Source organism: Methylophaga sp. (genome assembly GCF_030651745.1).
On sequence record NZ_JAUSCC010000115.1, the window covers coordinates 1 to 56,719 of the forward strand.

Here is a 56,719-nt window from a genome sequence, read left to right on the forward strand (position 1 = left end):
GCAAACCAAGCAAAATAACTGAAAATCATTCACACTTCAAATTGATTTATTACAGTGGATTAATATGAGTCAACAAGACCAATTGTACACGACGATCATTAATGATCTCCAAAAGGGAAAACTGGTACTGCCTACATTGCCTGAGGTTGCTCTCAAGGTACGTGAGGTTGCCAACAATCCGGATGTGTCTGCAGCGCAACTTGCTGAGGTCATAACCACTGATGCGGCGTTATCAGCCCGACTTATAAAAGTGGCCAACAGCCCACTCTATCGAGGTCGCGTTGAAGTTGAATCAGTACAGACTGCCGTTTCTCGTCTCGGCATTCCGATGGTTCGCAACCTGGTCACCAGTCTGGTGATGGAACAAATGTTCCGTCCTACCAATAAAAAACTGGAAAAACGCATGCGCGATTTATGGCAACACAGTATCGAAGTTGCCGCAGCCAGTCAGGTCATCGCCTCCAAACAACCAAATATTGCCAACGATGAAGCGATGCTGGCAGGGTTGATACACGAAATCGGTGCGCTGCCAATTCTGATGAAAGCCGCAGATATGCCGGAATTGCTTGAAGATACTCGTCGTCTCGACACCTTGATTGAAAATCTGTATCCCAAAATTGGCGAAGCCATCCTTAAAAGTTGGGACTTCCCGGAAAACCTCGTCACGGTTGCGGCAGAACATGCCAATTTAAATCGTAACAGCCAGAACGGCCCGGATTTAACGGACGTTGTGCAAGTCGCCAGTCTGCAAAGCTACTTTAATACCAGTAAAGCGCTGGATCCGAATACCCGTGATAAGGTTCTGTCCTTCCGTAAACTGGGTATTGATACAGGTATCAGTGTGGTGGAGCTGGATGAAAATAGCGAAGAGTACGCCGCTGCATTAGCGCTGTTCCAGAATATGTAAACCGCTGCATTTGTTTTTAATTTAAAAGGCTATCTACGGGTAGCCTTTTTTATTTATCGTATTCTGGTAAAAAATCCGGGTTCCAGACAATTTCCCAAAGATGCCCATCCGGATCCTGGAAATAGCCAGCATAGCCACCCCAAAACGTTTTCTGTGGGGATTTGACAATCTTGGCGCCCGCCATTGATGCCTGCTGCATAACCTCATCCACATCGGTTTCGCTGAGAACATTGTGTGCAAGGCTCATCACTGCTGGTCCATCGGATAATGGTAATCCGGTATCTTCGGCCAGACTTTGTTGCGGGAATAAAGCGAGTTTCAAACCTTGCTGTAAATCGAAAAACGCCACCGTTCCCTGAGCAAATTCCTCACCAACAATACCTTGCGTATGAAGCCCCATACCTTGCTGATAAAACCTGACGGCTCGGTGTAAATCTTTCACACCCAGAGTAATCATTGAAATATATGGCTTCATTAATCTGCTCCTTGCCAACTTTATTCATACCAACATATGGCACAAACCCCGGATACCCGTTAAGTCTTCACTTTGTTAGTGGGAATCGTCACGACAATTTGCCATTTCATTCAGATTGGATAGGTTGATATTCCATCGCCGTTATCGTCACCCGCATCAACCATTTCTGACCAATGCGGGTGAAAATGACATTCACTTTACTGCAATGTTTTAAGGGTTACTGTTACGCAGGTTATCTACACTCCAGGCACCACCGCCAGCAACAAACAGATACAAAAAGATAAAGCTGAATAACGCGGCTAATTCACCATTATTCAGCAATGGCCAGAATGCCTGTGGTGCGTGGGCAATAAAATAGGCCACGGCCATCTGTCCCGATAAAATAAACGCTACCGGCCGGGTAAAGAGGCCGATGAGGATCAAAAAGCCACCAACGATTTCCAATACGCCAGCAACGCCTGATAGCGTAAACAAATCAAATTCATAACGTTGTGGTGCCGGAAACCCAAATAATTTTTGTCCACCGTGTTGCATAAACATAAATGCAGTCACGATTCGCAGGATACTCAATACACGTGGCTGCCACGCTGCATAAAAACGTTCCATTCGCTCTCTCCTTTGCTTTAAGTCTTCAGCTAATTATTTGATTACACTCGGTTATCTTATTAATTAAAGTCGGTGTAATGGTTTAGTCGTTCTTATTAAAGAACTCAGGCGATAGTAGCAGTAATTCAGTGCAAGTACATAGCAGACAAGACTGACCTGCTGCCTGTCCAGGTCTAAGCAAACGTAGGGATTTTTTATGATTTGATTAATGCTGTTAATAACTTCATTGTGGTTTTTTATCCTTCCCCCTAGGGCTGGGATTATTCTGCCACCAGCACTTCTGCTTTATAAAAAGCACCGCTATCGACTGCCAAGGTATTGGTCAGTTTTGGCAATAGCTGATTCATCGTCTCCATCAGCTGCCACGGTGGATTGATCACAATCATGCCTGATGCTGTCATACCCCGTTGCTCAGAATCCGCCGTGACAGCCAATTCAAAACGTTGAATATTTTTGATGCCGCTTTTAATAAATTGTTTTTCCAGACGAATGACTCGACTGCGCTCCACCACCGGATACCAGATGGCATAACTACCAGTGGGAAATTTTGCATAGGCTTTTTCAACGGTTTGAAACACCAAATCGTAATCAGATTTGATTTCATACGAGGGGTCGATCAATACCAGACTTCGTCGTGATACAGGCGGCAATAAGGATAACAGGCCTTTTAACCCATCCTCACGCATCACTCTTGCCCGCTTAACCTTCTGGGTATTTTGCAATAACAGACCCGCATCTTCCGGATGCAATTCGTACAACCAGGCCCGATCCTGGTGCCGCATACAATGCAAAGCCACAAACGGAGAACCGGGATAATACTCCAGCGTTTTGCCTGAATTCACGGCATCAATCACGGCAAAATACGTAGCCAATTCCGGCCAGTCAGCAGGGTTTAATTTAGCAATACCATTTTGATATTCCCGCAGTTTCTCGGCATGAGCCGATGCCAGATGATAAAGCCCAGCCCCGGCATGCGTGTCTATGTAGTCAAAGGCTTTTTCTTTTTTACCTAGATGCTGCAAAATCTCAATTAATACAATATGTTTGAGCACATCGGCAAAATTGCCAGCATGAAATGAATGGCGATAGCTTAGCAAGTGAGATCCTGATTATTTTTTGAGGGATAGTGAATCGAAAAACAGCAAATTACGCTTAGCCAGCTGATTTGGCAAAAATACTTCATATAGCTTTACGTTAACTATCTCGATCCGAGACATGATTGATACCATCATTGACTCTGACCTCCCCCAACTCGAAAGGATTCACACCTTTCAGGCAGGCGAGATTAAAGCCAAATAAATCAGGGTTTGCTCGGGTCTGGTGATGGGTATAAATCCCGCAGATTGAACAAAAATAATGCTTTGCCGTCATGGTATTGAACTGATAGAGAGTAAGCTTATCGGCTCCTTTGGTGATTTTCAGGCCAGAAAGCGGAACATAAGCTGCGATGGCACCCTTTCTCCGACACATGGAACAATCACAACGCCGGGGATCTTCAATCCCTTTTGGTAAATGCACAACAAACTCAACCTCACCACAATGGCAACTGCCTTTATGGTGAGGCTGGATTTGAGTATTGCCTATTTTGGTGATCATTGTCTGTCAGCTACTGTTTAATTTTCAGCTATCTGGAGCATGGTAACGCGACAGCCAATGCGCATAAGGTGCGGGTAACACCCAGGCAGGATCAGCAATCTTTAATGTTTTAGCCGCATGGTATGGCCAATGAGGATTAGCCAAATGAGCACGCCCCACCATAACAAGATCCATTTGTTGATCAGTAATAACCTGGTTCACCGTGTTAGGTTCATCAATACCCCAGGCTGAAGCGACTGGGATTTCAGCTTCACGACGCACACGTTCGGTAATCGGTGCCAATAATGCCGGTCCCCAGGGAATATTTGCATCAGGGGTAGAAAACCCAATACTGACACTGAGTAAATCCAGACCTGATTGTTTAAATTGGCGGGTCAGATGGATCGATTCACTCAAGGTTTCTTCATCACGGCCATCATATTCAATGACACCAAAACGGGCAACTAATGGCAGATTTTCTGGCCAGACTTCACGCACCGCCTGTAATGTTTCCAATAAGAATCGGCTGCGACCGGCCAAATCTCCACCATATTGATCATCACGTTGATTGGAATGTATTGAGAAAAAACTCTGTGCCAGATAACCATGAGCAAAATGCAGTTCCAACCATTCAAATCCTGCGGCTTTAGCGCGTTTGGCTGCAGCTACGAAGTCCGCCTTAACCCGTTCAATATCGTCCAGAGTCATTGCTTTGGGGACTTTGGGTAAATTGGCACCAAATGCCACAGCAGAAGGCGCTATGGTTTGCCAGCCTTGTGAATCATTTTCAGCTAAATGATCATCACCTTCCCATGGACGATTAGCGCTGGCTTTACGTCCCGCATGAGCAATCTGAATACCCGGACAGGCACCCGCTTTTTTAATGGCTGAAGCAATTTTTGCCATACCTTCAGCTTGGGCATCGTTCCATATTCCAGTACATCCTGGCGTTATTCTGCCCTCTGGACTGACTGCCGTGGCTTCAACAATCACCAGACCCGCGCCGCCACGGGCTAATTGCGTGTAATGTGCCAGATGCCAATCTTTGGTGTGTCCATCATTAGCGCTGTATTGGCACATCGGTGGTACCGCAATGCGGTTGCGTAACGTCACATCTTTCAGTGAAAACTCAGTAAACAAAGCTGTCATAAGGTGTCTCTTGTTAAAAATAAAACTCAAAAATATCTCTGGATCTTGTTTTGATAATGTTAGTAATCGGATAAATGCTTAAAAAGCGCTTTTAATTACTCCACCGTCAACGCGCACAGCGGCCCCCGTGGTGGCCGAAGCTAATGGACTTGATAGATAGCACACCATTGAGGCGACCTCTTCGGTGGTGGCAAAACGCTTAATCAATGAAGTCGGTCGGACGTGTTCAAAAAAGTCTTTTTCAAAGGCTTCGATACTCTGTCCTTCTTTGGCTGCCAGATCGGTAACAAAGGTTTCAACACCTCGTGAACTGGTCGGCCCCGGTAATACTGAATTAACCGTAATATCGGTGCCAGCAACCTGCTCTGCCAGACCACGGGCGATGGCAATCTGAGCCGCTTTAGTCATGCCGTAATGAATCATCTCTTGCGGGATCTGCACCCCGCTTTCACTGGAGATAAATATCACCCTTCCCCAGTTTTGTTGTTTCATTGCTGGCAGATAGGCCCGCGTCAAACGTACGCCGCTAAGTACATTTACCTCAAAAAAGCGCAGCCAGTCTTCATCAGGAATATCTTCAAATGCTACTGGCTCAAAGATACCCAGATTGTTAATCAGGATATCTACCTTGGGATACTGCTGAGTTAATTTTTCAGCTTCAGCTGCCAGAGATAGATCACCGGCAAAACCAGTCACTTCGCCTTTCGCTGTGGATGTTAATGATTCAATAGCTTGTTGTACCGACGCCTCAGAGCGACCATTGACGATCACATTAGCCCCTTCTTCGGCCAGTGCCTTGGCAATGGCGTAACCAATACCTGCGGTACTGCCGCTGATGAAAGCGGTTTTGTTATCAAGCTGCAGATCCATAAAAACTCCTTTCAAAGGGTAAATTACACAGGGTTAACATGACGTGTGGATTACATTGAAAGCCTTTGTAAGGTAGCGCTTAACGAAGCCGCAGAGACTTCTCCCATATGACTTTCCACCAGCATGCCCTGCTGATCAAAAAATAATGTAACGGGCAGACCGTATGCATTGAATATGTCAGCAACTTTGCCCGTTTTATCCAGAAGAACATGATCAAAGGTCAGTTTGTTGTCAGTCAGAAATTGCTCAATTGTTTCTGCTGACTCCTGCTGATTAAGCATCACAAAGCGGATATCGGCATACTGTTGTTGTGACTTCTCAAAAGCAGGCATTTCACGTTGACAGGGTGGACACCAGCTTGCCCATAAATTCACTACTGTGACGTTCTCTCCCGCAAATTGATTTAACGAAACCTGCTCCCCATCAAGTCGTTCGAGGCTTACATCCGGTATTAAGGTTGGTTCACGGCCCGCATTCAGCATGAACGAGGTCACTGAAAAGAACAGCAGAATGGATAAGGCTCCGCCAAACAAAGCAATACGTTGTTGCGGCAGACGCTTGATTTGCCAAAGCAGAAACAGCACCATCGCAATCATGCCGGAAACCCAATCCACGCCACGATCCCGAAAATCCAGCATCCGCCAGAAAGAGTCATATTGATCAGCAAAGCGGATGACAAACACGATACGCCCAATCACCAACCCGAATAACAGCATCATCAACAACGGATCGGTTACCGAACCTTCTTTTTTTCTGGCTAGAAAAGATGCCACCAATATGCCAAACAAACCGCTGCCAAATAACAGCAAAGGCTCAAGTGGTATGGCAAAGGGGCCGATGTTAATTGACATCATTTTCCAAACATCTTGCTGATATCGTCACGCATTGGCATGCCTTCCACCAGTCGTACATGACCGTTTTCATCTTTATAGACACTGGTTGGGGTCGCCATCAGGCCGAGTTGTTCCATCAGCAGATTATTTTCTTCTACCAGCAATCGTCCCTCGGCTGAGGCGGTTTCATCTGAGTTTGTAGCTGCATTCCCGGAATGTTGGATATGTTGCTGCAAGGCTGCTTCCGGCGAATCAGCTGCCAGAATTGATGCGGCTTTTTGGATGCTGTCTTCCTGCAAAATCCCCACTACGATATGGCGAAACTGTACGTCACCAGATGCAATATAAGGCTCTGCCGTTTCACGTAAGCGTTGGCAATACGGACAATATGGATCGGTAAAGGTGTAAATAATCTGTTTTGCGTTTGGTGGACCATCCTGAATCCATTTTGCCTGCTCCAGTATTTGCCAGACTTTTTCGTTCTGGGGAGCACTGACCAGTTCATACAGAGCCGCTTCGCCCAAATCATCGCCTTGTGCATTTATCAGATTACCAATCAGCGCATACTGTTTGTCTTTCGTCAGATAAATGCTCATCGGTTGACCTTGAATACTGGCAGCATAGCCCGTCAAACCGGCAGACGTTTCAAAAGTGTCGATGATGGTAACGCCCTGTTCTTTGATATAAGTAATAACTTCCGGTTCCTGCTGTTCGGCTATCGCCCAATAACTGCCCAGGCCGATAAAAAGTAACAAAACAGGGACGATAATTTTCTTCATGGATAACTCCGGTAGACGGTTGCATTAAAGACTAACTTAGTGTGATTAAGTGGGGATTAACTAAGCGAATGGCAATCCTTCGCCAGAAAACACACTATATTCTGAGATACATTTTTCACAATAACGCAGCTTGGGAAAACTTGTGGTAAAACATAGGGCGGCTTTTCCACTCAGGTCAGATTCTGTTTATGAGCACAAACTGGTTTCAACTCTCTCCACGCTATCAGGTGATATTGGCAGGTATTTGTGCATTAATCCTGACGGTGGGCATTGCCCGGTTTGCTTACACACCGTTTTTACCCGTTATGCTCAATGAAACCTCTCTGGATAAACTCACTGGCGGTTGGTTAGCAACCTTTAATTACATTGGGTATCTGAGTGGTGTTGTGCTGATTTCGTTCTTAACCAGCCTGAAAACCAAATTTCTGTTTTACCGGATCAATCTTGTGCTGGCTGTGCTTAGCACGCTGTTAATGGCCGTCACCACAGACATTGTTTTATGGAGCATCCTGCGGTTTATCGGCGGTCTTTCCAGCACAGCAGGGATTATTCTTGCTGCTGGCTTTGTCATGGGTTGGCTGAAACAGAATGGCTTTAAATCTGCTTTGGGAATTCATTTTTCCGGACTGGGTTTGGGCATAGCGATCCCCGGTATCGTTATTGTGTTGATAACGCCTTATTACAACTGGGCTGAGCAATGGGTGATTATGGGGCTATTCGGTATTTTGTTTTTTTTGCCCGCCTGGTTTCTGATGCCTGCCCCTGCCTCGCAACACACTGCAGCAGCAGATTTTACAGCCCCCAACACTAAATGGATGAGATTAATGATCGCCGCTTATGCCTGTGCCGGGGTGGGTTATGTGATCAGTGCAACGTTTATTGTGGCGATATTGGAAGACATGCCGAGTTTAACCGGCAAAGGCAGCTTAATCTGGGTAATGTTGGGGATCGCGGCGGTTCCATCCTGCATCATCTGGGACAAAGTGGCAGATCGCATTGGTGAGACTCGAGCCATCATCACAGCTTATTCAATGATATTGCTTTCAATCCTGATCCCACTTTTCAGCGAATCGCTGTTATTGAATGTGATTGGGGCATTATTATTTGGCGCCACCTTTGCCGGTATTGTCAGTCTGATGCTGGTCTACGTTGGGCATAAATTTCCCCACAATCCTGCCAAAGCGATGGCAAAACTGACAATAAGTTACGGCATAGCCCAACTTATTGCACCGGCCCTCGCAGGATATCTCTCCACTTTGACAGGCAACTATCTCTCGTCATTATGGATGGCGGCAGCAGTCATGCTCACCGGTATTTTCTTTGTCTGGCGGGTGCAAAAATTTGAAACCAGTTTATTAATTAACACCTCCAGCCATTAATTTGCCCGAAGGAAATATGCTCAGTTTAGCCTGTTCAACAACCAGACCTTACTCTTGGTGAAAATTGAGTCATTTGCCATATTCTTAGCGCAAATCACCGATTTTTGCCCATAATTTCCTCGGTAACATGCTTCGCTTAATTTTGCGGAGCTTTGCCAATGTCCAGAAAAATCGTCTACATCTCTATGTTGTTTACAGGTATGAGTTCACCGGCTTTCGCCGAAACAATTAATGATACCCCCCAATCCTTAGATGCTTTGGTTGTCACGGCAGATAAAAACCATCGCGCTGTTATCGATCTTGATACCCCAACAGAGGTGGGATCACGCCTGGGTTTATCTGCCCGTGAAAACCCAGCATCGGTTGCTATTGCTGATCGTCAATTGATGGAGCAGATTGGGGCTCGTGATTTTCAGGATGCTGTCAATGTGCTGCCGGGAGTTAATGCCACTGCGCCACCAGGTTGGGGCGGCAATGTATCTTATCGTGGCTTTAACGGATCACAGGTAAACCAGTTATATAACGGTATCAGTTTGGCTTATAGTTCTTCCAACCGTCCCATTGGTGCCTGGATATATGATCGCGTTGAATTAATCGGTGGGCCTTCTTCTTTCTTATATGGCACCAGCTCTGTCGGTGGTAGCGTCAACTATGTCACCAAAGTAGCTGAACGTACGGATCAAGAAATCACTGGTCGCCTGAGTTATGGTCGTTATGACAGCACTGAATCTGCCATTGGTTTTAACAAAGCGTTGAATGACAGCAACTGGATCCGTCTGGATTACAGTCACACCAGTACCAATGGTTATATTGATCGTCAGGAAAACCGCGCCGACAACATGGCTTTTTCATGGCTCACCGACCTTAGCGACAAGCTATCGCATACCTTGGCACTGGAATATCTGGAAGAAAAAGAAGACAGCACCTACTGGGGTTCACCAGTATTAAATCCTCAAACTGGCACGCTGAAAATCAATAAAAGCACCCGCTTCAGAAACTACAACGTAGATGATGGTCGTTACGAGCAGCGTGTAGCCTGGTTACGCTCCGTCACCGACTATCAGTTCAATGATAAAACGGCATTACGTAACACCTTCTATCATTATGATGGTCAACGTGATTACCGTAATCTGGAAAAATACGCCTACACCGATAACACAAACTCAGCAATTGAACGTTCTGCCGGCTATCAGCAACGCCATAATCAGGAAATGAACGGCAATCGTATTGAATTAACTCATCAGAGTGAATTGTTTGATCGTAAAAGTGACTGGGCATTTGGTGCCGACTACAGCATCAATCAGCAAACAATTTATCCGACCTCGGTCAGAGACGTGTTTGACACTGTGGATCCTGATAACTTCGTTCCCGGAAATTTTTACGATATCCCCGGCATGGGGGCCTTGCAAAGGGGTCGTAGCAATAAAGTCAAAACCTTCGCGGTATTTTCCGAAAATAGACAGGAATTAAGCGATCGTCTGGCGCTGGTTTCTGCTTTACGCTTTGACCATATCAACTTTCGTCTAACACCATCCCCAGGAGCAAGTGATATTACTCGCAACTGGGATACTGTCACCGGCCGCTTGGGTTTGGTATTTGATGTCACAGACGATGTAAGTGTATATACGCAATACAGTACTTCAGCCGAACCACCAGGCGGCACACTGACCAGCGCAGCAGAATCGCAAGTACAGGATTTTGATATCAGCAAAGGTCGTCAAATCGAAGTGGGCAGCAAATTTAATTATCTGGGTGGACGCGGCAGCGCCACCATCGCGGCCTATCATATCGTTCGTAAAGATATATCCGTTGCTTCGCCCACTGTTGCAAATCAAACGGTACAAGCAGGACAACAATCCTCGTTAGGGCTCGAGCTGGCCACCTCATTTCAAATCACGCCTGAGTTAAGAACTGAGGCAAACGTGGCGTTTGTCAGAGCAAAACTGGATAAGTTCTCCGATGCCTCCGGCAATTATGATGGCAAACGGCCCCATAACATTCCGGATCGCCTGGCAAATTTATGGTTTATCTATGAACCTGATAATGCATGGGAAACGGGTATCGGCGCTCGTTATGTTTCTTCGGTGTATCAAAACTACGCGAATACTCGCAGCATCCCCTCCTATATCCTGTACGACGCTTTTGTTCGTTACAACGTAAATGAAAATCTCGGTGTCACCCTGCGTGGACGTAACCTTTCCGATAAGCTCTACGCCACGTTCATTCACCAATCCAATGTGCAGTATTACGTCGGCGAACCACGCAGCGTCGAATTATCATTGGATCTGAAATACTGATGAGACAGTTGTTTCTGTGGCATCGTTGGCTTGGGATTGGTCTATGCCTGTTTATGAGCTTATGGTTTATATCGGGCATGGTCATGCTATTTGTTGGCTACCCCAAACTGACTCACGCAGAACATTTACAAAGCTTGCCTGTTTTAGCAGTCGAGGCAGATTATATTGATGTTAATCAGGCAATTATAACGAGCGGCCAAGCAAAGCCACCGACCGAAGTTAAACTCAGTTCAATTGCTGGCAAACCTCATTATTTATTACGCTTTCCTGAGCAGGCCGTGATTGCCATTGATGCCATCACTGGACAAAAAATTGACACCACAAATCAGGATCAGGCTTTGGCATCTGCCCAAGCCTTTTATCCTGCTGCTAAACCCGAATATATCGGGCGAATAGAGCACGATAGCTGGACTTTATCTCGCGATCTTGATCCTGAACGACCTTTACATAAAATTCGACTGAGTGATGATGCCGGTCGCATTCTGTATATTTCTTCGCATTCCGGCAGAGTCATCCGTGATGCAACCTTTCAGGAGCGTTCATGGGGTTGGCTTGGTGCCTGGTTGCACTGGCTTTATCCATTTCGCAATCTAAGCTGGTGGAGCAAGCTGATAATTTATCTTTCGCTGGGGGCTACAGCGATGGCTGTTCTAGGTCAGTTTATTGGCATCAAACGCTGGCGCTTTAACAGAACCTATCGCAGTGGTTCGCATTCACCCTATTCCCACGGCAATATGCGCTGGCATCATCTTGGTGGCATGTTGTTTGGGTTTCTGTTAATTGCATGGATTTTCAGTGGTTTAATGTCTATGAATCCCTGGAACTTGTTGGCCAATAAATCGGAGATTGATATTCAGAGCTTTAAGGGAGAAGCACTCAATAACTTCAATACAAATACTACTACGGCAGAGCTTATCCAAAATTTCCAGCAGGCAGGTATTCAGCCTCGTGAGCTGGTCTGGAATAAAGTTGCTGGTAAAGATTGGGTAACGGCTTACGATGAACACGGGCAAAGTCGAGTACAAGCCCTATCATCAACTGCGCTTGTACTACAGATTGTTCCATTTATGGCATTAAAACACGCAGTTCAGAGTATGTCTGACACGCAAAAATTTCAGCTTGAATGGGTGAAGGATTATGATTTTTACTATTTTGCCCGAGAACAACAAAGCATGTACGGCGCAAGAGAAAGACCGTTACCAATTTTACGCGCCAAGTTTGATGATCATGCTAAAACGTGGATTCACATTGATCCAAATAATGGGGTGGTCATTGAAAGCATCGATCAAAACCGCCGCATAGCACGCTGGTTATTTAATCTATTGCATAGCTGGGACTGGCAACCTTTACTGGATCGCCCACTATTACGTGAAAGTCTAATCATCCTCTTCAGTATTGGCGGGCTGATCATTTGTATTAGCGGGACAATTCTTGGCTGGCGCCGAATTAGAAGAAAAGTTAACTCTTCCGTTAAGCTTCAGAAATTCATCAACAACAATCAGGTTAATGATATTTAAGCTATCAGTCAGATATCACTACATTATTGCCAATAAGTTTACTTATTCGGTTAATGTAAGTAGCGTTCCATCCGGACGTTGTAATGTTTTGTCATCAATACGTTTGAATGTGAGGTTGATATCTCCGGAAGTAACTACTTCATCGCTGCTTACCTTATAAGTAAAGCTATACGAGCCCGGTACGCCACCAATCAATTTCCCCTCGCCATCATCATTAAACTCATATCCGGTGCCAAATCGGGAGTCAACATAGGTCCCTTCCTGAAAATCAGATCCACAGGCCGTAAGTGTTATCGCCAACAGAAATGGGAGCACAGTTGATGAAGTTGCTGGCTTAATTGATTGAAATAAGTTTTTTAAGATTTCCATAAATCTACCTCCGATAATGAACAGTTGATGATTAGCAAATCAGTTCTTTTCACCATGAGAAAAGCGATCCATGATCGGTTTAAATGCCAGTATGGCTTCCTCTTTAATGTTATTGGCATTGATAACTCGACCATGTCGATAGCTGTTAAAGCCTATGTAATACAAAACGAGTTGCAACAGTGCAACCAGGATAAACAACGCACTGCCAATGCTCAGAAAAATAATCAAGGTTAAGACGAGATACACCACACTGAGCATGGCAAGGTGATTTTTATCCAGATCATTCAGCTGTTGTGGATAGAGAAAATAGCCCAGTATCGCCAGCATAAATCCCAGCAACGCCGCTATAGCCAGAGGGGGAAATAACAATCCCCCGCCAGCACCTATAAGAAAAAGTATGTATGTGTAGTGAGTATATTTTTCGTTAGCGATGAAGCCCAAAAGTCTGTTATCGGTAATGGTTTCACCCGTCTCACCATCCAAAGACTGCATCTGTTTTATCTGTTTGTTCTGGGCAAAAAACACAATCACACCAGCCACTAACAAAAGGATCCCTAACCAGAAAACCATCGGACTATAAGATGGCCCCTCACTTAAAAATGACGCTCCCTGACAAATTGGTGGAGTGGAATATATGCACGCCATCATTTGCATGGTGACATCCTTATTCCCATAGCGGCTCATCGTATCCAATGCGGATGCATAAGCAGCAAAAAACCACACTACTGATAAAAGCAGGAACGCAATACCTGACAGCATCAGAATCAAGCAAAGTTTTCTCGGGTTCATCGTTAGAACTCCTTTTCAAAGGATTGAAAAAAATACGACATGCATTGTTCAGGCAGACAATAAACTGGAATATGGGGCATTAAGGAAAAGCCGTGCATTGAAAGCTGGCTGTTGAAGGCATACTGCAGCATGAGAGCCATGATTGGCTCAAATGACTACTGACAGGAAAAGTTCAATAGGCATCAAGCACATCCATAAAACTTTTTTGTGAAATATTTCACATTTCCATTTCAGCCGCAAGTTTTATTTGTTGAATAAACCATTTAAATTTTCATCCATAACAGTGACTTACATTATTATTAAACCAAATGGTTGACAATCATTATTGATAAGAGGATATTAAACCTTATGGTTGAATATAGCGCGACAAAATTAGATGATCTATTTCATGCTCTGGCTGACCCTACACGGCGCTCGATGTTGCAGGCATTGACTAAGCAAAGTTTATCCGTTGGAGAGCTGGCTGAGCCTTTTGATATGTCTCTGGCAGCGGCTTCCAAACATATTCGGGTATTGGAACTGGCAGGATTGATTAATCGCAAAGTTCAAGGCAGGAGTCATATCTGCGAACTGAATGCAGCGCCGATGCATGGTGGGCTTGAATGGATACAACATTACCAGCGCTTTTGGAATCAGCAGCTCGATACGCTGGAGCAATTGCTTAATACGCCAGATACGAATGAATAACCTTATTGAGGAGTAAATATCATGCCCAACGGTTATGGTAAATTAATTGCCCCTGATACCTTACATATTGAACGCACATTACCCGGGCCCATTGAGCGCGTCTGGCGTTATTTGACTGAAGCAGATTTACGCAAACAGTGGCTGGCTGCCGGTCCCATGGAATTGGAGATCGATGGCAATGTCACATTGATATTTCATAATAATTCGTTGACTCCTCACGAAGATCTGCCACCCGAAAAATATGCCGATTATGGGGAAGAGCATGTGATAAAAGGCACTATTACAGCCTGTGACCCACCATTTTTACTGAGCTACACCTGGCCGATGGGTGAAAATGAACTTTCAGAAGTCTGCTTTCAATTAGCTGAGAAAGGTGAAAAAGTTCAGTTACAGATTACCCATTCACGTCTGACTCAAGCAGATCAGAAACTCTCTGTAGCTGGCGGTTGGCATACGCACCTGGAAATCCTGCTGGCGCAGCTTGAAAGTCGTACTCCACCGCCATTTTGGTCTACCCACGCTAAACTGGAAGCGGAATACGTGAGACAGTTTGATATGGCTGAATAACAGACACTTTCAACCGTTCATGGTGGGGTTGCCAAAACGGTCTAGCAGCAAACTGAACTGCTAACTGAACCATAATTATCAAGTGGCATTAGAATTTCACGATCTAGCGTTATAGCTTGTTTCGTACTGCCATTAAACAAACTGCCCGGCAGCCTGACCGGAAGCCCATGCCCACTGGAAATTGTGACCTCCCAAATGCCCGGTGACATCCACTACTTCGCCAATGAAATACAGTCCCGGATGATCCTTGCATTCCATGGTTTTCGAAGATAACGCATCGGTATCAATACCACCCAGAGTCACTTCGGCGGTTCGATATCCTTCGGTACCGGAGGGCTTTACCGTCCAGGGTTGGCAATGCTTAATAATCTGTTCAATATCGGTATCCGAAAGCTGGCCTACCGGCTTATCTTCAATCCACTGCTCACACCAAAGCTGGGCAACCCGCCGGGTAAGTTTTTCAGCGAGAATAGTTTTAAGGGCTGTTTTGGATTTTTCCCGACGCATTTCGTTTAAATACGCGGTTAAATCAATTCCAGGAAACATATCAATCTGCAGCGATTCACCTGGCTGCCAATAACTGGATGCCTGCAATATTGCCGGGCCACTTAAACCGCGATGGGTAAACAGAATATTCTCGTGAAACGAACAGGTGTTTGTTTCTGTGATCGTGTCCAGCGAAATACCACTTAACTCTGCCAGCGGTTTGAGTTTGTGATCATCCAGTACCACAGGGACTAATCCCGCTCGTGTCGGTAATACTGGAATATTGAGTCTTCGGGCCAACTCAAAACCAAACCCTGTCGCGCCCATTTTCGGGATCGACAAGCCACCGGTAGCAATCACCAGGGACTCGCATTGCAATTTACCCTGTGCCGTTTCCAGTATTTTTTGACTGCCGGTTTCGACCACTTGAACCGGAGTATCAGTCTGGATGGTAACAGCTGCCGCTTCACACTCGGCTAGCAACATTTGCAGGATATCTTTTGAAGATTCATCACAAAATAATTGGCCCAGCTTTTTTTCGTGATACGCGATCTGATGTTTTTCAACCAGTTCAATGAAGTGCCAGGGGGTGTAACGGCTAAGGGCTGATTTGACGAAATGCGGATTACTGCAAATAAAGTTTTCCGGACCGCTGTACATATTGGTGAAGTTACAGCGCCCACCACCGGACATCAGGATCTTTTTACCCACCTTATTTGCATGATCGAGTACCAGCACGCGTCTGCCTCGTTGACCGGCAGCAATGGCACACATCAATCCTGCCGCACCGGCGCCGATAATGATTACATCGTATTCGTTGGAAGCTTTATTTGTCGTCATGTGCGGGCATTTTACGCAAAAATGCCCAATCTGACTGAGAAGTTGAACCCCAGGTAAATCCTTTCGGAAACTAGGTGGACATCACTTTACCGATAACACGCTCAATCCAGCTCAATTCACGCAGTGGCAAATCAGCAGAATGACGATAGCCTCTGATAAGCGCCTCAATCAAATCACCGTGATTGGTCCATTCTTGTGGATAGCGGAAAAAATGCCGCCAGTTGCGACGTCTCGCCCAACGGCTTAAAGACCAGGAATGAAAACGCATATCCAGAATATCGATAAGTCCAAATTCCATTCCGTTAACAATAATGTTGCCCGGATGTATTGAACGAAAATAAATACCGCGTCGCTGTACTCTCGCCAGAAAAACACCTAAGCGGTACATCAAATTAGCATCGGCTTCGTTGGAGTTAACGATATCTCGCAAGGTACGACCGGGTAACGGAGAGTAGATAGCGACGGTATGCGCCTCACCGACGATGCGATGTAACGACTTCACCTTCAAAGTTGGAATGTCGAGCTGTTCTAATTGATAGGCATTACGTGCAAATTTAACCGCTGCGGGTGCAAGCAGTTCGCGGTTAAAAAAACGTTTGCGGTAAAAATATTTTAAAAACTGACCATCTGACAACACTGCCACTTTCGGACCTTTTTTGTCTTTTTCGATCACAGTAGCCTTCTCCATCAAAGAGGCTAGAGCTTCACGAGAAAGTGGTCGAATATTAAGCATGGTTGTTTTCCAAAACGGTTTTCACTGCTGATGTATTAAACGAAGGCGCGGCAATATATCACCTGTACGAGACATATACTCAAGATAATGCTCACCGTATTGTTCAAGCCCATCTTCCTCTTCGCGAGGAACTCTTAAAAAATAAACCAGCGCAAAGGTCAATAACCCTGCTACACCGGCCAACCAATTTTGCGACAACAATAATTGCGCTACAGCTAAAACTAACAGTGCTGTATAAAAAGGGTAACGTATGTAGCAATAAATACCTTTGGGAACGAATACTTTTTGTTGCTTGCCGGGTGCACGATAATCACGGGCGGCCCTGTAGAGCAACCAGATCCCCAAGCCTCCACTAACGATACCTACCCATGCCATTTCATCGTAATAAGGCAAGTCGGCGAATTCTATCCAAGGCAGCGTCGCATCAATCAGCGGAATACTGACCATTGAAACCAGTGTAATAATCGTCAGTGCAACAACTTCACCATCCCATTGATTATTACTTGAAAATCGCCAGCGGCTATTTTTTGAAAACAACGCCAGTGCGGCCCCGGCAATAAGGATTATTAATACTAACTCAGAAAGTTGATCTGTCATTTCCCTACCTTAATTACGTTATTAATTCATTAAAAATGCTGTGTTTAGACAGCAAATAATCTGTAAGCAATTAATAACTTATCGAAAGCTTATGGCAATATTATTACTATAGTAACGATACAGACCAAAATATGTATATATTTCTCTGGCAGAAGGGGCAGCCATGCAGTGAATAAAGGTTCACAGCTTCATATTTTCCCCAATAAAAGCCATTTTTTAAGAAAATAATGTTTAATTGCAGAACTTTATAGTTTTTAATCTGTTTGAATAACTGAGAAAACAAAACCATAGATCCAATGACTGAAACATATCGCTTATTTTTTATTACGCCACAATGGCGTTTATTATTGTTGTCATTACTGGCCATACTGACCGGCTGTAGTACCACCCCGCCTGTTCAAACTTCAGCACCAGACCGTGCCCAACTCCCCACTCCGACAGTTGAAGCTTTTTATTATGATGAAATCCAGGCCATGCTATTGCTTTATCAACAACATGAAGCATGGCGAGGCACACCTTATCGCATTGGTGGAGTGAACCGCTCAGGAATCGATTGTTCGGCTTTTGTGCAAGTCACTTTCCGGGAGTTGTTTAGCGTGGATCTGCCACGAACCACTGAGCAGCAAATGCGCATTGGTGAACGTATTAACCGGAAACAGCTACAATCTGGCGATCTGGTGTTCTTTCGTAAAGGACGTCATGTCGGCATTTATATAGAAAACAATAAATTCCTCCATGCCTCGACCACAAACGGGGTGATGATTTCCAATATGGATAACACCTACTGGTCTCGCCACTTCTGGCAGGCAGTCAGCGTTCGTCGTTGAGATTTGTTCCGTCGGAACTGCGAGCTGTTATTATAGCTTCCGTTTTGAACTCATTCGGAAAAGCACTGTGAACAAACCCGAACCACTGACTCAAGAAGCATATTTAGAAAAATGCAAAAGCGCCGCCAGTAAAGGCAATGCAATCGCGCAAAATACGCTGGGATTTCTTTATCTCAATGGTCAAAGTGTCGAACAGGATTATCAGCAAGCAGCCAAATGGTTTCGTCATGCGGCCGATAATCATTATGCGCCAGCCCAATTTAATCTCGCCATCATGTACAAACTTGGCCAAGGGGTTGAGCAGAATCACTCTGAATCGATTAAATGGATGCAACTCGCTGCCAACCAAGGTTACGCTGAAGCGCAAAGCAACCTGGGCAATATGTATTATCAGGGTCTTGCGGTAATGCAGGATTATCAAATGGCGTATATGTGGTGGTCTTTAGCAGAACAAAATGGTGTGGAAGATCTTCAACATATCAAAACAGCCTTAATCAAAAAAATGACTGAGGCTGAAATCAACCAGGCCGAACAATCCATTAAACAATGGCAAAACAAGCAGTAGTTATAAATTAAATAGTGTTATCACCAACGGTACTTTGACAGATTGATTTTATTGCCCTCAAACTGAACGGCTTCTTTTTCCAGTAAAGACTTCTGTCTTAGAAAGGCAGCACTACCCACTGGAAAAGCAATCTCACCTTTGGCATTAACCACCCGATACCAGGGCAATTCAGAATCATCTGGAAGCTGTTTTAAAGTGGCGCCCACATAGCGCGCATGATTTGGATAACCACAAAGTTTGGCGATCTGCCCATAGGTCGTAACTTTTCCTGCAGGAATTAATGCCACCACCTGCCAGATAATTTCGTTAAGGCTTAACTGATTCAAATGACTTTTCTCTCTTTCCAGCGTTTAATTGCAGCTTTAAAACCTTTCACAACAAGCCATTGTCTATTGAACTCGACGACAAGTTTCATCACACTGACAGCATAAGCCAGTCTCTGCACCACATTAAGGAAATCTCAACCATGCTAAATGTTCTTCGTTCTTCCATGCTTTTTGCAAGTGTCGTGTTATTTAGCACCCAGGCTTTGGCAGAAACGCCGAATCTGCAACCTGGGCTGTGGGCATACACCAGCAACACCTCTATTGAAGGGCCAATGAATATGCCCCCACAGAAAAATAGTAATCAGGAGTGCCTGACACAGGCCAAACTGGATCAAGGGATAGATGTACTGAATATTCCTAAAAGCTGTAATGTGACACAGGCCGATATCAAACGCGACCGGGTTGATTATGCCGCCTCTTGCAATATGGAAGGCATCACCACTTTGTTTAAAGGCTATGCCACCTTCCATGGAAATAGTCTAAAGGGCAAAATGAGCAGCGATATGAATACCCCGCTCGGCCCAATGACAATGAAGACTGACTATCAAGGCGAACGCATTGGTGATTGCTCACCTTAATTGATAAACCACTTCATCATTGCTCCTGACAACTTCTTACGACGTCAGAGTCAGGCAACACACCCCATTCTCAACAAAATCCAGTTGTAATGGGGTGATTTTATCGGCATAGCCAATCTACTGCTTTATTAAAACTTACACGCCCTACTGCATCGTATTAAACTCATACAATTACTTGAACTTTTTGCATACAAAAATGCCTAGTTTTTAACTGTTTAAACTCCAACTTTCTGGTCTCAGGGAGGTGGTTTGAATGTGGCGTTTACTGTCAGTACTGTTTGGCTGCACTATCATGATGCCGGTTCATGCCGTTATCCACGGCGAACCAATGCCTATTGAGCAGGTTTCCACCGGCCAAATTCATATCGAGCAACTCAAATGGTATGGCGGCACCAATACTCAGGTGACTGAGCAGGATGAATGCAGCTCGGTGGTGGTGGGCACTCATCCGCTTACCGTTTTAACCGTTTCCCATTGTTTACGTGATTCAAAAATACACCCCATCACCCGAACTCCCGTGGTCAAAATCTTTTTAGGTCGCCCCGTACCCGCCATCCGTGCAGCACTTTACAATCGATTTAACGAAGTTGAAAACAACCTCGCTGCCGATCTGGCCGTTTTAATATTTGATGGCGATGCACCAGAAGGCATTGAAGCGATCCCGGTGCTCAGTTCACTTAATGCATCACAGGCATTAGTATGTGGCTATGGACGCGGTATTGACGATCGCAAGATTGATAACCCACGTTGTGCAGTCAAACCGTTACTGTCAGCTGAAGAAGACTTTTATCAGTTTGTACCTGAATTTTACGAACAGCTTGATCCCCTGTTACACCTGCAATTTCGTGCACAGTTTTTAGCCAAACACGCGATGGTAAGTTCAAGCTCAGCACTGTTAGCGGTGAGCCGGGTACAAAATGAGCGCTATCAATTCGATTTACCCATGCCAACACGCGGTGATTCTGGAGGCCCGTGGATTGTAAATCTTAATAATGGCCAACAAGGGGTCATCGCCCTAACCAGCTTTGTCGAAACCTTTTATCGTAAAAATAAACAATGGCCTTTTTTTAACGAAAATCGTGCTCCATTAATGGATTTTCCATATGCCGCCTTTGGCGTCCGGTTAGATACTGTGGAAGCCCAAGCCTTATTCAACAGGGCGCGTCTAGAAGGGGCTGACATTCATATGTTGTCTGAGTGAGTTTTTTTTATTGATCATGCTGTTTAGCCCTAAGCCTGGAACGAACAATCAATGCTAAGCTAGGGCTGATTACTTAAAACGCTTATTCGGCTTACCATTGAAGAGACTCAAAAATGACACTCGCAAATATTTATCAGCTGACTTTTTCCGGCTTGTTTATCATCTTGTTGACGCTGCTGGTGCAATGGTTTGTTGCCAGCAAAACCAAAGCCTCACAGGCTGGGGCGATCCCCGGCAAGATTGCTGAAAATCTGAGCCATGACTCTTTTGTGTTTAGAGCCCATCGCACTTTTATGAACTCCCTGGAAAATCTGCCATTAATGTTTGGCACCACGTTTATGGCAATTTTAATTGGTACCAATGCGTTATGGACCGGCATCATTGTGTGGATTTTTGCCATCGCCCGAATCGGGCATATGGCTTTGTATTATGTCATTGCCACCGAACAGAACCCCAGCCCACGAACCTGGTTTTTTATGATTGGTCTGCTGGCCAATGTGGCCTTATTGCTGTTATGTGGGGTTGAACTGTTTAGCTAATTTAACTTACATGATATTGCCTTCGCCAGGGCTGTATTGGGCAGCAATAACACTGTTGGCAATCAAAGCGTCACATTTCAAAACACCCGAAAAGTTAACCAATTGCGTATCCACTCTGAGATTACTAGCTGCCAAACTTAGCTGATCGGCATTCATCGATATTCTGCTGGCTGAAATCCTGATCTCGCCATCCGCACTTAAAGTCACTTGCTGGCCATAACTTGTGGCTAAAGTTAACGCATTTTCATCAACTGAAAGCGTGATCACATTTTCTGTATTGAATGCTAGTTGTAATGGAGCATTTTGCTGCTCGGCAATACAGACTGACTTTTCCATATATAGCACCAGAGCGTCACTATTTGAGTCATGGGCTAAATACATCACAGAGTCACCTACGGAAAAAACGGCTTTGACTTTAAAAGCCCCCAGCGGAATATTATTAACCTTGGCCCATAACTCTTCACCTGTAGTAATTGTCTGTACTCGAATTCGTCCTTGTTGTAACGGATCTTCAGTAGACACCACCATACCGCGATGTAATGCAAGATTGTTTGCCATATCAATCTCCTGATGATGTTTAAAATTGAATTTTGTTACTCGCAGACACTATTTGAAATAGAATTTTCATAACGCTAATCAGTGGGATAAACAAAGTGATTCGAAATTTTCGGGGAAAACAGCCTAAATTCGGTGAACGGGTTTGGCTTGATGACAGTGCCGTGATTATTGGCGATGTTGAAATCGGTGATGACAGCTCGGTGTGGCCGTTGGTGTCGATTCGTGGTGATATGCATCAAATCCGCATTGGCGCTCGCACCAGTATTCAGGATAACTCCTGTTTGCATATTACCCACGCCAGCAAATTTAACCCGGAAGGTCATCCGTTAACCATCGGTAATGATGTCACTGTGGGTCATATGGTAATGCTGCACGGCTGCACAATTGGTAATCAGGTTTTAGTTGGCATGTCCTCCACCATTCTTGATGGGGTGGTTATTGAAGACAAGGTTGTGATTGGGGCTGGTTCATTGGTGCCACCGGGGAAACGGCTTGAATCCGGTTATCTGTATCTCGGTTCACCGGTAAAACAAGTTCGGCCACTGACTGAAACCGAACTGAATTATTTCCAGTATGCCTGCCAGAACTATGTGAAACTGAAAAACGAATATCTGAATAACAATTATTAAGCCGCCAGCTGTTTGAGTCGCTCGTTGATCTGATCTTTCTTGGTTAATAGTTTCTGGGTATCTGCTAATTCGAACTCAACAATAGCGATGGATGACTGCGGAAAATTATCTGCCAACTCATCATTGAGCATGGCATCAGCAGCATACCTGGCCATGTTTACTACTGCGGCCAATTGACTTGCCTGTTTGTCAGTCGAAGGCGTTTCGAGATGTTGAATGGTTTCAATGACCAGAGCCGGCATGCGCCAGCGAATAACGATCATCTGCGAAACGATCAGCCAGTATTTCTCTTCCAGCTGATGAACAATGGCATCATCCAAAGGTAAACTTTGTTGCTCAGCAACATCAATCAGCGTTTGAAGTACTGCAGGGCGGCCGATTGAATGAATCAATCCCGCCAGAAAAGCGACTTCGACATTTACGTTGCAATGGCTGGCAATCTCCTTAGCCCACAATGATGTCGCCAGTGCCTGCTGCCAGATTGCCTCTGCATAGCCTTCATAACCCGGGGTATTGAATAATTTCGCATTGAGTACGGCGCTAATAGCAATTTCACTGACCGTTACCATACCCAGCCGGGCAATCGCCTGTTGCAGTGATGTCAGATTTGACATCGGAGTATAAGCTGCCGAGTTGGCGATACGCATCACATGCCCAGCAAGCGATGGATCACTTTCAATCAACCGCGCCATTTGACTTGCATCAGACTCTTTATCATTGGCCAGCATAAATGCTTTATTGGCGACTTCAGGCAGGATCGGAACCTCTACAAATCCCTCCGCAATAGCCTGGTTTAAAAGCGCTTCCAGTTCAGGTTCTGCCTGCTGATTATCATCTTGCATCTGTTCACCCATTGTTTTTATTCACTATGTATTTTCAAGCCATACCTTAATAGGGCTTTTTGCTGCTATGCGTTTGAGGATACTCCTCTATTTTTTAAATTAAAAACACATAAATTTCACACTCGCCAGATTAAAGTGATGAAAAGTTTTTTGATTGTTTTGCCGTTTAAGGGACAACAACATTGGTCAAGTGCATTTCCTCAAGTGAGCTAAGACCTGGAATGTTTATACAGAAGCTTGGCGGTTCATGGATGAAACACCCGTTTTTACGCAGCAGCTTTTTGTTAACAGATCCAGATGATATTAAAAAAATTCTTGAGGCCGGCATTGAGGAAGTCTGGATCGATGAGGACAAAGGCGAGCCCCTACAAAATAACACTTCCACTAATTCTTCAACACGATCAACGACTGAAGAATCATCACCCTCTCCAGAGAAGATTGAGCAAACTGCCGAAGATATAAAATCCGTCGTTCCAAGCTCAATGGAAGAAGATATCGTTCGTGCACGAAAAGTGTTCAATGATGCCAAACCCTTCGTTATGGCGATGTACAAAGATGCCCGACTGGGTAAAGCCATCGACCCTCATACAACATTACCGTTAGTTAATGAAATTGATTTAATGGTGCAGCGAAATTCGGCAGCAATTCTCAGTGTGGCTCGGCTGAAAACTCATGATGACTACACTTATATGCATTCAGTCGCCGTGTGTGCATTGATGATATCACTGGCACGCCAGCTTAATCTTAATGAACAGCAGATAAAAATCGCAGGGATTGGTGGATTAATGCACGATCTTGGTAAAGCGCTTATGCCTCTGGATGTGCTAAACAAACCCGGAAAACTCTCTGATGCAGAATACGACATCATGAAAAAACACCCGGCTGCCGGTGCCAAATTACTTCAGGATTCAGGTGCCGAGCCCGAGGTGGTGGATATCGCTTTGCATCATCACGAAAAAATCAACGGTTTAGGTTACCCAAGTCGTTTACAGGGTGAAGAAATATCACTTTTATCGCGAATGGCAGCCATTTGTGATGTCTATGATGCTGTGACTTCAGAACGTGCTTATAAACTGGCTTGGGATCCTGCCGGTACGATTCGAGAAATGGCCAACTGGGAAGGTCATTTTGACAAACAAATCTTCAATACTTTTGTAAAAATGGTCGGCATATATCCAGTTGGTTCATTAGTGCGGTTGACATCACAACGCCTTGCGGTAGTTATCGAGCCTGGAGTGACATCTCTGGTAAAACCTAAAGTGAAAGTGTTTTTTTCATTGCGTTCAAAAGCCCCTATTCAAATACAGGTTATAGATCTCGCACTGCCAAGTTGCAAAGAAACCATTGAGGGACCTGAAGATCCATCAAAATGGCATTTCAAGCATTTGGATCAATTATGGCAATAATAGATTTTGACTTGTCCTGCTTGGCTTAAAAACAATGCTGTTAAAGCGTGCATCACACTTTTACTTTATAGCCCGTTTTAAAAATCCACCAGATAAACAGCATAAACACGATCAGGAAAGCGGAAACCATCACCAGACTTAATGTCAGGCTAACATCCGCGGTGCCATAAAAACTCCAGCGAAAACCACTAACCAGATACACCACCGGGTTGAACAAGGTTACTTTCTGCCAGAACTCCGGCAACATGCTGATCGAATAAAATGTGCCCCCCAGAAAGGCTAAAGGTGTGACTACCATCAATGGAATAACCTGTAACTTTTCAAAACCATCGGCCACAACGCCAAGGATAAAACCCAGCATGCTGAAAGTAATACAGGTCAGCACCAGAAACAGCATCATCCACAGCGGATGCAGAATCGAGTAATCCACAAATAATTTGGCGGTGAGCAAAATCAACATCGCCAGAATAATCGACTTAGTAGCAGCTGCTCCCACATAACCAACCACAATCTCAAATGCCGAAACCGGTGCCGACAAAACTTCGTATATTGCACCGGACCACTTGGGCATATAAATGCCGAATGAGGCGTTGGAGGTGGTTTCAGTCAACACCATCAACATGATCAAGCCCGGAATAATAAAGGCTCCATAACTGACACCACCGATTTCAGTCATCGCCGAACCGATGGCCGACCCGAATACGATGAAATACAGCGAGGTAGACAACACCGGCGAAGCAATACTTTGCAGCGGCGTGCGCCAGCTACGATGGAGTTCGGATAAATAAATGGCTTTAATCGCATACCAGTTCATTTTGACTCCTCCACCAGACTGACAAATATTTGTTCCAGGGTGCTTTGTTTGGTTTGCACATCGCTCAGCTCAATACCAGAACGATGAATCGCCGCCAGCACTTCAGTCACATGATTGGATGGTTGATTGTTATCGTAATCATAGGTCAACGTTTTGCCGTCTTCGCCAATTTGCAACACAAAGCCATTGAGTTCGCTGGGTAGCTCTGTAATCGGATGCTGTAACTGCAGGATAAGTTGTTTACGCCCCAGTTTTTTCATTAATTCACGCTTGTTTTCCACCAACAGAATCTCACCATGATTAATAATGCCAATCCTATCGGCGATCTCTTCGGCTTCTTCAATGTAATGCGTGGTGAGAATAATGGTGGTGCCTCGTTGACGTAACTTTTCCACCAGACGCCACATATCACGACGTAACTCCACGTCGACACCGGCGGTCGGTTCATCCAGAAATAATATTTCCGGCTCATGAGCCAAAGCCTTAGCAATCAACACCCGGCGTTTCATGCCACCGGAAAGGAATTGGATTTTGGCGTGGCGTTTATCCCATAACGATAATGCTTTAAGAATTTCTTCCAGATACGCATCATCACGCGGCTTACCAAACACACCGCGACTGAACACCATGGTATTCCAGACAAAGGCAAACACATCAATGGCTAATTCTTGTGGCACCAAACCAATTTGTTTGCGGGCCTGCCGATAGTCTTTGACGACATCATAGCCACCGACCAACACCTGACCTTCGCCCACATTCACCAGACCACAAATAATGCTAATTAACGTGGTCTTGCCAGCGCCATTGGGGCCTAACAGAGCGAAGATCTCGCCCCGTTTAATTTGTAGATTGATCTGATTTAACGCTTGAAATCCAGAGGGATACTTTTTACTGAGATTGCGCACATCAATGATGTGATTTTCCATCACTTGCGTTTCCTTCACGGCGTTGTGTAAAAGCTTAGTCGTATTAGAGTGTCATTATTCGACAAGGTTTAAAAATAACGCTATTTAAACTGCGGACAACATTGTTAGTTTCAAAAAAAACATTTTGTCTAACTCACTGCAGGCTGACACTGTCACATTAAATAACGGTTAAGTTATAGCAAAAAGGTCATTTTCAAGCCTGACTTGTCAATTAGCAACGCATCCAATCAAGGTAACGGACGTTGGGCCGGCCACGCCGTTGCCGGTGCAGGTTGCATAGCTGATTCGTCAAAAGCCCTGTTAATTCGAAACGCAACCGTTGTGACCTTATCCTGCACATCTCCACCAGGTTCTTGCTGCAGTGTAATACTTCTGAACAGTTCATAGTGGTGCGCCTCCAGAACTGAAGTGACCTTGGAGCCCCGTGGCTCAAAGCCCCATTCAACTCCACCTACCCAAGTACAGGCAATAGCACCTTTGTTACCTGCAATAGCTCTCTCTACACATGGCTGTCCAGCGACAGTTTGCAGCCTACCTGCAGATGTTGTCTCTGCTCTGGCCGGAGAGCGTAACAGCAAAGTCGCATCGGTACTGGCCAACGGGGCGACATTAAATGGCTGATTGTCATTTAAATTGATACCACGCAGCCCTTGTTGATCAATCAATACATGACGACCGCTGCTGACCAGCTGGAAATGACAGCGAGGTTTTTTTTGCGGCCCAGCGATCTTATAGTCCCAGAATTCCAGCCGGTACGCTGTTCTATCCTGATCCAACCATCGCTGCAGACGAATTGTACCTATCTTCAGTGCTTCACTTTCCAACAAGGCTTTGGTCGGAATGCGCTCTTCTCTACAAACATCCAATAAATCTCTGTACAACTCCCTGCGATGTTCCGCTGAAGTCGGAACAATGATCTGATCAATATAAATTTTCGGCATCGGTGCTGGCTGCTCAATCACCTCCGCGGTACTGGTATCAGGAACAGCTGAATTTGAATCTGATTCCCCACTACAGGCAATCAGCATTAACCCCAACATAATGGTTACAAAACTGCTTCGCATCATCTGAAATATGCTCATCATCGGTTTATTCAATCACTTCACATTCAACAATTTCATAACCAGTGCCTTGCTCACTATTGAGCAGTTCTGCAACGATCCCAAAGCCCGCTTGCTGCGCAGCAGCAAGATCTGCCTGTGTTATTTCATGGATTAATATGCTGCCAGTGCCCATACCGCATGCCGCTGGATACATCACGCCGGTTTTATGACCACAATGCGTTTTGCTGACTTCAATCCCTGCCGCATTGAGTTTGGCAACACTTTGAGCAGGTGTGATACCCGTAGTTTCGCATTGCAGAGCATTTCGGTTCTCGTAAACTAATACTGCTTCCGATATCGAGTCCTGCTTACTGCAACCGGCCAGAAAAACCAGTGACAGGATCAGGGTGCTATAGATTTTCATGGTGATGCCTTATGTAAATACACGTGTTTGAGACCAAGAGATCGGTTAAATGTTGGTCACATTTCAAATGATATAAAGACTTGAAGGAGATGAAGCGATTACAACCAACAAAAAACTGACGGGTATTGTACCCGCCAGCTTGATGGTTAATAAAATAATAATGGTGACAATAAATTTAACTTATTTCTTACAATAAACTCCTACATAGCCGCCATCGAGACAGCCATCTTTTCTGATTGTCATCGGGTTCTGATCTCCCCCGATAGCGACCATGACCTTATCGCCTTCAACAGTGAATATGCCCAGAGCGGTCTCATCACCATCAATTGCCCTCACCTTATCGTCAGGGCCAAATACCAGTTTGTCGACCCATGCGTTTTCCTGACCAATATATTCACCCGAAACAGAACCGCCGCTACCACCACAGGCAGCCAAGGTGAAAAACATGATTATTAACAGCGTTTTTTTAATCATTTTCAGCATCCTTAATAAATATCAGATCGAAAAAATAACCATACCCTCTACTTTCCATCACATTCCCGAACCACGAAAATGCCACGCAACACACTGTAATTGAAGAATTTTCCTTCAACGCGATTATTATCCTGTTCAATGAATAAAGCTATGGTTTTACCAGAATAAATTGCGCGATTTTCTGCAAGAACCAGGAGAGTAGCTGGAATACAGTCAACACCCTTATCCAGCCTTTGGAATTTGTTTGAATGTGCTAAATCGTTAATGAATATGGTACCTTTCAAGCCAACAACTGCGAGTGCTCGGAACATGTCACGCAAAAAAACTGCCCGCCACAAATCGATTATTGATGAACTGACCATTCATCCTTCGATGCGTGTCAGCGAATTAGCTTCAGCCTTAAAAGTGACCACCGAGACTATTCGACGCGATTTGGAAGAACTGGCTGAACAGAACCTTATCAGCCGGACTTACGGTGGTGCGTTACTGCGTCAGGCAGTGGAACCAGTGCTTAATGAACGGCATAAAGCCAATCTTGCAGAACGTGCTGCTATCGCTAAAAAAACTGCTCCACTGCTGAAAGGTGCAAAAGTAATAATGATCGGTTCAGGGGTGACGACGGTTGAAGTCGCCAAGCGTATTGCCTATGAAATGAACAATATCACCGTTATTACACATTCTTTCGGGGTCGCCACGGTGTTGTCATTTAACCCGACAATTAAGGTGATAATGGCACCGGGCGTTTATCACGCAGAAGAAGGTGCTACCCATGGTTCAGTCACCTGTCAGTTTCTGGCAAATTACACGGCCGATTGGGCGATCTTGGGTGCCAGTGGTTTGGCATCAACCGGTCCATCAGATGCGTTAGTTGATGCAGCTGATGTGTATAAGCAGATGATTCGGCAAAGTACCCACAATATGGTGGTTGCCGACCACAGCAAATTTGATCGTCTGGCCACCGCACGTTATGCACAGTGGAATGAAATCGATCATTTAATCACCGACAAAAAACCCAGTGGGCCACTGAAAAAAGCCTTATCCACCGAACAAGTAACGATTATCGAAGCCCCTGTCCAATAAGTATTGGTAACAACCGGTTCAGATAAAACGTCAAACCTGTTGAGAAAACGCCTCTAAAAAGAAGTCAGCTTCAGATTGTGTCAGGGTTAACAACGGACGTAATTTGAGAGTAGCGCCAAACCGTCCCGCTGCGCCAATCAATACGCCAGCCGCTTTTAATCCATTGATGATTTGTTTGGTTTTGAGCGGATCAGGAATGTGTTTATTGTCTGTTTTGCCGATATCGATTCCGATAAACAGCCCCTGCCCCCTTACCTCGGCGACATTCGCTGATTGCTCGGCAATAGAGTGCAATTGGGTTTTTAAATAATGTCCCATCACTAGGGCATTAGCTTGCAAATGCTCCTGCTGGATCGTGTCCAGCACAGCTTGCCCTGCCGCTGCGGCCACCGGATTTCCCCCAAAGGTATTGAAATATCCGACATCGGCACAAAAGCTCGCCAGATAATCTGGTCTGGTGGCTACAGCAGCCATCGGAAAACCATTACCCATCGGTTTGCCCATAGTCACAATATCCGGCATCACTCCATGAAAATCAAAGCCCCAGAATGTTTCACCCAGTCTTGCAAACCCCGGCTGCACTTCATCGGCGATAAATACGCCGCCCGCCTTATGCACCACATCCACCGCTTGTTTTAAAAAGCCTCTCGGCTCGGTATAGATACCATCTGAGGAAAAAATGGTATCCACTAACAGGCCGGCAACTTTATAGCCCCTTTGCTGCAACAGCTCAATGGCTTCACTGACTTTTAAGGCGAAGCCCGTTTCAATATCCTGACCATATACATTCGATGAGGGTGCCGGGATCGCCACCACATAATCTGGTAACTTACCTTGTTTAATAATCGACGGAGACACCTCGGTCACCAGACTGGTATTACCGTGATAAGCATCTTCAGTCACAATAAAACCTTGTCCCCCGGAAGCCTGTTTTGCCAGACGCATCGCCAGATCATTAGCCTCACTGCCTGAGCAAGTCATCACGATGTTGGCAATTGAGGCAGGCAACGTTGCTTTCAGCGATTCAAGATATTCATCCACGACCGACACCAGATAACGGGTATGTACATTTAATGTAGCAAGTTGTCGGTAAACCGCCTGAACCACGCTGGGATGGCAATGCCCCAGACAAGGCACATTATTGTAGAAATCAAGATAACGTTTACCATCCGCCGCATACATCCATGCACCTTGTGCCGATAGCATTTCGATCGGTTCCTGATAAAACAATACCGATGCTGAACCGACATTATTCAGACGTCGCATGACATTTTGCGGATGGCTGCTGGAGCTTGCTTCAAAAGCATTCATATCCAGAATACGCTTTTCGGTTAACACGTCATCGCTGTCTTGGTGCTGCTGTTTCAGATAGTTTTTTGCCAGTTCAATAGTGCCAAAAGTGAATTGTTCAAAGCCAGCTTCAGCAGCCGTTTCCGTTTCCGGATGACTTGCCACCCAGGCAGTCAGTAACAATCGACGAAACATCACCAATGTTGAAATCATCGCCTCACCTTCGGCTGAAAGCGGCGCTATTGATTTATAGCCACGCACCCAGGCACGTTGCAACTCGGGCAATAAAGGCGAGGTTTCAAGGAATGATACCGCCGAGGCAAAATCATAGATAAACCAGCTAAAGCCACAGTCATCAAAATCAATCACGCTTAGCTGTTTGTCGTCGACTAATAAATTCGCCAAGCGCAAGTCAGCATGCACCAACCCAAAACGATCCGGGCTTTCACCGTAATGGTCTAACTTTGCTTCCAACACGTCGCATAATTGTTCTAATATCGCCTGCCCTTCTTCATCCAGTCCAGGCGCTTCTCGCCAGTCTCCCCACAATGGATTTGCCCCAAAAGCACTGTCAAAATTCCATTTTTTACGGTTAAAGCCTTCCGGCAAAGACCATTGCCGCGCCTGTTGATGCAATCTGGCAGACGTCGCACCTAATATCTCGAATCCCTGAATCAGGGATTCATCTTCATCCGGTTGTTTACCCGGCATAAACTCAAACGCCACCAGATAACGTTCAACCCCATTATCTTTAAACGAAGCAATCAATGATCCATCACGCATGGTTAACGGTTCAGGGGTGTTCAATAACGCTTGCTCACGCAGCGATTGAATCCACAGTAACTCGGAATGGATTTCCTGTTTAGAGTGATATTCGGGTCGATGCACACGAATAATAAAGCGTTGCATTTGCTTTTCATCACTCACCATATAAGTGGCATTTTCCGAGACCGTTAACAGCGAGACATTGGCATCTTCATCGATATTCCAATGTATTAATAATGATTTTATTTGCTCAGCTAATTGCTGCAGATATTCGTTGTTGTATAAACCTGCCATCGTTTGCTACCTAAATAGAGTCCGGTTAAAAATATTTATATCGCCAAAATGTCCGACTTGCAATATTTTTGTTGCAAAGAAACAGATTTATGCTAAAAATACTGTTAACTAAGTTGTCCCTATTCTGGAGGTAGTTCATGCTGACATCTATTCAAAACAAGACTGTCATTGTCACAGGTGGCTCAAAAGGTATTGGTAAAGGCATTGCCAGTGTATTTGCCAGACAAGGTGCCAAGGTGATGGTTGCTGCACGCGGTGAGTCTGCAGCAAAAGAAACCGTGGAGGAAATTAAGGCTGCAGGCGGTAGAGCAGAGTATTTTTTATGTGATGTCGCTAATTGGGATCAGGTTCAGGTACTGGTCGAACACACAGAAAACACCTTCGGACCAGTGGATATCCTCTGCGCCAATGCCGGAAGCTTCCCACAAAAGAAAATTATCGACCTCACACCAGAGGATTGGGATGACATGATGTCGACCAATCTGAAAAGCACCTTCCTCTGTGTCAAAGCCTGCATTCCACATTTTGAAAAACTTGGTAAAGGCCGCGTTGTTATCACCTCATCCATAACTGGTCCGATTACAGGTTATCCCGGCTGGTCTCATTACGGAGCGACCAAGGCTGGTCAACTGGGTTTTATGAGGACTGCAGCAATGGAACTGGCGCGTTACCACACCACCATTAATGCTGTGATGCCGGGTAATATTGTGACCGAAGGTTTAGCCAGTCTGGGTGAAGACTATCTCAACAGCATGGCGGCCGCGATCCCACTGAAACGACTTGGTTCAGTAGAAGATATTGCTAATGCAGCACTGTTCTTTGCTTCTGATGAAGCCGCCTATATTACCGGCCAGCAAATTGTGGTGGATGGTGGTCAAACATTGCCCGAATGTACCGAAGCAGTAGACGAAATCTAGCGTTGACTGACAGAAAGGTTAAATAGAAAAAAGGGTAAGCGAGAGCTTACCCTTTGTTTTGCAGCTGTTCAGAAGCCTGAACATAATTGTCGAAATTCTGAATATAGTCATCCATATTCAATTCCAACATCCGCCGAAATTCACTGACAAAAAATCTGACGGTTTCATCTTTTGCATCAGCCATATCGTTGGCATTTGTCCAGCCAGATGCTGTGAACCATGCACTGTATCTGGCTAAACCATACATAAACGACGGACTGACTTCTCCTGCTTGAATGCCTTTTTCCATTTGGTTATTGGCTAATTTGATATAGGCATCCGCTCTATCAAAAAAAGCCTTATCTCTCTCACTCATATAAGGTTTCGCTTTTTTTATTCGTTTTGGCAAGACACCAAAACAAGTGAGCAGGATAAACCTCAGCAATACGGGATTGATATGGAATAAAGCACAATCAGCTACGGGAAAACATCAATTCATGATTGTTATGCAACGTGCAAATAACGGATGAATCCTAAAAATGCCGAATTACATTCACTGAACATACAGCACAGCGTTTTTATTAGCTTAAATCTTAAATTTCCGCGTTAATTCTTTAGTAACGCAGTTTCTTACCCAGGTGGCCACTTTGAGATTGGGACCATTGGTTAAACATTGAAAATACACTGCAGGCAGTGTGGCTTCGGTAGCCAGACTAACCAAGGAGTGCTGATTAAGCTGTTCGTGAATCAATGTTTCCGGAAGTATGGCCCATCCATTTCCCCCTAGCACGGCATCACGGATTAACTCATACATAGTCAGCCCCAAGTATTGGCGACCCACCTGATCTTGAATGACCAGCTGACCTTTTTGCAGATAGGTCAGACAGACTTGTGTGTACTGACTCAGATCCTGACGAGTAACTTGCGCCAGTTTTGCCAGAGGATGTTCGGGGCTGACCACCGTGCGTTGTTCAACCATGCCCAGACGATGCTGAAGTTCTACCGAATTATGCACACCCAGTGCGATATCAACGATTCCGGCACGAATGAACTCGGCATGTTCCTGTGAGGGCAGCAAATAAACGGCGGTGGATGTTTGCGGAAATTCACGCTGTAAATCATGCATGCATTGATGCCAAAACTGTTCTGGCAGCGAGTCATCACGGGCTATTTTTAGTTCGGCTTCGATCCCTTCAAGATGTTGCTGGCTAAGCTGTTCAATACGTTTTGCACTTTGCAACAAACGTTGGCTATCCGCTAATAATGTTTGCCCAATCGGCGTCAGTTGCAAACTATTGCCCGAGCGCTGAAACAGACTGACGGCAAGCTCATCCTCTAAGGCTGAAATCGCTGCACTTAAGGTGCTTCTCCGCTTTCCCATTAACTCTGCGGCACGTGCAAAAGATCCGTTTTCGGCCGTTATCAAAAATGCTTCTATCTGTTCAATGCGCATGGCAGCCCAAACCTATTATTGTTTTCAGAGCTAATATTATTGGCGCTGAGAGATTTTGTCGAACAAATAAATCCCCCTACAATCGGCCACGAATTTAAAGGGAGACTTTTCATGGGATCAAACATCGAGCGCCAGGCATTATTTATCTCTGCTTTATCTGCAGGATTATTTGCCATTTCAGGATTGATCATCGGGCTGTGGAGCGGTTCGGTCATGATCTTGTTCGACAGTGCTTATTCATTGTTGTCACTGGCGTTGGCATCACTGTCTTTATTGGCGCTCAAACTGGCGAATCAACCAGCTGACGGGCAGTATCCTTTTGGCCGTTTAACCATTGAACCAATAGCGGTATTGGTCAAAGGTATCGTAATGGCGCTGGTATGCCTTTTTTCTGTGGCTTTTGCCACGATGAGTTTATTGCAGGGCGGCAGAGAGGTGAATATTGATATTGCATTGGCCTTTGGACTGATCAATGTCACTGGCTGTGCGATTACCTGGGCACTCATTCATCATCGTCAGAAGCAAGCCAATACTGCTTTACTGAGAGCTGAGCTGCGTCAATGGCAGATGGATACCTGGTTAAGCGCCGCGGTGTTATTAGGTTTTATTATTGCTTTTCTGATTAAGCAATCACCGTTTGCACCGCTGGCGCGGTTTGCCGACCCGCTAATGGTATTAATAATTGGTACCTGCTTTTCAGTTATCCCTATCAAGATGATTACTCAGGCAGTGAAAGAAATACTGTTTGCTTCACCTTCTGCTGAGATACAAAATGACATAAAACAACGCATGCATTTGCATGGATTATTTCTCGACGAACCATTACGTTCAGCCCAGGTAGGCAGCTTTTTGGTGGCTCAATTACCGCCACATATAAATCTGGCGCAATCTAAAAAAGTTCGTCAAGAATTAAACGAACTCTCTAAAAATCAACAGCTTAAATTAATAATGATACAAGGCCTCCCGTAATCGCTAATCGGGAGGCGCTTGAAAGCTATTTCACCCTGTCGAGATCAGCAGCAATATGTCCTGAAATAGCTGCTGATTCCGAATATCCCATCGCTTTAAGTTCATTCACCAATTTGATGATTTCGGCAACACTGAAACCGGCGCCCATTCTGGCAATCTGGTGATAATAAACAGCATCTTCCGGAAAGCGTTCTGCCCGTTGAAACTGGCGCAGATGACCACAGACATCCTTGATATGTGTATGCAAGCGTATAAGACTGGAAACCAGCTCTGGGGCCATATATTCAGCATATTTCATATTAATAACGTCCCAGATATCGTCCGCTCGTTCATTGAGATACAGATAAGTATTTTCAGTAAACAAACTGCTTTCCGATAAATGTGTCACCAATTGCTCAGGTTCCACATCTGCCATTTTTAACAGCAACTCAGCACGTTGCTGACGAATGGCCGCCAGTTGTTTGTCTTCGGTAAGTCCGTCAGGAATATCCGGTTCAAATCCTAGAAACCGTACCGCGATCCCATCACGCAAACGATTCACGTTGCGAGCAATCAGATAATCAATATGCTGCTGAACCAGTTTCCAGCGTTTTGCTTTGGAACGCACCAGCAAAGTGTCGATAATAAACAGCGTAAATGCCGCGCCCAACAACTCGGTAAACAAACCCAAAGTCACATCTTCATGCAGTTCCTGGAACACCCACAACCCAGCCATGGTAATGAAAATGGCGGCATACACCGCTAACGGTATTTCAGTATTGCTGATCACATTGAATAACGATTTTTTCCGCGATTTTTCTTCGGTTGATTCAGGCATCGGCTTTTCGGCAATCATCTAAACTCCATACGTTGGACTGAGTATTCACTGTGAAAACTGGGCAAAAAGCTCTTCGCCAGTGAGATTTCGGGTCTTTTCTGCAAAGCTGTAGTAAGTCGGCTTGCGGTCAATAAATACCTGGTCGGCTAACTGCCATTGTTCATTCTCATCAAACAGCCCAACCGGAATGGCATACATTTCGCCCTGCTTCAAGCGATAAAATAAATGTGTACCACACTTCTGGCAAAATCCCCGCTCCGCCCATTCTGAAGAATTATAAACAGTGATATTTTTGGCACCGTCAAAATTTACATCGCCACCACATTCGACAGCTAGAAGTGGTCCCCCGCCCCACTTCCGGCAGGTCTCACAATGACATGCTCCAATATGATAGCTTTTGGGTTTTGCAGTCAGACTGACAGAACCACATAAACAATTTCCGGTGAGTGCACTGGCTGAGTCCATACTTTTCTCCTTATCGCGGTAACACACGAGGTTCAACTATTTAAAAGCTATAAAAGCTTTTTCAATAATTTATACCTAATTTATGACTGCTTACAGATCCGAATGATGTAACTGACAAATAGCGGGAGAACCATCGAGCAAACCGATGGAAATGGATTGTGAGAAGGTTTTTTTTATGATTGAGCCAACATCAATACATATCCGTCAGGATCTTCAAGTCTTAACTCGCCATTAGGCATATAGAACGGATAGTTAATTGCACCCGGCTTATGGCCCAGTTCGGCCATAATATTGTGGGTCTGCTTGATATCGTCAAAGTACAGATAGAAAAGAATAGCTTGCTGGGATGCGTCAATTGGCGCTGACGCCAGCCCCAGCATCAGATTGGCTTGTTCACTTTGTAGCCAAGCCCAACTGAGTGCCGTCTGTCCATCCGCAATAATGCTATTCGCCACGGTGAAGCCAAGATCAGCGTAGAACTTGATGCTTCGTTCGACCTCCGCGACATGTGCAAAGGCGACCAGCGATTTTGTTTGAATGGTCATATTATCTCCATATTCATTTGAGCTGATTTAAGCATTACTCGATTTTCGAACCCTTAACCAGCCACGCAAACTCAGGTCTGAAAGCAGGATGACCACGAACATTGCCAACAACGTATTGATGAAGCTGAGCTGCTGCACACCGACCGCCATCAGTCCCCAACCGATAATAATCCATTGCAGAATATAAATGGCGGTAACATGTTTGCTCCAAAAGAACAGTAATTCCACAACACGATTTAAAGCAATATTTTCGACAACAAATCGACATATCCCCAACCAGAGCAAAACAAAACCGCTGATCCAGATCGTCGCCCCGGGTCCACTTCGCAAAAAATACGGGTAATGAAAATCCATATTCGATAATGTCAATAACGTACCGACAAGCAGTAAAGCAAGACCAAGCCATAGCGTATTGATAAAGAAACGTTTAGGAGAATTAGTCCGTTTAAACCAAAAACCGAATGCCATTCCAAACAGCGGGTAAGCCAACCAGGGAAATAACGGAAACATCGAACCTTGATATTTGTTTCCCCACAATAATTTCAACACTTCATCAAGCACAATCCAGCCACTGGAAATATCCCAAAGCAGCGGTGAGAGAAAAACAACGATCACCCCTGTGGCCAACCAGTATTTTGGCTGAGGAAAGTAGTGTTTGAGAAAAACGCAGATGGCAAATGCAAGTCCGGCGAATTGCAGAATATCGACAATCAGAAATTCGCTCAAGGGCGAAACCCCACCCGCTTCCAGTTCAGCATAGCTCACCAGTCCCAATTGCAACGATAGCCACAATGGAATAGAACCGCGTAACAGATTGAGCACATAACCGATAACAAACAGCCATGCAGCTCGGCGCAGACCCGTGGCCACGTCCAGACGGGTCGAAAATACAATAAATATTCCCATGATAAACATAAACACTGGAGCTGCCGGCGGACTGCCAAGAAAGCTGACTACACTTCCAAACAGACTGCTGCGAACATCCGCCTGACCGTAAAAGTCCAGCACATGTATCAGCATCATAAAGAGAATCGCCAGACCCCGTGCCAGATCAAAAGTAGCGATTCTTGAAGTATTTGATTTGAGATCGAGTGTTGAATCCATTTTTACCAACAGGTTTGATAAGTATTTTTTCGAAGGGATCTAGCAAATTGGATGGTAAATCAAGGATAGCCGTCTAATGCTAGAAACAAGAGAGGTATATAAATTAAGGAACGATCTGAACGAGAAAAAGGTTCAAGAATGGAATATTTACTTACACATCAAAAATGTTGATCAAGATCAGTAAATGTCTTTGTTTAGGCCTGTATAAGTTTTTGTTTGATTATAATTCCCGCTTTTTTTAATGGGTAAACCCGATGAAAGCGCCTGAGTTACTGCTACCTGCTGGAAGTCTCCAACATATGCATTATGCATTTGCTTTTGGTGCAGATGCGGTTTATGCCGGTCAACCTCGTTACAGTCTGCGTGTACGCAACAATGCCTTTCACAAGCTCGATATTTTGCAGCAGGGCATTGAGGAAGCGCATCAATTGGGCAAGCAGTTTTTTGTTGCCAGTAATCTGATGCCTCACAACGCAAAAATCAAAACCTATATGAGTGATATGGAGCCGGTCATTGCTATGCAGCCGGATGCTCTGATTATGGCCGACCCGGGTTTGATCATGATGGTACGAGAACGCTGGCCAGAGATGCCAGTTCACTTATCCGTTCAGGCTAACACGGTCAATTATCAAGCGGTTCGGTTCTGGCAGTCTTTAGGTTTAAGCCGGGTAATTTTATCCCGTGAACTATCGCTCGATGAAATTGAAGAGATCCGCCAATTGTGTCCGGATATTGAACTGGAAGTATTTGTTCACGGAGCTTTATGCATTGCCTATTCCGGTCGATGTCTGTTATCAGGTTATTTCAATCACCGCGATCCGAACCAAGGAACCTGTACCAATGCCTGTCGCTGGGATTACAAAACCCATGCCAGCGATCAACAGGATGATTCGCCACAAAAAATTGATTTCAATGCCTTTTCTGCCCTGCAGGAACATCAACTTTCAGATTGTGGAGGCCAGCAAAGACATCCGCTTGCCGACAATATTTATCTTATCGAAGAAGCAAACCGACCTGGTGAATTGATGCCGATTTTTGAGGATGAGCATGGCACCTATATCATGAACTCAAAGGATCTGCGGGCCATTCAGCATATCGAACGTCTGAGCAAAATCGGCGTGGATTGCCTGAAGATCGAAGGACGCACCAAGTCGGTTTATTATGTCGCCAGAACCGCACAGATTTACCGTCAGGCGATTGACGATGCAGTCGCTGGTCGGGCTTTTGATCCACGATTAATCGGCCAACTCGATAATCTTGCTAATCGTGGTTACACCGATGGCTTTTATCAACGGCATCCGACTCAGGAACAACAAAACTATCTGCACGGTTATTCCAGCAATCTGCGTCAGCAATATGTGGGGGAAGTGGTTGGTTTTGATAATACCAAACAACGACTGGACATTGATGTACGCAACCAGTTTGGTATTGGCGATACGCTGGAACTGATAACACCTTCAGGCAATGTCAGCTTTAATCTGCAGGCGTTGTTTGATCAGCAAGACCAACCAATAGCAAAGGCTCCCGGCAGTGGTCATCGCGTCTGTCTGCCCTGGAATCAATCATGGCAAGGACCGGGATTGTTGGCTAAGCATTTAACGGCAGAGACATAAGCAATGTAGTTTTATTAACCTGACGAGCAGTCAGTAACCGTTATCTCAGTCTGATTCATGCATAACCTACACTTAATATGACACAGATAAAGTTACTTGAATTTCAATATTTTCGAAGCTCTTCTAGCTTCTTCAGATAATTATCCCGCAGGACCAGCCACTTATGCCATTGCCGCTGCAGCTCCTGATCTTGCCAGCCAGACAAGGCAATCACTGGTTCGCGAGCATTGGCAAAAACTTTGGTAATGGCTGAGGATTGTTTGCCAGTTAATAAGGTAATTTCTGTCAATTCATGATCGATGACCCAGCGAGCAAATTCCGGCAGGTGGCTGCGAAAAACCTGCATATCATGGAAATCCCCCAGCAGTTGTTGAACCTCTTTACACCACTCAACCAGTGCTTTTGCGTTATTAACTGTATCGATAAAAGGTTCGATCAGATAACGCAGATATTTAATTTCAATTCGTGCCAGGTGCGTTTCCTGCATCCCAGCTCGCAAAAGTTGGTTAATCAGCTCAATACGCTGTTCAACCGTTTTATCAAGCCATTGGCCTAAGCCAATACCCATTTTTTGTTTGATCTGAGGTTCCAGTTCCTGCTTTGTAGAAAAACGTAACTCCGTCGACTGCTGATAGGCTTGTTTGCCATATTCAATCAGCTTATCAAGAGCAGGCATCTCACCAATCTGCTTTTGTGCCAAAGCCAACCAGGCCAGCATCACCTCATGATCACGCACTGGATTGCTCGAATTGGCCAGCGCCTTCAGCCGTTTACGAGTGGACTGTTTGGTTTTGACTTCATCGCGGGCGAGTTTTACCCACACCCGTAATCGACGCAGCTCAACACGCATATCATGTAATGCTTCGGGATCATTTTCTGCCGTTTGAAAATGTGTCCAGGCAGCATGAAAGGTCGTTTCTTTTTCCAGGATGACTTCTAGCAGCATCCTGCCTGCTGGTTTTGATAAGGCATTCTTAACATCAGCGATCGTATGAACCTGTATTTTCTTGCTTTTTTTACCCATAAAGATATTAGCAATGCCTGGATCAGTTTTCTCACTATATCTGATTAGCTTGAGTCCGCGTAGCTAACAATCGAGTCAATTCGCTCCATTGATAACTTGAGTTACCCACTTAAGCTGAGTTTCCATCAGTGCTATCAAATGCTTGATAAAAACAGATCCGATTAGAACCGGATTTTTTGGCTTTATACATGGCATGATCAGCAGCTTCCAGCATCGCGATAGAAGACATTTCATTTTCTGGAAACAGTGAGATGCCAATGCTAGTGGAAATCAGCACAGACTGTTGTACAAGATCAAACGGCATCGCAATCGCATCAATAATGGCCTGGGCCACAAGTTCAACATCTTTTTGATGCTCAGCGCCGGTGAGAATCACGGTAAATTCATCACCGCCCAAACGGGCAACTGTATCTTCCTCTCGAACACAATTTGTCAGCCGCTCTGCCACGAGTTGCAAAACACGGTCCCCTGCTTCATGACCAAGCGTGTCGTTTACGACTTTAAAGCCATCAAGATCCAGGAAAAGCACAGCAAGAGGAAGACTGCTACGCTTAACATGCTTGACCTCTTGTTCCAGACGATCCAGAAAAAGCCGCCGATTAGGCAGCCCTGTCAGAAGATCATGGTGTGCGTTGTGCCATATTTTTTCTTCAGCAAGTGCTTGTTCTGTAATATCTCTGGAAATGCAGACTGTGGCTTCAGTATTTTGTTGCTCGTCCAACACTGGCGCAAGCAAATACTCGAACCTATCCCCCTGACCAGAGCTAAAGGTATGGACAAACTTGCCTCGGTGGGTCGATTGATCTGCCATCACCTTTTCTAGATTGTGTTGGAAATCCGCCGCGAACGGAAACCCAAGGTCAAAAGTGGATTTGCCTATAATCTCCTCGGGTGGCAAAGCAAAAAGATCGGCTGTGGCTTTATTTGCATAAATAAATCGGCCTTGAAGATCCAGTACATAAATCGGATCTGGTGATGCCAGCAGAATAGCCCCGAAAAGCCGTGTCTCCATTTCTTTCTCGGTTGCATACTGCTCTAACGATTCGGCAACGGCCTTGTCGATGGCTTCATGAAATCGGGTGAGATCTTCAGGGTGTTCAAAAGGAATATCTTTATAAGCTTTGGTCCAGTGTGACACTACGCTCGCACGAAGCGCCCTGAACTCAGAAACTGTTTCCATAACGCTGAAACCACTGGTTTGCCGATCGCCGCCATGTACTTCTGCCCAGGACTCTTCGTCACTCGTCGGCTCGAATCCTTTGGATTTAGCGATCTGTTCTGACTCACTTTGAGGCGTATCGAGATCGTCAGCAATTTCCAGCAACATATCTCTGGCATGATCGCGAAGCCCGGTTTTGCTCATATGCTTGGCATTTAGGATCGTTTTCGCGAATTCTTCCCAATCCTGAAGAATGGGTTCAATTTCTGCTCGAATAAAATCAGCTAACCGCATTGTTCATTTGCATTTGTTTGACCCACATAGAATACGGAAACAACAAAATCTGAACATTTGGTTCAGAGCAGGATTTTCTCATATATGAGGGCCGAGCATTCGATATTTGGATTAACTGTATTAGGTGCAAAAAGCTGGAAGATGACTCACAAATGTGGGCAACATATAAAAAGAGTATCCCCTGGCCATAGCAGGGTAACAATCGTCGTATTTATGTTTGACCGGGATGCTGTTTTGATACTCGATCACGACAGCGCAAACCACCTAGTAGCGCGATAGCAATGATGCAAGCAGCTGTGATTAACGGATCATCATTTACCAGCATAATTCTGCCGAAGTACAGACTGGCAATCACCATCACAACCAGCGCCAGCAGCAAACAAGCTGCTGCCCCCACCCGAAAAGCTAATGGTCGGGAAATATTATTGTTGCGACACCACTGCCCGACAGCAGCTATATAAATGTAGTAGATCAGTATTCCGATTATCGCTGCAGTCAGTTGCACGGCTAAAATCCTCTAACAATAATAAATCGGCAAATGTTCATTCTGATTCAGCCGCCAAAGGCTGTACTAATAGACCGAGCATTAATGTCTCAACGATGCAGTCTATTTCATCTGCCAAAGCGTATTTACGGATATCTTGTAACCAGTCAAAACAGACACCAATCATAAAAGCATGGAACTGACGACAAGCAATGGCTGGAGTAAGGCCAGCCCGTAAATTCCCGGCGAGCTGGACCTGTTCGAATAAGCTTTCTACTTTCGCTTCGGAGTGTTCAGAGAGTCGAGTGAACATGCTGATCCGTGGGTGGTCATCTTCTAGTTTTTCGCAGCGATGAAATACGATAGTTGCTGCCCGTTGCAACGCAAGGTCATAACAAATGGCTTTCAATGCATGTTTGGCAATGTTGCGAATACATATTTCGGGTGTTGTGCCGTTTTTCTCCAACGCATCATCCACAATCTCATCGAGAGGCGTGCGCACCCTCTCAAGCAGCGCATCAAACACTGCGGCTTTATCCTCAAAGTGCCAATATATGGCTCCTCGGGTGACTCCTGCGGCTTTAGCAATATCAGCCAAGGTGCTTCGGGATAGACCCTGAGCCAAAAAAGTAATTTCTGCAGCATCCAAAATCAGCTCTCGAGTACGTTCGGCATCAGCCTTACGTTGGGACATGGCGACTCCAATTTACAAATTTTTTCAATATTTTGACATTAAATAGATAGCAAAGTCTGTGTATCGATATTATTATACAACTCACTGACATTCATGAATGTCAGTTAACCATAATTTTCAAAATGCTGAAACTCTAGCAAGGAGCTTAATGTGTCCGTTACTCGCCTCTATTTAATGCCAATCATAATAACTCTGCTGGTGATGACGGGATGTGAGCAGCCCCCGGCAGAGTCAGTATTTCTGGCACAACCCGTTAAATTGATGACACTTGAACCAGGAACCGCCAGTGCAATGCGGCAGTTCCCGGCACAGGTGGAAGCCACCATCCGAAGTAATCTGTCTTTTCGAATAGCTGGTGAACTCATAGAACTCAAAGTCAAACCTGGCCAACGAGTTCACGCCGGTGATGTTATCGCCCGCATCGATGATCGTAATGCAAGAAGTGAGTTAGATAGCGCCCGCGCACGCTTAGAATTAACCAAGGCCTCACTGGAACGTATGCGTTTTGCTTTGCAACACAAAGCCGTCAGCCAATCCCAGTTTGATGAAGCAGAAAATGATTGGCGGGCGGCTCGGGCCACTTTTGATCAGGCCGAAGAACAGCTCACACACACCAAACTACGCGCTCCATATGATGGTGTAATTGCCCAAGTCCCAGCTGATAATCGGCAGTTTGTCCAAGTGCAGGAGACCGTCGCCATTATTCAACAACCGGAACTGTTAGATGTGGTGTTTCATTTACCTGAACAAATTGTGCAGCGCATACCACATAGCAATGGGCACCCCTTCAGCGAGGATGCCTCGTTTGAAGTTCGCTTCAGCAACAGCGACAAGGTCTATCTCGCACAGCTAGCCTCTTATACAACCCAGGCCAACACGCAAAGCCTGACCTATGAAATTAAACTGACACTGCCACAACCTGACGATATCACGCTGCTGGATGGAATGAGTGCCACGGTTCGACTGGATTTGAACAAATTACAATCCAATACCGCAGCACCACTTTGGTACCTGCCGCCTGAAGCGGTGAGTTATGCCGGAGATAACTCAACCCAAGCACAGATATGGCGCTATTCAAGCTCAGAACAGCTTGAAGCGGTTCCGGTCACTATCGGCCGGTTAACCTCTAGCGGGCTGGAAGTTAGTGGTGAATTGATGGAGGGTGACCGCATCGTTGCAGCTGGTGCTGAACGTTTAACCTTAGACACCAAAGTAACCCCATGGGTAAAGGAACGGGGACTTTAATATGGTTGACTATTTCTTACGCCACCGAGCGACAAGCTATTTAATGACGGTAGTACTACTGATTGGTGGTGCGCTGTCATTTCTAAACATGGGTCAACTGGAATTTCCTGAATTCACCATTCGCAACGCCATCATCACAACACAATATCCCGGAGCCACTCCTGAGGAAGTTGAGCAAGAAGTCACATCGACGCTGGAAGAGTCGATTCAGGGAATGCCAGCTATCAAGCACATCAGTTCCGTTAGTTCAGACGGCCTCTCACAGATCACCATCGAGCTTAAAAGCACGGTGCAGAACCATGAGCTGCAACAACTGTGGGATTCGCTGCGACGTAAAGTTCAGGATGTTCAGGCCCAACTTCCTCCGGGTGCCAGCCAATCCATCGTAAACGATGATTTTGGCGATGTGTTCGGTTTTATGGTCAACCTGACTGGCGATGATTACAGTATGCCGGATCTTGCTGATCATGCTGACTTTCTCAAACGTGAGCTTTCACTGGTAAATGGAGTCGCCAAGGTTTCATTAAGTGGCGAACATGAAGAGCGTATTTATGTAGAAGTCGACCGCGAACGGCTACGCGCCCTCAATATTCCCCTCTCCCGCCTGCAACAATTGCTTGAAACCCAAAATGCGGTAGCTGACTCAGGACATCTTAAGCAGGATGGTCGCCGTTTTCGTATCACCCCTACCGGCAGTGCTGCCAATATGGATGATCTGCGAGCACTTATCATCAGTGAGGGCAATGGCCAATTGGTGAGATTGAGCGATGTTGCTGATATCAGTCGCGAGCTGGCAGAACAACCTCAACAGCTTTATCGCGATATGGGTCGCTCGGCTATCTCATTAGGTGTTGCGTTTGAAAGTGGCGTAAATGTGGTCGAGGTCGGCAAACTTCTGCAACAACGCCTGAGCGAACTGCAATCCCGAACGCCACTTGGTATGGATTTAAATATCGTCTACAACCAGCCCCAAGTAGTCGATGATGCCGTATCAGGATTTCTGGTGAGTCTGATGCAAGCTGTCGCCATAGTTGTCATCGTGTTAATGCTATTTATGGGTTGGCGCAGTGGTTTGTTAATGGGCTTTATTCTGTTGATCACCATTATCGGCACCTTTATGTTGATGTACATTCATGGACTTCAACTGGAAAAAATATCACTGGGAGCACTGATTATCGCACTCGGTATGCTAGTGGATAACGCCATAGTAATCACTGAAGGCATGCTCATTGGCCTCAAGCAGGGTAATAGCATTCGCGATTCAGCTCATCAGGTTATCCGTCAAAATGCCTGGCCCTTACTTGCAGCCACCCTGATCGCGGTAACAGCTTTTGCTCCGATTGGCCTGTCCCCGGATACCACGGGAGAGTTTGTAGGTTCGCTGTTTTACGTGTTGCTCTATTCCCTGTTGCTGAGCTGGATAACGGCCCTAACGCTCACTCCATTTTATTTCAAACTGTTTTTCCGCAATGTCGCACCAGGAGATGGCCAGGAAGATCCCTATCGTGGGGTGGTTTATCGCTTTGCCAGTCTTGTAATAATAGCTTGCATCCGTTGGCACTGGTTAACCTTGATGCTGATGGCGGTGGTATTGGCAAGCGCAATGGTTGGCTTTGGCTCAGTCAAAAATGCCTTCTTCCCGGCATCAAATACACCTATCTTTTTTGTCGATTACCGGACACCAGAAGGTACGGATATTCTTGAAACCCAACGTCGGGTGAGTGAGCTGGAACAAAGTGTTATGCAAATGGAAGGCATTCGCCATCTCACCACCACTGTTGGTGGCGGAGCACAACGCTTTACTCTGACCTATTCTCCAGAAGACCGCTACGCCAGCTATGCTCAGCTCATCATTGAAACGGATGACAAAGAAACACAACGCAAACGCATAGCTGACGTTGAAAAAATACTGCAACGAGATCACGGCGATATCGACTATAAAATCGCTCCATTGGAAGTCGGCCCCGCCCCCAAAGCCAAGCTGGAAGCCCGGATTTATGGCAGCGACCCAGAAGTGCTACGCCAGTTAGGTGATCAGATTGAAGCCTTGTTCCGTGATACCACGCATATGACCAGCGTACGAACCAGTTGGCGCAACCGCGTACAAACTCTGGAACCAGTTTTCCTTGAAGATACTGCACGACGACTCGGCGTCACCCGAGAAGATCTGGCCAGTTCGCTGGCAGTGAGCACCAGCGGTAGTCAATTGGGTATATATCGTGATGGCAGCGATTTGATTCCGATTGTTGCAAGGGCAATCCCCGAGCAGCGCCACGATGTAGATAATTTTGGTTCACTAAACGTATGGAGTGATGAACAATCGCGCTATATCACCGCCGACCAGGTTATCAGTGAAGTTGTCACTCAAGTGGCAGATCCTTTGATTATGCGACGTAATCGCGAAAGAATGCTGGCCGTCTATGGTGAACCACATCCGTTAAGTAATGTAACGGCGGCCAGTGTGTTGACCGATATTCGTCCACGGGTGGAGGCGTTGACACTGCCGGCAGGTTATCGGTTGGAATGGGGTGGTGAAGACGAAACCGCAGGCGAAGCACAGAGCGGACTTTTTTCCTCATTACCGTTGGGATTGGTAGTGATGTTTATTCTCACTGTCGTGCTGTTCAATAATTTTCGCCAACCACTGGCCATTTGGTCGCTCGTCCCATTAACGATCATTGGTGTAGTCGGTGCGTTACTAATAAGTGGTCTGCCTTTCTCATTTATGGCACTGCTCGGTACGCTCAGCCTGATTGGCATGGTGATCAAAAATGCAATCGTCTTGGTGGAAGAAATCAATGTACAACTGCCGCTGCATAATGATCGCTATCACGCCGTGGTTAGAGCTGCGGTCAGCCGGGTTCGCCCGGTAGCAATGGCCGCATTGACCACTATGCTTGGAATGATTCCCCTCATTAATGACGCTTTTTTTGCCAGCATGGCAGTGGCGTTAATTGGTGGACTCGGGGTTGCTACCTTGCTAACTCTGATAGTGCTTCCGGTGGTGTATTGCGTGCTCTACCGGATTAAAATTCATGCAGATTAAACAACTGCGGTGTCACACATTGCCAGCTGATGCCGTTCTCCCAGGCGAGTTTGAGAAATCAAACTCGCTGCATCATCAATCCACTCAGCTATTCATCATCAAAATACCGACCAATGCAATAGCAACTCCCGTCAGTTGAACCCAGGTGGCCCGTTCTTTAAGTATTAAGAAGGCAAGAATAGCTGTCGGAACTGGTGACAATGCACCGGCAACGCCGACCACAGAAAGCATGCCTAAATTTGCAGCAATGACGAATGCAAGCGTGCCCAAAGTCTGGAACAGGCCAACCACCACCACTATCAGCAGATTACTTCTGTCAAAAAACAAATCAGGTTTAAGCACCGGGATCAAAGCAGCGACCGTCAATGCTGATGCCACAGTAGCTGACGCCGCCGGCCATAACGGAGCACTGGATTGGGCCTGCCCAAGAAAAACAAAGAAAAGACCAAACCATAAACCCGCAACAGTGGCTTGCAGAATGCTGCGATCATAAGCCATAAATCCACGTTGCAACGCATAAAAAGAAGCTGATTTTGCTGGTTTCCTGAACTGCTGCAAGGCGTTTTCAGTTATGGATTTTTCGCCGCTACTGACCAAGGCAATGGCGATAACGACCAGCATTATGCCAAGCATTGCCATAGTCGAAGGACGTTCTCCCAGCCAATAACCGACCACAAAAGGAATAATGGCTGTCCACACACCGGTAACAGCAGCAACCACCCCCATCCTGCCATTGGATAGGGCACGATAATAGAGGATAAAGCCTGATCCAAGCGTGATGCCTGCTGCCGCACCCCAGGCAAGATCAGCAATATTTGGCGTGCCACCAAACACCACTGCCAACACAGTAATAACCACTGAACCGATGGATTGTGAGTACAGGGTCAATGTCAGTGGCGACATTTTTCGCCCCACCAAACCACCGAGAAAATCGGCGACACCAAAACTTAAAGCGGTCAACAGACCGAAAAACAGCAGCATAAACTCCTCTCCAAACAGTTCAAAGGCAGTAGAGCTTTCAACCATCGTTGGATAAAGCTATGGATGTATTGTGGGTGACAAGGTTGATCAACGCATCGGTCTAAAGACCTATGTCAGATTTAATGCGTGTTGCTATCACGTCTTGTTGTGATAGGCGGATCCAGCAATGACGTGTTTTGTGCATAGACGGCTAAATGGACCCGACTGGACATGCCGAGCTTATCTAACAGACTACTTACGTGTGACTTTACCGTTTTCTCGGTAATGCCTAACCGTTGGGCAATAGCTGCATTGCATTCCCCCTCGGCGAGTAACGTTAACACCTGACATTCACGATCGGTTATACCATCCCGAACCGGCTCCTCGGCGAGAGCCTTGCACGCTAGCGGATCGATAACCGTTTTGCCACTAAGCGCCATACATAGAGCCTGTTGAATTTGTTCAGCACTCGATTCATGGGATAAATATCCACAAGCACCTAAAAGCAAGGCTTCGCGAATATATTCAGGTTGCAGTTCACGAGTCAGAATGACCAGTTTCTCAGAGCGCTGCTCACTCACTAAGTGTTTCAAAATAACAAAACCGGATTTTCCGATCAGATCAATATCGAACAAAACGATATCAGCGCGAATATTTTTTAGCACAGCTAAAGCCTGATCAGCAGTCGCAGCCTCACCCGCCAGCAAAAATCCAGGCCATGTCGCAATCAGCGCACCCATCGACTCGCGAAACAATCGATTGCTGTCCACTAAAAAGATCGTAGTCGCTTTCTGCAAGATTTCACCTCAACTCAACATGTCGAAACAAAAGCGTATTCATCTGAACCTGCCAGTTCGACAGATACAACTTTCGTAAGCAAAGCATCAAGCAGTTTGCTACACATAACGCCGGGAGCACGGTACTCAGCCATATAACTCACTCTTCCATCTATATTAAGCGTTAGAAACTGCTGGTCATTGTCAGATTCGTTATATTAAAAACTTGGATACGTATCAGAGTTTTGATTAACAACGACTCTATTTCGTCCGGCATTTTTGGCGCTATATAACATGCGATCAACACTTTGCAATAAGCTGACTTGAGTCTGGTCAGGCTGAAGATCAGCCACACCAATACTGCATGTTAGAGAAATTTCTACACCATCATCCTGGCAAAAACGGTGCTGTTCAAAATCAGCCCTGATGCGTTCTGCAAGTAGTCTGGCATCCTCAATATTTGTTTCGGGTAGCAACAAAAGAAATTCTTCACCACCATAACGCCCTAGGACATCCGTGTTTCTGATGGCGTATGACAGAATCGTAGCCGATTCAATTAAAACGGCATCGCCAGTAAGATGACCGTATTCATCGTTAATGAGTTTAAAGTGATCCAGGTCGACCATTAATAAACTTAAATTGTGTTGATATCGTACTGCCCGATCAATTTCTGCTGTCAGATGGTCAATTAATCCACGACGGTTCATTACGCCAGTAAGGGCATCAGTATGGGCTAAGCGTTCAAGCTCTTTGGTACGTTCTAAAACCCGAAGTTCAAGTGACTGGTTTGCTTCCAATAACTCCTCTTGGGCCTGGATTAACGCTTCATTTTTAGTCCGGAATTCATCATTACTTGGCACAGCCAGTGCTTTGGGGATCAAAAGCCAGATCATAGTGGCTGTCAAAATAGAGACCAGGCCAGTAGTGAATTTTGCAATACCCTCAATATAATAATATCCCTGCCAGATATTAATTAATGAAATGAAGTGAGTAATGCCACACAGAAAAATAAAGGCGGCAAACATCATAAATATCCAGTTAAACGCCAGATCGGTTCTTTTTTTTACGAGATAAATAAGCGCCAGCGGAATAACAAAGTAAGCAATGACGGTTAACACATCACCCGTTACATGGAGAAATAGGAGATCTGGTAGCCAACGCAGACAATGACCGTGAGGCATAAAGCTGCCATCCAATAATTTATCGACAAACTCCATATAAATCTCCGATGAGAAAGCACTATAAATACCTACAAACCGTTTCCAAAAATTGCTCTACATTTAATCAACGAAGCACAAAGGGTTGCCTTAACTAACATTAAACTACACAAAGGAATAAATATCACAGAGTAGACAGCTTGGTATGGTTATTTAATAGTCCTTAAGAGGTACTCCTCCCGCCATTACTCCCGGGCATAATAATCAGCAACTAAAAGTGTTAGCTGAGTGAACTTGAGCCGAAGCAAAGACAGTTGTCCAGCATAAGGTGTTGGATAACCAGTATTGGCGAAATAATGCAGACCAAGATTATCGGTATTCAGTCAGTACACCATTCACATCAACAAAAGAATTTCCTAATTAATTTTGCACCGACTAAAGCCATACTCAGTTTGAGCAAAAGCGGGGCACGAAATAAAAAGTGACAGAGTGAGGGACAGTGCTATGAGCAGACCCTTAAATTTAGTCTGCTCGCTTTGATAGCCACGCATGAATCAATCCAGCCTGAAAAAACTGTACCGGAAGCTTGAAACCACCCGATTCAATAATTGACTCAACCTTCGCCGGATGAAGAACACCCACATCATTGGCGTAAGCTTTGCGCATGCGCTCAATCGCTTCAGGCGAAATATTCGACGCTGACATCATGTTCATCCAGGCATGCAGTAACACTTCATATTCTGGGGCTTCAACATTTGATGCCAAATCGGCGCTGGCAAGCAGCCCACCCGGCTGAAGCCTTTCTGCAATCTCATTGAAGAACTTTGAGCGCTCATTTTCTTGCAAAATAAACTGAGAGACCAAAAAACAGGTCGCAGCATCATGCAGCTCGATAACGGGCAGTGAACTCAGATAACCTTCATGAAAGGTACAGCGCGACTCAACACCTTCTTTTACTGCCCTTTGCCGGCAAACATCCAGCATTGCACCGGATGGCTCCACAGCAGTAAAGCGCCATCCCGGATTCTGCGACGCAAGATAGAGCAACTCATCTCCAGTTCCCACCCCAACACAGAGGATTTTTGCATCTGCAGGCAGCTCAGCAAACAGCGAACCTAAAAGCAGATGCATACAGCTTCGAATCGGTGCTGTTTTCGCCCACTGCGTATCGTAAGTTGCCGCCTGTTGATCAAAAAGCGCTTTTATTTCATCTTGATGCATCTGATTCTCCGTGTGTGATGCCTAACACCTAAATTGAGCCGAACGCGAAGTGACTTTTGAATTAAATTAATTGCCAGGATTATCTCTCTGCGAGCAAATCAACATACGCACTTTCAATAAGTTGTGCTGGTTCAATCCCAAGCTGAGCCATAAGGTGGTGGGCAACCTCAACACCGGCCTGTGATGTCTCGCTATCGGAAAGAACCACTTCAAGCTCAAGAAAGTGCCCAAGCCCTTCCACCTTATCGAGATGAACACGCGTTCTGTCAACGAGATACAGAGTTCGATGTTTGCGAACGCGGCCAGCTTCACCATAAGCGAGCGACAGCGTCTCTCTCAACGACGCAGGTTCATTGGTTTGCGAGCGAACGTAAAATGATTCTTTCGGCCCAACCTGATCGGAGCGCTTGTAGAAAATGAGTTCACCATGATCTTCCGAAAAAGCCCGAAGTTTCAGTCGTCCAGTGCTGCATTGGAAGAAAGTATCGTCTTGCAATATCTCGGTTGGCCCTTGGTCAGCGATCTTCGCCACTTTGGGTTCAAGAGTTTCAACGCTCTCAATGCGTGCTTTGATTTCAATATTTCTGGCCATGACAAGTGGGTAAACTCCTAACGCCGTTCAGCGTTTTGTCCGTTGAAATGTTTTGTTCAGCCTGAACTCTGCTGCCAACATCGAATAAATAGCTAGATCTACATACTTTCCATAATGTTTATGTCGTTCACGAAAAACACCCTCAAGTTTGAATCCTAAACGCTCGGGGATGGCTCGACTTTTTGAATTTTCAGTTGCACAGGCTATTTCTATCCGGTTGAATCCATAGTCTCGAAAGCCAATTTCGATAAGTGCCATAACCGACTTAGTCATAATGCCTTTTCCAGAGTGTGCCTTACTTAACCAATATCCAATCGAACCAATCTTGTTAGCTTCATCTATCTGATGAAAGCCACACACACCACACATTGCTGCGTCGTAGAACATTGCATACTGTGGTCCTTTGCCAGATTCATATTGGCTAATAACAGACTTGATGAAATATTCTGTATCAGAGGGAGAAGTGTTGGCATCAAGCCAGGGCAACCACTGTCGAAGATGTTGACGATTGCTATCAACCAAATCATATAGCTCCTCTGTGTGGTCCAAACTAAGTAATTGCAGCTCAATATTTTCGTCAATCTTCAAGTGCGACTCCATTCGATTAATGATGCATATCACCAGCAGTGTTTGATTAAGTGAAGCAGCTAATTTGGTGTTTAGCTTTGTAACGATAAGATTCCATTAACTTTAATACATCACTTTATGGAATCAAACTAAATCATGCTGGCCCCCCATTTAGCTTTGGAGTTTATTAGCTAAACGGCTAACTTTTACTCTGCTTTTAAATAGGCTCGCGAATATTCGCTTGGCGGTTGGCCACAGTAACGGGTAAATGCGGTACTGAATGCACTTGCTGATCCATAGCCAACCTGTTCAGCGACTTTTGCGATGCCGAGGTCTGGTTGGCGCAGTAAACCTTGTGCTATAGCCATTCGCCAGGCTAATAAATATTGCATTGGTGACATACCCAGAGCCTGTGTAAAACGCTGAAAAAATGCTGAACGCGACAACATGGACTGTTTTGCCATTTCGGCCACAGTCCACGCCCGCGAAGGATCGTTATGCAGGTTACGTATGGCTAGGGCAAGTCTAGGATCGGCCAAACCACGCAATAGGCCTGGTGAGGTCTTTTCTCCCGGAACGAGTCGCAAAGCTTCGATTAACAACACCTCAATCAGTCGCGTCAGGATAGAGTCTCGACCAGGCCGTTGTGCTTTGCACTCCTCGTTCACTATCTTAACCATGCTCGAAAGCCGTTCCACTTTACGAATATGAACCAATGTCGGCAGCAAGGAAACGAGTAAAGCAGCATCGGGTGAGTCAAATTCAAAATAACCTCCCAACAAACGCACGTCGGGATCTCCATCAACATTACCGTGGCGGACTTCTTCAATCTCATCAGAACTGACCGCCGGATCTATTTGCAAGGGAGTGGCAGCTTCGAAACCCGATATTGTGAAACCGGGAGTTGATGACATTAGCAAGAAGTCACCCTGTTCCAGCGTCAGTGTTGCTTCACCATCAACTGCCAGAAGACAGCTCCCTTCCAGTACCACACAAAAACTCGGATGCCCGAAAGATGAATAACGTACTCCCCAACGACCAGCCCCACTGATTTCCTTGGAGAACACATTGCTCGGCCGAAGCAGGGCGATAACTTCTGATAGAAGATTTTGCATAACAGGACTTTTGGTAACGAATAAAGGACTTTGCATTATAGCCAGTATTAATGCGTTTAAATATTATGACCTCCATCACCACTCACTAAGGGATTCATATGAAAACTGTACTTATCACCGGTTGCTCATCAGGTTATGGACTGGAAACAGCTCGATACTTTCTCTCTCAAGGCTGGCAAGTCATCGCCACCATGCGTAATCCGCGTGAAGATATTTTGCCAATATCGCCACATCTGCGAGTACTGCCATTAGATGTGACCAAGCCTGAAAGCATCGTCGCCTTACTGGAACAAAGCGGCCCCATCGATGTTTTAGTCAACAATGCAGGCATTGGTTTGTTCGGCGCTTTTGAAGCTACGCCGATGGATACCATTCGAGAAATATTTGAAACCAACACTTTCGGCATGATGGCAATGACGCAAGCCGTACTCCCACAGTTTCGCGAGCGTCGTGCAGGCATGATCGTCAATGTAACCTCCAGCACAACTCTGGCACCGATGCCTTTAGTTGCGGTTTACACCGCCAGCAAAACGGCTATTCAAGGTTTTACCGCATCACTGACGCACGAACTTGAGCCATTCAACATCGATGTAAAACTAGTCGAGCCTGGCTATGGACCCACCACCCGTTTTGCCGAGAATGGTGGTGAGCGTATGGCGGGACTTATCCCTGCTGCATACACAGACTTCGCCAACTCGGTCTTTGCCAGATTTATGCAGCCGACAGCATTGACAAAAGAGTCCGATGTGGCCGAAACAATATGGCGTGCCGTAAATGACACATCGAAACAAATCAGCTTCCCGGCTGGTGCTGACGCAGTGGAGTTGGCTAAGTCCTATTCGATGGCTTTATAAAATTGCCATTTCAATAAGGAGTTTTGAATACGTTGTTTGGCTGGGCTCATAGATCACTGACAGGTTGTGCATTTTTTTAGTTGCTGTCGAAATCATGGTTGCTAATTCGACAAGCTATTAGGAAGCCTGCTTTGGCTAAAGAAGCAGAATCGCAAGGCTTTTACTACCGTGGCTGTTCCTCAAAGGATCAGCCACAGTAAAACTCAATTATGACAACCCCGTAGCCAAGGAGCGAAACCCATGACCATCAAACATCCTTCGATAGTCTCTCCAAAAGAATGGCAAGCCGCACATGCTTCCCACCTCATTCTTGAAAAGGCTCTGACCCGCCAACGCGACGCCTTACGTGTGGCACGTCAGGCACTGCCATGGGTAAAGATCGATAAGCCCTATATATTTCACAGTACAGACGGCGAGCAAAACCTGGACGATCTGTTTCAAGGCCGCAGTCAACTGATTATCAAGCACTTCATGTTCGGTCCCGGCTGGCAGGAAGGCTGTGTGGGATGTTCATTCGAGATGGACCATATCCAGGCAACGCTGCAACATCTGGAACAACATGATGTAAAGTTTGTCGCCGTTTCACGCGCTCCGCTCGGGGAAATCCTGCCTTTCAAAGATCGTATGGGCTGGCATTTTGACTGGGTCTCATCGTATGACAGCGACTTCAATTATGACTTCCACGTGTCTTTTACCGAAGAGCAGATGAAAGCTGGCAAAGGCTACTACAACTTCAGCGAAATCGATCTTCCAGTGGAAGAACTGTCTGGCCTAAGCTGCTTCTATCGCAACAAAGCCGGTGAAATCTTCCACACCTTTTCCGCATACGGGCGCGGGGCTGAGGAAGTATTGGGGACTTATATGCTGCTGGATATTACTGCAAAAGGGCGAAATGAAACCGGCCCAAACTTTAATCTCACTGATTGGGTGCGACATCACGACCGCTATGAAGCAGGAGGTCATGTTGACTCAACCGGGCGTTACCGACACTCGGAAAACTGCTGCCACTCAGGTGAAGATTGAAAGGGCCAGATTAATTTAAGCGGACAGAACCATGAATTCGTTAAAAGATACTTCATAACTCCATTTGGCTTGTAATGCCTGCAACACCGGGCAATTTAAACCGATAATGCGGTATTAATTCGATACATCAGCTGGATTGCGGCATTGAGCACCTTATGCTGTTGAAAGAGCGGTCCCCCATTGGAGTGGGATGCAACTTACCAGAACATATAGAGCTTTATAAGCGGACACCATAATATTGAATCTCACAGAATGTCATGGGGATCGGTCAATGCCAGGCAGCGTGTTTCGAATATCTCTATTGGCAAAGGCTTGCTGATAAGGAATCCCTGTATTTCGTCGCAGTTCAGCAAACTCAGCAAGCGTGACTGCTCATCCGTTTCAACCCCTTCTGCGACCACTTTCAACCTAAGTGAGTGCGCCAGACTGATAATGGTCGACACCAGCGCCAGCCCTTCCGGTCCGTTAGTCATATCTATAATAAACGAGCGATCTATCTTCAGCGTATCCACAGGCAGCTTGGCCAAATAACTGAGCGAGGAAAAACCGGTACCAAAGTCGTCAATGGCGATGCGGAGCCCCATGTCACGAATGGCCTGCAGACTGATGA

62 protein-coding genes (1 of these 62 cut by a window edge) are annotated in these 56,719 nt (G+C 45.5%); 21 read left to right on the plus strand and 41 right to left on the minus strand.

Features of this window, described 5'->3' with window-relative positions; all coding sequences use genetic code 11:
- Positions 1-64 precede the first annotated feature (64 nt).
- A complete protein-coding gene (locus Q7V21_RS13020) occupies positions 65-907 on the plus strand; it encodes an HDOD domain-containing protein (RefSeq protein WP_304917697.1) in 843 nt (280 codons plus the stop codon).
- A gap of 49 nt (positions 908-956) precedes the next feature.
- Here the strand turns inward: Q7V21_RS13020 and Q7V21_RS13025 are convergent, their stop codons facing one another.
- The 8 genes from Q7V21_RS13025 to dsbG form a co-directional block, all read right to left on the minus strand.
- Positions 957-1,382: a VOC family protein gene (locus Q7V21_RS13025; protein WP_304917698.1), complete on the minus strand. Its 426-nt coding sequence runs from the start codon at positions 1,380-1,382 to the stop codon at positions 957-959.
- Between the two features lie 210 nt (positions 1,383-1,592).
- Positions 1,593-1,988, minus strand: coding sequence for a DoxX family protein (locus Q7V21_RS13030; protein ID WP_304917699.1), 396 nt, complete (start codon positions 1,986-1,988; stop codon positions 1,593-1,595).
- Between the two features lie 260 nt (positions 1,989-2,248).
- On the minus strand, positions 2,249-3,085 hold the full coding sequence (locus Q7V21_RS13035) for a 23S rRNA (adenine(2030)-N(6))-methyltransferase RlmJ (RefSeq protein ID WP_304917700.1): 837 nt from the start codon (positions 3,083-3,085) through the stop codon (positions 2,249-2,251).
- A 97-nt stretch (positions 3,086-3,182) separates the two neighbouring features.
- Positions 3,183-3,584, minus strand: coding sequence for a GFA family protein (locus Q7V21_RS13040; protein ID WP_304917701.1), 402 nt, complete (start codon positions 3,582-3,584; stop codon positions 3,183-3,185).
- A gap of 24 nt (positions 3,585-3,608) precedes the next feature.
- Positions 3,609-4,712 (minus strand): NADH:flavin oxidoreductase/NADH oxidase, encoded by a 1,104-nt coding sequence (locus tag Q7V21_RS13045; protein WP_304917702.1) that lies wholly within the window; start codon positions 4,710-4,712, stop codon positions 3,609-3,611.
- A gap of 78 nt (positions 4,713-4,790) precedes the next feature.
- A complete protein-coding gene (locus tag Q7V21_RS13050) occupies positions 4,791-5,582 on the minus strand; it encodes an SDR family NAD(P)-dependent oxidoreductase (protein WP_304917703.1) in 792 nt (263 codons plus the stop codon).
- Between the two features lie 50 nt (positions 5,583-5,632).
- Positions 5,633-6,436 carry a TlpA disulfide reductase family protein gene (locus Q7V21_RS13055; protein ID WP_304917704.1) on the minus strand — a complete coding sequence of 268 codons (804 nt, stop codon included), beginning with the start codon at positions 6,434-6,436 and terminating at the stop codon, positions 5,633-5,635.
- Positions 6,433-7,194, minus strand: coding sequence for a thiol:disulfide interchange protein DsbG (gene dsbG, locus Q7V21_RS13060; protein WP_304917705.1), 762 nt, complete (start codon positions 7,192-7,194; stop codon positions 6,433-6,435). Before dsbG ends, Q7V21_RS13055 begins: the two co-directional genes overlap by 4 nt.
- Before the next feature lie 188 nt (positions 7,195-7,382).
- Between dsbG and Q7V21_RS13065 the strand changes: the two genes are divergently transcribed.
- From Q7V21_RS13065 to Q7V21_RS13075, 3 genes are all read left to right on the plus strand, one after another.
- A complete protein-coding gene (locus Q7V21_RS13065; RefSeq protein WP_304917706.1) occupies positions 7,383-8,573 on the plus strand; it encodes a YbfB/YjiJ family MFS transporter in 1,191 nt (396 codons plus the stop codon).
- A gap of 158 nt (positions 8,574-8,731) precedes the next feature.
- Positions 8,732-10,870: a TonB-dependent siderophore receptor gene (locus Q7V21_RS13070; RefSeq protein WP_304917707.1), complete on the plus strand. Its 2,139-nt coding sequence runs from the start codon at positions 8,732-8,734 to the stop codon at positions 10,868-10,870.
- A complete protein-coding gene (locus Q7V21_RS13075; protein ID WP_304917708.1) occupies positions 10,870-12,387 on the plus strand; it encodes a PepSY domain-containing protein in 1,518 nt (505 codons plus the stop codon). Before Q7V21_RS13070 ends, Q7V21_RS13075 begins: the two co-directional genes overlap by 1 nt.
- Positions 12,388-12,429: 42 nt before the next feature.
- Here Q7V21_RS13075 and Q7V21_RS13080 read toward each other — a convergent pair whose 3' ends face one another.
- Positions 12,430-12,756: a hypothetical protein gene (locus Q7V21_RS13080; RefSeq protein ID WP_304917709.1), complete on the minus strand. Its 327-nt coding sequence runs from the start codon at positions 12,754-12,756 to the stop codon at positions 12,430-12,432.
- A gap of 39 nt (positions 12,757-12,795) precedes the next feature.
- Positions 12,796-13,545 carry a hypothetical protein gene (locus Q7V21_RS13085; RefSeq protein ID WP_304917710.1) on the minus strand — a complete coding sequence of 250 codons (750 nt, stop codon included), beginning with the start codon at positions 13,543-13,545 and terminating at the stop codon, positions 12,796-12,798.
- Between the two features lie 348 nt (positions 13,546-13,893).
- Between Q7V21_RS13085 and Q7V21_RS13090 the strand changes: the two genes are divergently transcribed.
- Both Q7V21_RS13090 and Q7V21_RS13095 read left to right on the plus strand, forming a co-directional pair.
- A complete protein-coding gene (locus Q7V21_RS13090) occupies positions 13,894-14,232 on the plus strand; it encodes a helix-turn-helix transcriptional regulator (RefSeq protein WP_304917711.1) in 339 nt (112 codons plus the stop codon).
- A 21-nt stretch (positions 14,233-14,253) separates the two neighbouring features.
- Complete coding sequence (locus Q7V21_RS13095; protein WP_304917712.1) at positions 14,254-14,799, plus strand: SRPBCC family protein; 546 nt, start codon at positions 14,254-14,256, stop codon at positions 14,797-14,799.
- 132 nt (positions 14,800-14,931) lie between these two features.
- Here Q7V21_RS13095 and Q7V21_RS13100 read toward each other — a convergent pair whose 3' ends face one another.
- The 3 genes from Q7V21_RS13100 to Q7V21_RS13110 form a co-directional block, all read right to left on the minus strand.
- Positions 14,932-16,125, minus strand: coding sequence for an NAD(P)/FAD-dependent oxidoreductase (locus Q7V21_RS13100; RefSeq protein ID WP_304917713.1), 1,194 nt, complete (start codon positions 16,123-16,125; stop codon positions 14,932-14,934).
- 70 nt (positions 16,126-16,195) lie between these two features.
- On the minus strand, positions 16,196-16,858 hold the full coding sequence (locus Q7V21_RS13105) for a toluene tolerance protein (RefSeq protein WP_304917714.1): 663 nt from the start codon (positions 16,856-16,858) through the stop codon (positions 16,196-16,198).
- 21 nt (positions 16,859-16,879) lie between these two features.
- Entirely contained in the window at positions 16,880-17,455 is a 576-nt protein-coding gene (locus Q7V21_RS13110) for an isoprenylcysteine carboxylmethyltransferase family protein (RefSeq protein WP_304917715.1), read from the minus strand.
- 296 nt (positions 17,456-17,751) lie between these two features.
- Here Q7V21_RS13110 and Q7V21_RS13115 point away from each other — a divergent pair, with 296 nt between their 5' ends.
- Both Q7V21_RS13115 and Q7V21_RS13120 read left to right on the plus strand, forming a co-directional pair.
- Entirely contained in the window at positions 17,752-18,282 is a 531-nt protein-coding gene (locus tag Q7V21_RS13115; RefSeq protein ID WP_304917716.1) for an NlpC/P60 family protein, read from the plus strand.
- A gap of 67 nt (positions 18,283-18,349) precedes the next feature.
- Positions 18,350-18,847: a tetratricopeptide repeat protein gene (locus Q7V21_RS13120; protein WP_304917717.1), complete on the plus strand. Its 498-nt coding sequence runs from the start codon at positions 18,350-18,352 to the stop codon at positions 18,845-18,847.
- Between the two features lie 20 nt (positions 18,848-18,867).
- Here the strand turns inward: Q7V21_RS13120 and Q7V21_RS13125 are convergent, their stop codons facing one another.
- Positions 18,868-19,173 (minus strand): MGMT family protein, encoded by a 306-nt coding sequence (locus tag Q7V21_RS13125; protein ID WP_304917718.1) that lies wholly within the window; start codon positions 19,171-19,173, stop codon positions 18,868-18,870.
- Positions 19,174-19,313: 140 nt separating this feature from the next.
- On the opposite strand from Q7V21_RS13125, the gene Q7V21_RS13130 reads away from it, so the two are divergent.
- The 3 genes from Q7V21_RS13130 to Q7V21_RS13140 all read left to right on the plus strand — a co-directional run bounded on the left by Q7V21_RS13130 (position 19,314) and on the right by Q7V21_RS13140 (position 21,491).
- Positions 19,314-19,751, plus strand: coding sequence for a DUF3617 family protein (locus Q7V21_RS13130; RefSeq protein ID WP_304917719.1), 438 nt, complete (start codon positions 19,314-19,316; stop codon positions 19,749-19,751).
- 253 nt (positions 19,752-20,004) lie between these two features.
- Positions 20,005-20,952, plus strand: coding sequence for a trypsin-like serine protease (locus Q7V21_RS13135; RefSeq protein ID WP_304917720.1), 948 nt, complete (start codon positions 20,005-20,007; stop codon positions 20,950-20,952).
- Positions 20,953-21,065: 113 nt separating this feature from the next.
- Positions 21,066-21,491: an MAPEG family protein gene (locus Q7V21_RS13140; RefSeq protein WP_304917721.1), complete on the plus strand. Its 426-nt coding sequence runs from the start codon at positions 21,066-21,068 to the stop codon at positions 21,489-21,491.
- A gap of 6 nt (positions 21,492-21,497) precedes the next feature.
- Here Q7V21_RS13140 and Q7V21_RS13145 read toward each other — a convergent pair whose 3' ends face one another.
- Entirely contained in the window at positions 21,498-22,049 is a 552-nt protein-coding gene (locus Q7V21_RS13145; protein WP_304917722.1) for a hypothetical protein, read from the minus strand.
- 95 nt (positions 22,050-22,144) lie between these two features.
- On the opposite strand from Q7V21_RS13145, the gene Q7V21_RS13150 reads away from it, so the two are divergent.
- Complete coding sequence (locus Q7V21_RS13150; RefSeq protein WP_370654063.1) at positions 22,145-22,678, plus strand: gamma carbonic anhydrase family protein; 534 nt, start codon at positions 22,145-22,147, stop codon at positions 22,676-22,678.
- Here Q7V21_RS13150 and Q7V21_RS13155 read toward each other — a convergent pair.
- Positions 22,675-23,520, minus strand: a complete 846-nt coding sequence (locus Q7V21_RS13155; protein ID WP_304917723.1) for an HDOD domain-containing protein — start codon at positions 23,518-23,520, stop codon at positions 22,675-22,677. The two genes, Q7V21_RS13150 and Q7V21_RS13155, sit on opposite strands and share 4 nt — an antisense overlap.
- A 221-nt stretch (positions 23,521-23,741) precedes the next feature.
- On the opposite strand from Q7V21_RS13155, the gene Q7V21_RS13160 reads away from it, so the two are divergent.
- Positions 23,742-24,926, plus strand: coding sequence for an HD-GYP domain-containing protein (locus Q7V21_RS13160; protein WP_370654064.1), 1,185 nt, complete (start codon positions 23,742-23,744; stop codon positions 24,924-24,926).
- Between the two features lie 52 nt (positions 24,927-24,978).
- Here Q7V21_RS13160 and Q7V21_RS13165 read toward each other — a convergent pair whose 3' ends face one another.
- The 6 genes from Q7V21_RS13165 to Q7V21_RS13190 all read right to left on the minus strand — a co-directional run bounded on the left by Q7V21_RS13165 (position 24,979) and on the right by Q7V21_RS13190 (position 28,927).
- A complete protein-coding gene (locus Q7V21_RS13165) occupies positions 24,979-25,740 on the minus strand; it encodes an ABC transporter permease (RefSeq protein WP_304917725.1) in 762 nt (253 codons plus the stop codon).
- Entirely contained in the window at positions 25,737-26,666 is a 930-nt protein-coding gene (locus Q7V21_RS13170) for an ABC transporter ATP-binding protein (RefSeq protein ID WP_304917726.1), read from the minus strand. Before Q7V21_RS13170 ends, Q7V21_RS13165 begins: the two co-directional genes overlap by 4 nt.
- A gap of 227 nt (positions 26,667-26,893) precedes the next feature.
- Positions 26,894-27,751, minus strand: a complete 858-nt coding sequence (locus Q7V21_RS13175) for a hypothetical protein (protein ID WP_304917727.1) — start codon at positions 27,749-27,751, stop codon at positions 26,894-26,896.
- Positions 27,752-27,755: 4 nt separating this feature from the next.
- Positions 27,756-28,133, minus strand: a complete 378-nt coding sequence (locus Q7V21_RS13180; RefSeq protein WP_304917728.1) for a hypothetical protein — start codon at positions 28,131-28,133, stop codon at positions 27,756-27,758.
- A gap of 180 nt (positions 28,134-28,313) precedes the next feature.
- Complete coding sequence (locus tag Q7V21_RS13185; RefSeq protein WP_304917729.1) at positions 28,314-28,607, minus strand: hypothetical protein; 294 nt, start codon at positions 28,605-28,607, stop codon at positions 28,314-28,316.
- 47 nt (positions 28,608-28,654) lie between these two features.
- The gene (locus tag Q7V21_RS13190; protein ID WP_304917730.1) at positions 28,655-28,927 is read right to left on the minus strand and encodes a hypothetical protein; all 273 of its coding nucleotides are present in this window, start codon (positions 28,925-28,927) and stop codon (positions 28,655-28,657) included.
- Between Q7V21_RS13190 and Q7V21_RS13195 the strand changes: the two genes are divergently transcribed.
- A complete protein-coding gene (locus tag Q7V21_RS13195; RefSeq protein ID WP_304917731.1) occupies positions 28,917-29,687 on the plus strand; it encodes a DeoR/GlpR family DNA-binding transcription regulator in 771 nt (256 codons plus the stop codon). The genes Q7V21_RS13190 and Q7V21_RS13195 overlap by 11 nt on opposite strands.
- A 30-nt stretch (positions 29,688-29,717) precedes the next feature.
- Here the strand turns inward: Q7V21_RS13195 and Q7V21_RS13200 are convergent, their stop codons facing one another.
- Complete coding sequence (locus Q7V21_RS13200) at positions 29,718-32,036, minus strand: aminotransferase class III-fold pyridoxal phosphate-dependent enzyme (RefSeq protein ID WP_304917732.1); 2,319 nt, start codon at positions 32,034-32,036, stop codon at positions 29,718-29,720.
- Between the two features lie 137 nt (positions 32,037-32,173).
- On the opposite strand from Q7V21_RS13200, the gene fabG reads away from it, so the two are divergent.
- Complete coding sequence (gene fabG / locus Q7V21_RS13205; RefSeq protein WP_304917733.1) at positions 32,174-32,953, plus strand: 3-oxoacyl-ACP reductase FabG; 780 nt, start codon at positions 32,174-32,176, stop codon at positions 32,951-32,953.
- A 46-nt stretch (positions 32,954-32,999) separates the two neighbouring features.
- On the opposite strand, the gene Q7V21_RS13210 is transcribed toward fabG, so the two are convergent.
- Entirely contained in the window at positions 33,000-33,308 is a 309-nt protein-coding gene (locus Q7V21_RS13210; protein ID WP_304917734.1) for a DUF3144 domain-containing protein, read from the minus strand.
- A 210-nt stretch (positions 33,309-33,518) separates the two neighbouring features.
- Positions 33,519-34,385: a LysR family transcriptional regulator gene (locus Q7V21_RS13215; RefSeq protein WP_304917735.1), complete on the minus strand. Its 867-nt coding sequence runs from the start codon at positions 34,383-34,385 to the stop codon at positions 33,519-33,521.
- Positions 34,386-34,496: 111 nt separating this feature from the next.
- On the opposite strand from Q7V21_RS13215, the gene Q7V21_RS13220 reads away from it, so the two are divergent.
- Positions 34,497-35,354: a cation diffusion facilitator family transporter gene (locus tag Q7V21_RS13220; protein ID WP_304917736.1), complete on the plus strand. Its 858-nt coding sequence runs from the start codon at positions 34,497-34,499 to the stop codon at positions 35,352-35,354.
- 25 nt (positions 35,355-35,379) lie between these two features.
- Here the strand turns inward: Q7V21_RS13220 and Q7V21_RS13225 are convergent, their stop codons facing one another.
- The 4 genes from Q7V21_RS13225 to Q7V21_RS13240 all read right to left on the minus strand — a co-directional run bounded on the left by Q7V21_RS13225 (position 35,380) and on the right by Q7V21_RS13240 (position 38,285).
- The gene (locus tag Q7V21_RS13225; RefSeq protein ID WP_304917737.1) at positions 35,380-36,189 is read right to left on the minus strand and encodes a hypothetical protein; all 810 of its coding nucleotides are present in this window, start codon (positions 36,187-36,189) and stop codon (positions 35,380-35,382) included.
- 27 nt (positions 36,190-36,216) lie between these two features.
- Positions 36,217-36,636: a GFA family protein gene (locus tag Q7V21_RS13230; RefSeq protein ID WP_304917738.1), complete on the minus strand. Its 420-nt coding sequence runs from the start codon at positions 36,634-36,636 to the stop codon at positions 36,217-36,219.
- 173 nt (positions 36,637-36,809) lie between these two features.
- Positions 36,810-37,181, minus strand: coding sequence for a glyoxalase/bleomycin resistance/extradiol dioxygenase family protein (locus Q7V21_RS13235; RefSeq protein WP_304917739.1), 372 nt, complete (start codon positions 37,179-37,181; stop codon positions 36,810-36,812).
- A 27-nt stretch (positions 37,182-37,208) separates the two neighbouring features.
- Positions 37,209-38,285: a heparan-alpha-glucosaminide N-acetyltransferase domain-containing protein gene (locus Q7V21_RS13240; protein WP_304917740.1), complete on the minus strand. Its 1,077-nt coding sequence runs from the start codon at positions 38,283-38,285 to the stop codon at positions 37,209-37,211.
- Between the two features lie 254 nt (positions 38,286-38,539).
- Between Q7V21_RS13240 and yegQ the strand changes: the two genes are divergently transcribed.
- Positions 38,540-39,898 (plus strand): tRNA 5-hydroxyuridine modification protein YegQ, encoded by a 1,359-nt coding sequence (gene yegQ, locus Q7V21_RS13245; RefSeq protein ID WP_304917741.1) that lies wholly within the window; start codon positions 38,540-38,542, stop codon positions 39,896-39,898.
- Positions 39,899-40,001: 103 nt separating this feature from the next.
- Here the strand turns inward: yegQ and Q7V21_RS13250 are convergent, their stop codons facing one another.
- The 4 genes from Q7V21_RS13250 to Q7V21_RS13265 all read right to left on the minus strand — a co-directional run bounded on the left by Q7V21_RS13250 (position 40,002) and on the right by Q7V21_RS13265 (position 43,553).
- Positions 40,002-40,844, minus strand: coding sequence for a CHAD domain-containing protein (locus Q7V21_RS13250; protein WP_304917742.1), 843 nt, complete (start codon positions 40,842-40,844; stop codon positions 40,002-40,004).
- Positions 40,845-41,031: 187 nt separating this feature from the next.
- Entirely contained in the window at positions 41,032-42,375 is a 1,344-nt protein-coding gene (locus Q7V21_RS13255) for a diguanylate cyclase domain-containing protein (protein ID WP_304917743.1), read from the minus strand.
- A gap of 211 nt (positions 42,376-42,586) precedes the next feature.
- Positions 42,587-42,880: a hypothetical protein gene (locus tag Q7V21_RS13260; protein ID WP_304917744.1), complete on the minus strand. Its 294-nt coding sequence runs from the start codon at positions 42,878-42,880 to the stop codon at positions 42,587-42,589.
- A 37-nt stretch (positions 42,881-42,917) separates the two neighbouring features.
- Complete coding sequence (locus Q7V21_RS13265) at positions 42,918-43,553, minus strand: TetR family transcriptional regulator (protein ID WP_304917745.1); 636 nt, start codon at positions 43,551-43,553, stop codon at positions 42,918-42,920.
- A gap of 150 nt (positions 43,554-43,703) precedes the next feature.
- On the opposite strand from Q7V21_RS13265, the gene Q7V21_RS13270 reads away from it, so the two are divergent.
- Both Q7V21_RS13270 and Q7V21_RS13275 read left to right on the plus strand, forming a co-directional pair.
- On the plus strand, positions 43,704-44,798 hold the full coding sequence (locus Q7V21_RS13270) for an efflux RND transporter periplasmic adaptor subunit (protein ID WP_304917746.1): 1,095 nt from the start codon (positions 43,704-43,706) through the stop codon (positions 44,796-44,798).
- A 1-nt stretch (position 44,799) separates the two neighbouring features.
- Complete coding sequence (locus Q7V21_RS13275) at positions 44,800-47,844, plus strand: efflux RND transporter permease subunit (RefSeq protein ID WP_304917747.1); 3,045 nt, start codon at positions 44,800-44,802, stop codon at positions 47,842-47,844.
- 84 nt (positions 47,845-47,928) lie between these two features.
- Here the strand turns inward: Q7V21_RS13275 and Q7V21_RS13280 are convergent, their stop codons facing one another.
- The 7 genes from Q7V21_RS13280 to Q7V21_RS13310 form a co-directional block, all read right to left on the minus strand.
- Positions 47,929-48,825, minus strand: coding sequence for a DMT family transporter (locus Q7V21_RS13280; protein WP_304917748.1), 897 nt, complete (start codon positions 48,823-48,825; stop codon positions 47,929-47,931).
- 119 nt (positions 48,826-48,944) lie between these two features.
- The gene (locus tag Q7V21_RS13285) at positions 48,945-49,601 is read right to left on the minus strand and encodes a response regulator transcription factor (protein WP_304917749.1); all 657 of its coding nucleotides are present in this window, start codon (positions 49,599-49,601) and stop codon (positions 48,945-48,947) included.
- A gap of 197 nt (positions 49,602-49,798) precedes the next feature.
- Positions 49,799-50,797 (minus strand): GGDEF domain-containing protein, encoded by a 999-nt coding sequence (locus Q7V21_RS13290; RefSeq protein WP_304917750.1) that lies wholly within the window; start codon positions 50,795-50,797, stop codon positions 49,799-49,801.
- 462 nt (positions 50,798-51,259) lie between these two features.
- A complete protein-coding gene (locus tag Q7V21_RS13295) occupies positions 51,260-51,958 on the minus strand; it encodes a class I SAM-dependent methyltransferase (RefSeq protein ID WP_304917751.1) in 699 nt (232 codons plus the stop codon).
- A 79-nt stretch (positions 51,959-52,037) separates the two neighbouring features.
- Positions 52,038-52,550 carry a class IV adenylate cyclase gene (locus Q7V21_RS13300; protein WP_304917752.1) on the minus strand — a complete coding sequence of 171 codons (513 nt, stop codon included), beginning with the start codon at positions 52,548-52,550 and terminating at the stop codon, positions 52,038-52,040.
- 27 nt (positions 52,551-52,577) lie between these two features.
- A complete protein-coding gene (locus tag Q7V21_RS13305) occupies positions 52,578-53,138 on the minus strand; it encodes a GNAT family N-acetyltransferase (protein WP_304917753.1) in 561 nt (186 codons plus the stop codon).
- Positions 53,139-53,323: 185 nt separating this feature from the next.
- Complete coding sequence (locus Q7V21_RS13310; protein ID WP_304917754.1) at positions 53,324-54,232, minus strand: AraC family transcriptional regulator; 909 nt, start codon at positions 54,230-54,232, stop codon at positions 53,324-53,326.
- A gap of 98 nt (positions 54,233-54,330) precedes the next feature.
- Here Q7V21_RS13310 and Q7V21_RS13315 point away from each other — a divergent pair, with 98 nt between their 5' ends.
- Both Q7V21_RS13315 and Q7V21_RS13320 read left to right on the plus strand, forming a co-directional pair.
- A complete protein-coding gene (locus tag Q7V21_RS13315) occupies positions 54,331-55,086 on the plus strand; it encodes an SDR family oxidoreductase (RefSeq protein WP_304917755.1) in 756 nt (251 codons plus the stop codon).
- A 240-nt stretch (positions 55,087-55,326) separates the two neighbouring features.
- Entirely contained in the window at positions 55,327-56,109 is a 783-nt protein-coding gene (locus tag Q7V21_RS13320; RefSeq protein WP_304917756.1) for a thioredoxin family protein, read from the plus strand.
- 245 nt (positions 56,110-56,354) lie between these two features.
- On the opposite strand, the gene Q7V21_RS13325 is transcribed toward Q7V21_RS13320, so the two are convergent.
- Positions 56,355-56,719: the end of an EAL domain-containing protein gene (locus Q7V21_RS13325; RefSeq protein ID WP_304917757.1), read on the minus strand. 3,325 nt of this gene lie beyond the right edge of the window; the window shows 365 of its 3,690 coding nt (coding positions 3,326-3,690); its start codon lies beyond the right edge, outside the window; the stop codon is at positions 56,355-56,357.

Bases quoted from the DNA above. Each gene is read 5' to 3' on its own strand.
- yegQ (WP_304917741.1), top strand. From the start codon at position 38,540: ATGAAAGCGCCTGAGTTACTGCTACCTGCTGGAAGTCTCCAACATATG.
- Q7V21_RS13230 (WP_304917738.1), bottom strand. From the start codon at position 36,636: ATGGACTCAGCCAGTGCACTCACCGGAAATTGTTTATGTGGTTCTGTC.
- Q7V21_RS13255 (WP_304917743.1), bottom strand. From the start codon at position 42,375: ATGCGGTTAGCTGATTTTATTCGAGCAGAAATTGAACCCATTCTTCAG.
- Q7V21_RS13090 (WP_304917711.1), top strand. From the start codon at position 13,894: ATGGTTGAATATAGCGCGACAAAATTAGATGATCTATTTCATGCTCTG.
- Q7V21_RS13040 (WP_304917701.1), bottom strand. From the start codon at position 3,584: ATGATCACCAAAATAGGCAATACTCAAATCCAGCCTCACCATAAAGGC.
- Q7V21_RS13135 (WP_304917720.1), top strand. From the start codon at position 20,005: ATGTGGCGTTTACTGTCAGTACTGTTTGGCTGCACTATCATGATGCCG.
- Q7V21_RS13315 (WP_304917755.1), top strand. From the start codon at position 54,331: ATGAAAACTGTACTTATCACCGGTTGCTCATCAGGTTATGGACTGGAA.
- Q7V21_RS13130 (WP_304917719.1), top strand. From the start codon at position 19,314: ATGCTAAATGTTCTTCGTTCTTCCATGCTTTTTGCAAGTGTCGTGTTA.
- Q7V21_RS13020 (WP_304917697.1), top strand. From the start codon at position 65: ATGAGTCAACAAGACCAATTGTACACGACGATCATTAATGATCTCCAA.
- Q7V21_RS13210 (WP_304917734.1), bottom strand. From the start codon at position 33,308: ATGAGTGAGAGAGATAAGGCTTTTTTTGATAGAGCGGATGCCTATATC.
- Q7V21_RS13195 (WP_304917731.1), top strand. From the start codon at position 28,917: ATGTCACGCAAAAAAACTGCCCGCCACAAATCGATTATTGATGAACTG.
- Q7V21_RS13160 (WP_370654064.1), top strand. From the start codon at position 23,742: ATGTTTATACAGAAGCTTGGCGGTTCATGGATGAAACACCCGTTTTTA.
- Q7V21_RS13045 (WP_304917702.1), bottom strand. From the start codon at position 4,712: ATGACAGCTTTGTTTACTGAGTTTTCACTGAAAGATGTGACGTTACGC.
- Q7V21_RS13215 (WP_304917735.1), bottom strand. From the start codon at position 34,385: ATGCGCATTGAACAGATAGAAGCATTTTTGATAACGGCCGAAAACGGA.
- Q7V21_RS13300 (WP_304917752.1), bottom strand. From the start codon at position 52,550: ATGGCCAGAAATATTGAAATCAAAGCACGCATTGAGAGCGTTGAAACT.
- Q7V21_RS13115 (WP_304917716.1), top strand. From the start codon at position 17,752: ATGACTGAAACATATCGCTTATTTTTTATTACGCCACAATGGCGTTTA.
- Q7V21_RS13065 (WP_304917706.1), top strand. From the start codon at position 7,383: ATGAGCACAAACTGGTTTCAACTCTCTCCACGCTATCAGGTGATATTG.
- Q7V21_RS13170 (WP_304917726.1), bottom strand. From the start codon at position 26,666: ATGGAAAATCACATCATTGATGTGCGCAATCTCAGTAAAAAGTATCCC.
- Q7V21_RS13290 (WP_304917750.1), bottom strand. From the start codon at position 50,797: ATGGAGTTTGTCGATAAATTATTGGATGGCAGCTTTATGCCTCACGGT.
- Q7V21_RS13280 (WP_304917748.1), bottom strand. From the start codon at position 48,825: ATGCTGCTGTTTTTCGGTCTGTTGACCGCTTTAAGTTTTGGTGTCGCC.
- Q7V21_RS13055 (WP_304917704.1), bottom strand. From the start codon at position 6,436: ATGATGTCAATTAACATCGGCCCCTTTGCCATACCACTTGAGCCTTTG.
- Q7V21_RS13240 (WP_304917740.1), bottom strand. From the start codon at position 38,285: ATGGATTCAACACTCGATCTCAAATCAAATACTTCAAGAATCGCTACT.
- Q7V21_RS13175 (WP_304917727.1), bottom strand. From the start codon at position 27,751: ATGATGAGCATATTTCAGATGATGCGAAGCAGTTTTGTAACCATTATG.
- Q7V21_RS13180 (WP_304917728.1), bottom strand. From the start codon at position 28,133: ATGAAAATCTATAGCACCCTGATCCTGTCACTGGTTTTTCTGGCCGGT.
- Q7V21_RS13200 (WP_304917732.1), bottom strand. From the start codon at position 32,036: ATGGCAGGTTTATACAACAACGAATATCTGCAGCAATTAGCTGAGCAA.
- Q7V21_RS13275 (WP_304917747.1), top strand. From the start codon at position 44,800: ATGGTTGACTATTTCTTACGCCACCGAGCGACAAGCTATTTAATGACG.
- Q7V21_RS13140 (WP_304917721.1), top strand. From the start codon at position 21,066: ATGACACTCGCAAATATTTATCAGCTGACTTTTTCCGGCTTGTTTATC.
- Q7V21_RS13100 (WP_304917713.1), bottom strand. From the start codon at position 16,125: ATGACGACAAATAAAGCTTCCAACGAATACGATGTAATCATTATCGGC.
- fabG (WP_304917733.1), top strand. From the start codon at position 32,174: ATGCTGACATCTATTCAAAACAAGACTGTCATTGTCACAGGTGGCTCA.
- dsbG (WP_304917705.1), bottom strand. From the start codon at position 7,194: ATGAAGAAAATTATCGTCCCTGTTTTGTTACTTTTTATCGGCCTGGGC.
- Q7V21_RS13165 (WP_304917725.1), bottom strand. From the start codon at position 25,740: ATGAACTGGTATGCGATTAAAGCCATTTATTTATCCGAACTCCATCGT.
- Q7V21_RS13235 (WP_304917739.1), bottom strand. From the start codon at position 37,181: ATGACCATTCAAACAAAATCGCTGGTCGCCTTTGCACATGTCGCGGAG.
- Q7V21_RS13095 (WP_304917712.1), top strand. From the start codon at position 14,254: ATGCCCAACGGTTATGGTAAATTAATTGCCCCTGATACCTTACATATT.
- Q7V21_RS13110 (WP_304917715.1), bottom strand. From the start codon at position 17,455: ATGACAGATCAACTTTCTGAGTTAGTATTAATAATCCTTATTGCCGGG.
- Q7V21_RS13070 (WP_304917707.1), top strand. From the start codon at position 8,732: ATGTCCAGAAAAATCGTCTACATCTCTATGTTGTTTACAGGTATGAGT.
- Q7V21_RS13310 (WP_304917754.1), bottom strand. From the start codon at position 54,232: ATGCAAAATCTTCTATCAGAAGTTATCGCCCTGCTTCGGCCGAGCAAT.
- Q7V21_RS13050 (WP_304917703.1), bottom strand. From the start codon at position 5,582: ATGGATCTGCAGCTTGATAACAAAACCGCTTTCATCAGCGGCAGTACC.
- Q7V21_RS13075 (WP_304917708.1), top strand. From the start codon at position 10,870: ATGAGACAGTTGTTTCTGTGGCATCGTTGGCTTGGGATTGGTCTATGC.
- Q7V21_RS13030 (WP_304917699.1), bottom strand. From the start codon at position 1,988: ATGGAACGTTTTTATGCAGCGTGGCAGCCACGTGTATTGAGTATCCTG.
- Q7V21_RS13025 (WP_304917698.1), bottom strand. From the start codon at position 1,382: ATGAAGCCATATATTTCAATGATTACTCTGGGTGTGAAAGATTTACAC.
- Q7V21_RS13185 (WP_304917729.1), bottom strand. From the start codon at position 28,607: ATGATTAAAAAAACGCTGTTAATAATCATGTTTTTCACCTTGGCTGCC.
- Q7V21_RS13250 (WP_304917742.1), bottom strand. From the start codon at position 40,844: ATGCTGCTAGAAGTCATCCTGGAAAAAGAAACGACCTTTCATGCTGCC.
- Q7V21_RS13105 (WP_304917714.1), bottom strand. From the start codon at position 16,858: ATGCTTAATATTCGACCACTTTCTCGTGAAGCTCTAGCCTCTTTGATG.
- Q7V21_RS13145 (WP_304917722.1), bottom strand. From the start codon at position 22,049: ATGGCAAACAATCTTGCATTACATCGCGGTATGGTGGTGTCTACTGAA.
- Q7V21_RS13220 (WP_304917736.1), top strand. From the start codon at position 34,497: ATGGGATCAAACATCGAGCGCCAGGCATTATTTATCTCTGCTTTATCT.
- Q7V21_RS13155 (WP_304917723.1), bottom strand. From the start codon at position 23,520: ATGCAAGATGATAATCAGCAGGCAGAACCTGAACTGGAAGCGCTTTTA.
- Q7V21_RS13295 (WP_304917751.1), bottom strand. From the start codon at position 51,958: ATGCATCAAGATGAAATAAAAGCGCTTTTTGATCAACAGGCGGCAACT.
- Q7V21_RS13085 (WP_304917710.1), bottom strand. From the start codon at position 13,545: ATGAACCCGAGAAAACTTTGCTTGATTCTGATGCTGTCAGGTATTGCG.
- Q7V21_RS13265 (WP_304917745.1), bottom strand. From the start codon at position 43,553: ATGTCCCAACGTAAGGCTGATGCCGAACGTACTCGAGAGCTGATTTTG.
- Q7V21_RS13080 (WP_304917709.1), bottom strand. From the start codon at position 12,756: ATGGAAATCTTAAAAAACTTATTTCAATCAATTAAGCCAGCAACTTCA.
- Q7V21_RS13225 (WP_304917737.1), bottom strand. From the start codon at position 36,189: ATGATTGCCGAAAAGCCGATGCCTGAATCAACCGAAGAAAAATCGCGG.
- Q7V21_RS13320 (WP_304917756.1), top strand. From the start codon at position 55,327: ATGACCATCAAACATCCTTCGATAGTCTCTCCAAAAGAATGGCAAGCC.